Source organism: Palleniella intestinalis, from assembly GCF_013166595.1.
GTDB classification, from domain to species: Bacteria; Bacteroidota; Bacteroidia; order Bacteroidales; family Bacteroidaceae; genus Prevotella; species Prevotella intestinalis.
Window position 1 is genome coordinate 173,015 of record NZ_JABKKG010000001.1, and the last position, 57,671, is coordinate 230,685.

At 43.8% G+C, this 57,671-nt stretch carries 43 protein-coding genes (2 of these 43 running past the window's edge); 17 read left to right on the forward strand and 26 right to left on the reverse strand.

From position 1 onward, the window contains the following. From HPS57_RS00805 to HPS57_RS00820, 4 genes are all read left to right on the forward strand, one after another. Positions 1 to 1,969: the 3' portion of a fructose-1,6-bisphosphatase gene (locus HPS57_RS00805; RefSeq protein ID WP_172179247.1), read on the forward strand. It extends 5 nt beyond the left edge of the window; only the last 1,969 of its 1,974 coding nucleotides appear in the window; its start codon lies beyond the left edge, outside the window; it ends in the stop codon at positions 1,967 to 1,969. Between the two features lie 61 nt (positions 1,970 to 2,030). Continuing rightward, the gene (locus tag HPS57_RS00810; RefSeq protein ID WP_172179249.1) at positions 2,031 to 2,819 is read left to right on the forward strand and encodes a sugar phosphate nucleotidyltransferase; all 789 of its coding nucleotides are present in this window, start codon (positions 2,031 to 2,033) and stop codon (positions 2,817 to 2,819) included. A 6-nt stretch (positions 2,820 to 2,825) separates the two neighbouring features. Next, entirely contained in the window at positions 2,826 to 4,433 is a 1,608-nt protein-coding gene (guaA, locus tag HPS57_RS00815; RefSeq protein WP_172179251.1) for a glutamine-hydrolyzing GMP synthase, read from the forward strand. Positions 4,434 to 4,557: 124 nt separating this feature from the next. Continuing rightward, entirely contained in the window at positions 4,558 to 4,872 is a 315-nt protein-coding gene (locus tag HPS57_RS00820; RefSeq protein ID WP_172179253.1) for an MGMT family protein, read from the forward strand. Positions 4,873 to 5,041: 169 nt separating this feature from the next. Here HPS57_RS00820 and HPS57_RS00825 read toward each other — a convergent pair whose 3' ends face one another. Genes HPS57_RS00825 through HPS57_RS00835 form a run of 3 tightly spaced genes read right to left on the reverse strand, consistent with a single transcriptional unit; the run spans position 5,042 to position 6,811 of the window. Beyond that, the gene (locus HPS57_RS00825; protein WP_172179255.1) at positions 5,042 to 5,281 is read right to left on the reverse strand and encodes a DUF4834 family protein; all 240 of its coding nucleotides are present in this window, start codon (positions 5,279 to 5,281) and stop codon (positions 5,042 to 5,044) included. A 42-nt stretch (positions 5,282 to 5,323) separates the two neighbouring features. Further along, the gene (gene pssA, locus HPS57_RS00830; protein ID WP_172179257.1) at positions 5,324 to 6,028 is read right to left on the reverse strand and encodes a CDP-diacylglycerol--serine O-phosphatidyltransferase; all 705 of its coding nucleotides are present in this window, start codon (positions 6,026 to 6,028) and stop codon (positions 5,324 to 5,326) included. A 54-nt stretch (positions 6,029 to 6,082) separates the two neighbouring features. Further along, positions 6,083 to 6,811, reverse strand: a complete 729-nt coding sequence (locus HPS57_RS00835) for a phosphatidylserine decarboxylase family protein (RefSeq protein ID WP_369811414.1) — start codon at positions 6,809 to 6,811, stop codon at positions 6,083 to 6,085. 215 nt (positions 6,812 to 7,026) lie between these two features. On the opposite strand from HPS57_RS00835, the gene dnaE reads away from it, so the two are divergent. From dnaE to HPS57_RS00860, 5 genes are read left to right on the forward strand one after another with little or no spacing between them, the layout of a single operon-like run. After that, positions 7,027 to 10,830 (forward strand): DNA polymerase III subunit alpha, encoded by a 3,804-nt coding sequence (dnaE, locus tag HPS57_RS00840; protein ID WP_172179259.1) that lies wholly within the window; start codon positions 7,027 to 7,029, stop codon positions 10,828 to 10,830. A gap of 43 nt (positions 10,831 to 10,873) precedes the next feature. Next, positions 10,874 to 11,188: a thioredoxin gene (gene trxA / locus HPS57_RS00845; protein ID WP_172179261.1), complete on the forward strand. Its 315-nt coding sequence runs from the start codon at positions 10,874 to 10,876 to the stop codon at positions 11,186 to 11,188. Next, a complete protein-coding gene (locus tag HPS57_RS00850; protein ID WP_172179263.1) occupies positions 11,188 to 12,120 on the forward strand; it encodes a DNA-methyltransferase in 933 nt (310 codons plus the stop codon). The genes trxA and HPS57_RS00850 overlap by 1 nt, the downstream gene beginning before the upstream one ends. Positions 12,121 to 12,124: 4 nt before the next feature. After that, positions 12,125 to 13,351 carry a nicotinate phosphoribosyltransferase gene (gene pncB / locus HPS57_RS00855; RefSeq protein ID WP_172179265.1) on the forward strand — a complete coding sequence of 409 codons (1,227 nt, stop codon included), beginning with the start codon at positions 12,125 to 12,127 and terminating at the stop codon, positions 13,349 to 13,351. A 22-nt stretch (positions 13,352 to 13,373) separates the two neighbouring features. After that, on the forward strand, positions 13,374 to 13,925 hold the full coding sequence (locus HPS57_RS00860; RefSeq protein WP_172179267.1) for a M15 family metallopeptidase: 552 nt from the start codon (positions 13,374 to 13,376) through the stop codon (positions 13,923 to 13,925). A gap of 282 nt (positions 13,926 to 14,207) precedes the next feature. Here HPS57_RS00860 and HPS57_RS00865 read toward each other — a convergent pair whose 3' ends face one another. Further along, entirely contained in the window at positions 14,208 to 15,278 is a 1,071-nt protein-coding gene (locus tag HPS57_RS00865) for a hypothetical protein (RefSeq protein ID WP_172179269.1), read from the reverse strand. 272 nt (positions 15,279 to 15,550) lie between these two features. On the opposite strand from HPS57_RS00865, the gene nifJ reads away from it, so the two are divergent. Continuing rightward, positions 15,551 to 19,138: a pyruvate:ferredoxin (flavodoxin) oxidoreductase gene (nifJ, locus tag HPS57_RS00870; RefSeq protein ID WP_172179271.1), complete on the forward strand. Its 3,588-nt coding sequence runs from the start codon at positions 15,551 to 15,553 to the stop codon at positions 19,136 to 19,138. A 283-nt stretch (positions 19,139 to 19,421) separates the two neighbouring features. Continuing rightward, positions 19,422 to 19,859, forward strand: coding sequence for a hypothetical protein (locus HPS57_RS00875; protein ID WP_172179273.1), 438 nt, complete (start codon positions 19,422 to 19,424; stop codon positions 19,857 to 19,859). A gap of 152 nt (positions 19,860 to 20,011) precedes the next feature. On the opposite strand, the gene HPS57_RS00880 is transcribed toward HPS57_RS00875, so the two are convergent. The 3 genes from HPS57_RS00880 to HPS57_RS00890 are packed head-to-tail and all read right to left on the reverse strand — an operon-like array spanning position 20,012 to position 21,676. Continuing rightward, positions 20,012 to 20,470, reverse strand: coding sequence for a DUF4293 domain-containing protein (locus HPS57_RS00880; protein ID WP_172179275.1), 459 nt, complete (start codon positions 20,468 to 20,470; stop codon positions 20,012 to 20,014). A gap of 2 nt (positions 20,471 to 20,472) precedes the next feature. Then, a complete protein-coding gene (locus HPS57_RS00885; protein ID WP_172179277.1) occupies positions 20,473 to 20,808 on the reverse strand; it encodes a DNA-directed RNA polymerase subunit omega in 336 nt (111 codons plus the stop codon). A 43-nt stretch (positions 20,809 to 20,851) separates the two neighbouring features. Then, a complete protein-coding gene (locus tag HPS57_RS00890) occupies positions 20,852 to 21,676 on the reverse strand; it encodes an outer membrane protein assembly factor BamD (RefSeq protein ID WP_172179279.1) in 825 nt (274 codons plus the stop codon). Between the two features lie 158 nt (positions 21,677 to 21,834). Here HPS57_RS00890 and uvrB point away from each other — a divergent pair, with 158 nt between their 5' ends. From uvrB to gluQRS, 3 genes are read left to right on the forward strand one after another with little or no spacing between them, the layout of a single operon-like run. Continuing rightward, entirely contained in the window at positions 21,835 to 23,955 is a 2,121-nt protein-coding gene (uvrB, locus tag HPS57_RS00895; protein WP_172179281.1) for an excinuclease ABC subunit UvrB, read from the forward strand. 29 nt (positions 23,956 to 23,984) lie between these two features. After that, complete coding sequence (locus HPS57_RS00900) at positions 23,985 to 25,397, forward strand: Na+/H+ antiporter NhaC family protein (protein ID WP_172179833.1); 1,413 nt, start codon at positions 23,985 to 23,987, stop codon at positions 25,395 to 25,397. Next, positions 25,387 to 26,328, forward strand: a complete 942-nt coding sequence (gene gluQRS / locus HPS57_RS00905) for a tRNA glutamyl-Q(34) synthetase GluQRS (RefSeq protein ID WP_172179283.1) — start codon at positions 25,387 to 25,389, stop codon at positions 26,326 to 26,328. Before HPS57_RS00900 ends, gluQRS begins: the two co-directional genes overlap by 11 nt. 117 nt (positions 26,329 to 26,445) lie before the next feature. Here gluQRS and HPS57_RS00910 read toward each other — a convergent pair whose 3' ends face one another. The 15 genes from HPS57_RS00910 to HPS57_RS00980 form a co-directional block, all read right to left on the reverse strand. After that, positions 26,446 to 26,814: a DMT family protein gene (locus tag HPS57_RS00910; RefSeq protein WP_172179285.1), complete on the reverse strand. Its 369-nt coding sequence runs from the start codon at positions 26,812 to 26,814 to the stop codon at positions 26,446 to 26,448. A gap of 61 nt (positions 26,815 to 26,875) precedes the next feature. Next, positions 26,876 to 29,557, reverse strand: a complete 2,682-nt coding sequence (locus tag HPS57_RS00915; protein ID WP_172179287.1) for a glycoside hydrolase family 88 protein — start codon at positions 29,555 to 29,557, stop codon at positions 26,876 to 26,878. Between the two features lie 29 nt (positions 29,558 to 29,586). Next, positions 29,587 to 30,990: a glycoside hydrolase family 28 protein gene (locus HPS57_RS00920; RefSeq protein WP_172179289.1), complete on the reverse strand. Its 1,404-nt coding sequence runs from the start codon at positions 30,988 to 30,990 to the stop codon at positions 29,587 to 29,589. 91 nt (positions 30,991 to 31,081) lie between these two features. Further along, positions 31,082 to 33,340: a cation:proton antiporter gene (locus tag HPS57_RS00925; protein WP_172179291.1), complete on the reverse strand. Its 2,259-nt coding sequence runs from the start codon at positions 33,338 to 33,340 to the stop codon at positions 31,082 to 31,084. Between the two features lie 19 nt (positions 33,341 to 33,359). Beyond that, positions 33,360 to 36,161: a putative LPS assembly protein LptD gene (locus HPS57_RS00930; protein ID WP_172179293.1), complete on the reverse strand. Its 2,802-nt coding sequence runs from the start codon at positions 36,159 to 36,161 to the stop codon at positions 33,360 to 33,362. A gap of 112 nt (positions 36,162 to 36,273) precedes the next feature. After that, entirely contained in the window at positions 36,274 to 36,828 is a 555-nt protein-coding gene (locus HPS57_RS00935; protein WP_172179835.1) for an HD domain-containing protein, read from the reverse strand. A 136-nt stretch (positions 36,829 to 36,964) separates the two neighbouring features. Continuing rightward, positions 36,965 to 37,810: a lipocalin-like domain-containing protein gene (locus tag HPS57_RS00940; RefSeq protein ID WP_172179295.1), complete on the reverse strand. Its 846-nt coding sequence runs from the start codon at positions 37,808 to 37,810 to the stop codon at positions 36,965 to 36,967. A gap of 21 nt (positions 37,811 to 37,831) precedes the next feature. Further along, a complete protein-coding gene (locus HPS57_RS00945; protein ID WP_172179297.1) occupies positions 37,832 to 38,752 on the reverse strand; it encodes an NAD(P)-dependent oxidoreductase in 921 nt (306 codons plus the stop codon). A gap of 91 nt (positions 38,753 to 38,843) precedes the next feature. Next, complete coding sequence (gene serC / locus HPS57_RS00950; RefSeq protein WP_172179299.1) at positions 38,844 to 39,911, reverse strand: 3-phosphoserine/phosphohydroxythreonine transaminase; 1,068 nt, start codon at positions 39,909 to 39,911, stop codon at positions 38,844 to 38,846. A gap of 122 nt (positions 39,912 to 40,033) precedes the next feature. Further along, positions 40,034 to 41,245 carry a tetratricopeptide repeat protein gene (locus HPS57_RS00955; protein ID WP_172179301.1) on the reverse strand — a complete coding sequence of 404 codons (1,212 nt, stop codon included), beginning with the start codon at positions 41,243 to 41,245 and terminating at the stop codon, positions 40,034 to 40,036. 264 nt (positions 41,246 to 41,509) lie between these two features. Continuing rightward, positions 41,510 to 42,724: a tetratricopeptide repeat protein gene (locus tag HPS57_RS00960; protein ID WP_172179303.1), complete on the reverse strand. Its 1,215-nt coding sequence runs from the start codon at positions 42,722 to 42,724 to the stop codon at positions 41,510 to 41,512. 25 nt (positions 42,725 to 42,749) lie between these two features. After that, entirely contained in the window at positions 42,750 to 45,314 is a 2,565-nt protein-coding gene (gene gyrA, locus HPS57_RS00965; protein ID WP_172179305.1) for a DNA gyrase subunit A, read from the reverse strand. 509 nt (positions 45,315 to 45,823) lie between these two features. Further along, on the reverse strand, positions 45,824 to 46,420 hold the full coding sequence (locus HPS57_RS00970) for an IMPACT family protein (RefSeq protein WP_172179307.1): 597 nt from the start codon (positions 46,418 to 46,420) through the stop codon (positions 45,824 to 45,826). Then, positions 46,420 to 47,688, reverse strand: a complete 1,269-nt coding sequence (locus HPS57_RS00975) for a DUF1015 domain-containing protein (protein ID WP_172179309.1) — start codon at positions 47,686 to 47,688, stop codon at positions 46,420 to 46,422. Before HPS57_RS00975 ends, HPS57_RS00970 begins: the two co-directional genes overlap by 1 nt. Before the next feature lie 56 nt (positions 47,689 to 47,744). Continuing rightward, a complete protein-coding gene (locus tag HPS57_RS00980; RefSeq protein ID WP_172179311.1) occupies positions 47,745 to 50,054 on the reverse strand; it encodes a transglycosylase domain-containing protein in 2,310 nt (769 codons plus the stop codon). A 118-nt stretch (positions 50,055 to 50,172) separates the two neighbouring features. Here HPS57_RS00980 and pyrB point away from each other — a divergent pair, with 118 nt between their 5' ends. From pyrB to glyA, 3 genes are all read left to right on the forward strand, one after another. Further along, positions 50,173 to 51,117: an aspartate carbamoyltransferase gene (gene pyrB / locus HPS57_RS00985; protein ID WP_172179313.1), complete on the forward strand. Its 945-nt coding sequence runs from the start codon at positions 50,173 to 50,175 to the stop codon at positions 51,115 to 51,117. A 109-nt stretch (positions 51,118 to 51,226) separates the two neighbouring features. Then, positions 51,227 to 51,691 carry an aspartate carbamoyltransferase regulatory subunit gene (locus HPS57_RS00990; protein WP_135938703.1) on the forward strand — a complete coding sequence of 155 codons (465 nt, stop codon included), beginning with the start codon at positions 51,227 to 51,229 and terminating at the stop codon, positions 51,689 to 51,691. Between the two features lie 65 nt (positions 51,692 to 51,756). Then, entirely contained in the window at positions 51,757 to 53,037 is a 1,281-nt protein-coding gene (glyA, locus tag HPS57_RS00995; RefSeq protein ID WP_172179315.1) for a serine hydroxymethyltransferase, read from the forward strand. A gap of 186 nt (positions 53,038 to 53,223) precedes the next feature. On the opposite strand, the gene HPS57_RS01000 is transcribed toward glyA, so the two are convergent. The 4 genes in view from HPS57_RS01000 to HPS57_RS01015 are tightly spaced (at most 28 nt apart) and all read right to left on the reverse strand, a layout consistent with a single transcriptional unit that may run on beyond the window. Beyond that, a complete protein-coding gene (locus tag HPS57_RS01000; RefSeq protein WP_172179317.1) occupies positions 53,224 to 54,801 on the reverse strand; it encodes an ATP-binding cassette domain-containing protein in 1,578 nt (525 codons plus the stop codon). Next, a complete protein-coding gene (gene ruvC / locus HPS57_RS01005; protein ID WP_172179319.1) occupies positions 54,789 to 55,355 on the reverse strand; it encodes a crossover junction endodeoxyribonuclease RuvC in 567 nt (188 codons plus the stop codon). Before ruvC ends, HPS57_RS01000 begins: the two co-directional genes overlap by 13 nt. A 15-nt stretch (positions 55,356 to 55,370) precedes the next feature. Then, complete coding sequence (locus tag HPS57_RS01010) at positions 55,371 to 56,012, reverse strand: MBL fold metallo-hydrolase (RefSeq protein WP_172179321.1); 642 nt, start codon at positions 56,010 to 56,012, stop codon at positions 55,371 to 55,373. A gap of 28 nt (positions 56,013 to 56,040) precedes the next feature. After that, positions 56,041 to 57,671, reverse strand: the 3' portion of a protein-coding gene (locus HPS57_RS01015) for a BatD family protein (protein ID WP_172179323.1). 928 nt of this gene lie beyond the right edge of the window; the window shows 1,631 of its 2,559 coding nt (coding positions 929–2,559); the start codon falls outside the window, past its right edge; its stop codon occupies positions 56,041 to 56,043.

A 57,671-nucleotide genomic window follows, 5' to 3' on the forward strand; every position in this document is an offset into this window, starting at 1 on the left:
AAACAACGAAATAGAAAAGGATATGCGCTACCTGCAACTTCTTGCGCGCAATTTCCCGACAATATCTTCCGCCGCAACGGAGATAATTAACCTCTCCGCTATACTCAATCTCCCGAAGAGTACAGAGCATTTCCTTGCTGACATACATGGTGAGCACGAGGCCTTCCTGCATGTTCTTAAAAACGCATCGGGAAACATAAAGCGCAAAGTGAACGAAATATTCGGCAACACATTACGTGAATTGGAGAAAAAAGAACTGTGCACGCTTATCTACTATCCTGAACAGAAACTTGAGTTGGTAAAAGCCAACGAAGAAAATCTTGGCGACTGGTATCACATAACGTTGCACCAGCTTGTCGCTCTACTGCGTGATGTGTGCTCAAAATATACCCGTTCAAAAGTAAGAAAATCACTGCCGGAAGAGTTTTCCTACATCATACAGGAACTTCTTCACGAACGCACTGAAGACCAGAATAAGGCGGCATACGTTAATGTCATCATCGAGACGATAATCTCTACACAGCGTGCAGACGATTTCATCATAGCAATATGCAACGTAATACAGCGACTATCCATTGACCAGCTCCACATTCTCGGCGATATATATGACCGTGGACCTGGTGCCCACATCATCATGGACACTCTGAACACCTACCATTCCTGGGACATACAATGGGGAAACCATGATATCCTTTGGATGGGTGCAGGAGCAGGAAACGACGCATGTATCTGTCATGTCATCCGTATTTGTCTCAGATATGCAAATCTTACCACAATAGAAGAAGGATATGGTATCAATCTTGTGCCGCTTGCGACATTCGCCATGGAACATTATAATGATGACCCATGCACCGGATTCGAACCGATAGTACTTGACGGCAACACTAATCTTGATGAGAAGCAGTGCCGCCTTACAGCAATGATGCACAAGGCAATCTCTGTGATACAGTTCAAACTTGAGGCTGAGCTGTTCCATCGTCATCCGAATTGGCACATGGAAAACCGCGATATAATTTCTACGGTGGATCTTGAGAACAATACTTGCCGTGTTGACGGAGAAACATACGAAATGCAATATGCCACATTCCCGACAGGCATAACGCTTACTGATGAAGAACGACTGCTGATGAAGCGGCTGCACCATTCTTTCCGTGTGTCGGAGAAACTGCAGAAGCACATCCGCCTTATGTTATCACATGGTTGCATGTATGCCATTTACAATGGCAACCTGTTGTTCCATGCCTCCATACCGCTCAATGAAGACGGTTCTCTGAGAGAAGTGGAGATAACTCCTGGCACATTCCTGAAAGGCAAGGAGTTGATGCACAATATCGGTATGCTTGTCCGCTCTGCATTCCAACAGGACTCTTCACCGGAAGACAGGCAATATGCACGTGACTATTTCCTGTACCTTTGGTGTGGAAAAGACTCTCCACTGTTCGACAAATCCAAAATGTCAACATTCGAACGTTACTTCATAGCTGACAAAGCTCTGCATAAAGAGGAAAAAGGATATTATTTCAAGCTCCGTGATAATGAGAAGATCATTGACGGCATAATGGACGCTTTCGGATTGACAGGACAAAACCGGCATATCATCAATGGTCATGTACCAGTTCATGTAGCCAATGGCGAAAACCCAATCAAAGCCAATGGAAAACTCATGGTTATCGATGGTGGATTCTCGGAGGCTTACCACAAAGAGACCGGTATTGCCGGATATACACTCGTCTACCATTCACGTGGTTTCCAATTGGTGCAACACGAACCGTTCACAAGTGCGGAGGATGCTGTGCTTAGAGGGACGGACATCGTTTCCACAACACAGATTATCGAGATGGCAAACCACCGTATGCTTGTGGCTGACATCGATAAAGGAGCAGAGTTGCGTGAGCAGATAAGTGACCTTAACAAACTCCTTTACGCTTACCGCCACGGTTTCATAACAGAGCGTGAAGCAAAGAAATAGGCTGAAGGCAACAGTGAGGAAACTCCCATGAATCTCTGGCAAACCTTATAATTCCATAAGAATGAAAATAATGATTTTCGCAGCTGGACTTGGCACGCGCCTGAAACCACTGACGGACATAATCCCAAAAGCGCTTGTGCCCGTCGGTGACAAACCGTTGCTGCAACGAATCCTTGAAAAAGTCGACAAGCCGGGCAACACCGTGGTTATCAATATTCATCACCATAGTGAACAGATTCGCAATTTCATCAAAATAACCGAGCATCATTGGAAATCAGAGATAAAACTGTCTGATGAAACGGACATGTTGCTTGACACCGGAGGTGGACTCCGGCAAGCCATCCCACTGTTCCAATCCTCTGAGCAAGATGCTGACATAGATGCCCCAATACTGATTCACAATGTTGATATCTTATCAAATGTTGACATTGAGGAGTTTTACAGGAATAACATGCAGAATGATGCCACCCTGCTTGTGTCACCACGCAAGACATCACGCTACTTGCTGTTTGATGACGATATGCGCCTTGTCGGTTGGATAAATACAAGTACAGGTGAGATAAAGTCACCATACAAGGAATTGCGGGAACAAGCTGGCAATGCCCCAGACTTACTTGTGCTCCACTCCACTCCACTGCGGAAGCTCGCATTCTCCGGCCTCCATATGTTCTCTCCAGGACTCTTAAGGATGATGACTCCACTGCCGAAGCGATTTGGCATTATGGACTTCTACCTTGACATCTGTATGGAACACAATGTCAGAGGCGTGGTGAAGGAAGACTTACAACTGCTGGATGTTGGCAAGTTGGATACTCTTGAAAATGCAAAAGAATTTCTTAATCAATTATAAAACCGAATGCAAAAGATTATCATTTTAGACTTTGGCAGCCAGACAACTCAGTTGATAGGCCGCCGTGTCCGTGAGCTTGACACATTCTGTGAGATTATGCCGTACAACAAATATCCGGAGGATGATTCCGATGTCATTGGCGTAATTCTCTCAGGCTCACCATTCTCTGTGCATGATCCGGAAGGCTTCAAACCTGACCTTTCACGATTTGTGGGCAGACTGCCGGTTCTCGGAATCTGCTATGGTGCACAGTACTACTCCTATTCCAATGGTGGAAAGGTTGAGAAGACGAACACACGCGAATACGGTCGCGCACATCTCGCTTATATAAATAAGGAGAATGCGCTTTTCAAAGGTTTTGACGACAACTCTCAGGTATGGATGTCACACGGTGATTCCATAACTGCTGTTCCTCAGGACTGCGAGTGCATAGCGTCAACCTCTGATGTGAAATACGCAGCTTATGCTTCCACCGAGAAACCGGTGTGGGCTGTGCAGTTCCACCCAGAAGTGTTCCACTCTGTTCAGGGCACACAGTTGTTGAAGAACTTCGTTGTCGACATTTGTGGCTCGAAGCAGGATTGGAGTGCGGACTCTTTCGTTGAAACAACAGTAAAGGAGTTGAAAGCACAGATTGGTGACGACCGTGTTATCCTCGGTCTTTCCGGTGGTGTCGACTCTTCTGTTGCAGCTGTGCTTCTGAACAAAGCAATCGGTGACCGTCTCACATGTATTTTCGTTGACCATGGCATGCTGCGCAAGAACGAGTTCCGTGATGTAATGGAGGATTACAAGTGTCTCGGACTCAATGTTATCGGTGTGGACGCAAGCGAGAAATTCTTTGCAGACCTTGCCGGTGTCTCAGATCCGGAGCAGAAGCGTAAGATTATCGGCCGTGACTTTGTGGAAGTTTTCAACGAGGAGGCGAAGAAAATCAAGGATGCAAAATGGCTTGCACAAGGCACTATCTATCCTGACCGCATCGAGTCACTGAACATCACAGGTAAAGTCATCAAGTCACATCACAACGTCGGTGGTCTTCCAAAAGAGATGCACCTGTCTCTTTGCGAACCACTGCAGTGGCTGTTCAAGGACGAGGTTCGCCGTGTCGGACGCTCAATGGGAATGCCGGAACATCTCATCACACGTCATCCGTTCCCAGGCCCTGGACTTGCTGTGCGTATCCTTGGTGATATTACACCTGAGAAAGTGCGTATCCTTCAGGATGCCGATGACATCTATATCCGTGGTCTGCGCGAATACAAGACACGTCTTTCCGGTGAGCAGGCACGTGCAGTCCTTGCTGCAGGAGTACCGGCTGACATGGAGAATGGCGAGATTGAAGTATCACTCTACGACCAGATTTGGCAGGCAGGAACAGTGCTTCTGTCAACAGTCCGTTCAGTAGGTGTTATGGGGGACGAGCGCACTTACGAGCATCCTGTGGCTCTCCGTGCCGTAACTTCAACAGATGCGATGACAGCCGACTGGGCTCACCTCCCTTACGACTTCATGGCGAAATGCTCCAACGAGATTATCAACAAAGTCAAGGGAGTCAACCGTGTTTGCTACGACATCTCCTCAAAACCACCGTCAACAATCGAGTGGGAATAACATGTGACTGTTGAAAATTAGGTTATACGAAAAAAACAGTTACTTATACAGAAATTGTACCCTGCTATTGTGGGGTACAATTATTTTTGTACCTTTGTATCATACGGCAGAGCAAATCCTACAAATGATGGAAAAGGAATTTACAGACGGTGTTTATGAGGTGGTTAACGCTATTCCTGCGGGTAAGGTACTGACTTATGGACTTGTAGCGCAACTTGCAGGCTGGCCAAACCGTTCCCGTATGGTGGGACATCTGCTGAAAGAATGTTCTGCAAAAAATGGCATACCGTGTCATAGAGTTGTAAACAGCAGCGGACGACTTGCACCGGGATGGACAAAGCAAGCGGAGTTGCTAAAAGCAGAAGGTATTACAATAAAGGCAAATGGATGTGTGGACATGAAGCTGCATTTATGGAACTTTGATGAATTGGGGCTATAAAGTAATAGCTGTCATCAATGTCCACACCCAAAAATATATAAAATAATCAATCGCAAATGAAAGGTAACACTTCATATTACAAAAGGTTATATTTTACATAGCAAAAGGTAACACTTTGGCATATAAAGTGTTACCTTTTGCTATACTAAGTTTATCCTTGTTTTAGATTTTAATCAATCTCCTCAAAATCAACGTATTCCCCCTCGTTTTTGTCTATTTTGCTGTTACGTGGTTTTGGCTGTCCGGAAACTGTCGGGTTATGTTGTTTTTTATTATGTCTTGATGTTGCCGCTTGCCCTCGGAATGTCCTGAATATATTCAGGAACTTTGACAATATTGTGACAAAAAGTATCACAGCGACAGAAACGACAATCAAGACAAGTATGCCTAAAAACTTTATAATAACCATATCACTAATTCTAATTATGTAAAAATGACCTTGAAAAGATAGTTATTTCTTTACGACATCAAGAATCACAGATAGAACAATGTATGCTAATATCACAACAGCAATACCAGCAATCTGCCATATTGACAAAACAACGGCACTGAAAGCGATGAAGCCATATTTCACCGGATTGCCTTGATGGCTTATTCCCCAATGCTTGAATTTCAATGCAAACATCGGAATTTCAGAAATCAGCAGCCAACAGCTGACAAGCATCAGGGCAAGAAGTGTCAGTACTGCATAATTGTTTGACTCTAAAAAGTTTTTATAACCAACTATGAGTGCTCCCCAAAACAATGCGTTTGCCGGCGTAGGAAGACCTATGAATCCCATTGACTGTCGTTCATCAAGATTGAATTTTGCCAATCGCAGAGCGGAAAAGGCTGCCATTATAAACGCAAAGAATGGTACTAAATTGCGAAAAGGCTCAAGGAAAGACGGATAATCAATAGCTATCAGTTCTGAAAACAGTATTGTCGCTGGAGCCACACCGAATGTTATTACATCAGCAAGAGAGTCAAGCTCTTTGCCTATTGGTGAGGACACTTTAAGCAGGCGTGCTGACATTCCGTCAAAAAAATCAAATACAGCACCGGCAACAATCCATAGCAAAGCAAGTGACGCATAACCATAAAATGCGTAGTATGTTGCTATACACCCTGAAACAAGATTACAAGATGTTATTATATTAGGAATATTCTGTTTCAATTTGCTAAAATTTAAGTTATCCGTTGTTTGCCAAGACTCATTTGGAGATACAGACTATATTTCCTTTGAAGGCTGTTTCAAATAAGCTATTATTGTTTGGTCGCCAACGGTCTTTTGTCCCATTTCAACACACACTTCTGCGTCTATTGGAAGAAAGAGGTCTACACGTGAACCGAATTTTATAAAGCCTAAATGTTCATCAATATAGCAGTCATCGTCTTGTTTTGCATATGTGACAATTCGTCGTGCCATAGCTCCTGCAATTTGGCGACAAAGGATTTTCTGCCCGTTTGTAGCTTCAATTATGACATCTGCATGCTCATTCTCTGCAGCAGCCTTTGGTAACCATGCCTTATGATAGTTTCCGTCAAAATGCTCAACTTGCAGCACATGTCCGTCAACAGGAAACCAATTGGCATGCACATTGAACAATGACATAAAGATGCTGACCATTTTGCGCTTCTCATGGAAATATTCATTTTCATCAACATCTTCAATGACAACAATTTTTCCATCAGCCGGGGCAACAACTTTACATTCTGTGCTACATTCGCTGTCAATTGGAAATTTGCGTATAGGGCATCGGAAGAAGTTAAGAACTATACACCATATGCTGCCAAAAACAATCACAAAAGTCCAAAAAGGAACTTGTGACTCAAAAGCACGCCATAGGACAACGGCGACAGCTATAAGCACGAATGCTGAATAAATAAGGGTCTCATTTCCTTCACGATGTATTCTGATACGCTTGATGCGCTTGATTTTCTGCATTTTCTTTCCCATTAAAAACAGGTCGTTAGATTTGTTTTGATTATATTTTCTGCAAAGTTAATAAAATTAATTTAAAATAAGGAATGTAAATTGTCTTTTTTGTTCAAAACACGCTTTTTTAGTTTATTTTAGAAGAAATTGTTGTAGGTGTAAAATAAAATGTCTAACTTTGCCTTGAAATATCTTTTGAGATGGCATATCGTGTCAAACAATAAAAAACACTTTTCATGGAAGATTTCGTACACCTTCACGTTCATACTTATTATTCAATACTTGACGGTCAGTCGCCTGTTGGCGCTTTGGTCGACAAAGCCATTGCCAACGGAATGCGGGGAATGGCTATAACCGACCATGGCAACATGTTTGGTGTCAAGGAATTGTTTGATGTCTGCAACAAGAAAAATTCAGCCTTGAAAAAAGAAGGCAAAGAGCCTTTCAAGCCTATTTTCGGGTGTGAGGTGTATGTTGCGCCACGCCACAAGGAGGATAAGGACAAGGATAAAGACCGTAAACGTTATCACCTTATATTACTTGCGAAGAATCTTAATGGTTATAGGAATCTGATAAAGATTGTAAGTCGTGCATGGGTTGACGGTTTTTACAAGAAGCCACGTACAGACCATTATGACTTGGAGAAGTACCATGAGGATATTGTCTGCTGTTCAGCATGCCTTGCCGGTGAAGTGCCTTCAAAAATTCTCAATGATGACATCGAAGGCGCAAGAGAGACTCTCCGCTGGTATAAAAGTGTGTTTGGTGACGATTATTATCTGGAACTGCAGCGTCATGAGGTTACAGACCCTAACCAGCGTGCAAATCGCGAGACATTTCCATTACAACAAAAAGTCAATAATGTCATAATACAGTTGGCAAAAGAGGAAGGAGTTAAACTCATTTGCTCCAATGACTGCCACTTTGTAAACGAGGAAAATGCTGAAGCGCATGACCATCTGCTATGCCTGTCTACAGGAGCGGATTTGGATGACCCTAACAGAATGCTGTACTCAAAGCAGGAATGGTTCAAGACGCGTGAAGAGATGAATGCCATATTCAGTGATGTACCTGAGGCTTTGAGCAATACATGCGAGATACTTGATAAAGTTGAGACATACGATCTTGATTCGGACCCGATAATGCCATTCTTCCCTATCCCAAAGGAATTTGGTGTGGAAGAGATGTGGAGGGAGAATTTCTCAGAGCAAGACTTATACAAAGAATTCACATCCGACGAATATGGCGAAAACCAGCTACCTGAAGAAGAAGGTGTACAGAAGATAAAAAAACTTGGAGGGTATGACAAACTGTATCGTATCAAGTTTGAGGCTGACTATTTGGGAAAACTTGCATACGAAGGTGCATCACGTCTGTATGGTAATGAATTCAAGGTTATTCCTTATGATAAAGCACTGCAGCCGGATGAACTGTCTTCATGGGCAGAGGAAAATGGCATAGGCAAAGAAGTTGACGAGCGTATACGCTTTGAGTTGCACATCATGAAAACAATGGGCTTCCCCGGCTATTTCCTTATTGTCCAAGACTTCATCAACTCAGCACGTAAAGAATTGGGGGTATGGGTCGGTCCCGGACGTGGTTCTGCTGCAGGTTCTGTTGTGGCTTATTGCCTTGGCATCACGAAGCTGGACCCTTTGAAGTATGATTTGCTGTTCGAGCGTTTCTTGAATCCGGACCGTATTTCTCTGCCTGATATTGATACAGACTTTGATGATGACGGACGTGGCAAAGTCTTGAACTGGGTTATGGACAAGTATGGTCACGAGAATTGTGCGCATATTATAACATATGGCACAATGGCGACAAAGAACTCATTGAAAGATGTCGCCCGTGTAGAGAAACTTCCTCTTGACAGAAGCAATGCTCTTTGTAAAGCCATACCGGACCGTCTGCCTGACGGGTTGAAGATGAATCTCCCTAACGCAATAAAATGCACACCAGAACTAAGGGAGGCCGAAGCTTCGCCTGACAAACGTGAGTCCAATACAATAAAATATGCCAAGATGTTGGAGGGAACAGTCAGAGGAACAGGCATCCATGCCTGTGGCTTCATCATCTGCCGTGACCCAATATCAGATCATGTACCTGTTTCTACAGCAGACGACCCGGATTTTCCAAACACAAAGACAGCTGTCACCCAATATGACGGTCATGTGATTGAGTCCACAGGACTTATCAAAATGGACTTCCTCGGATTGAAAACTCTTTCCGAGCAGAAGGAATGCTGTCGTATTGTAAAAGCTGTGCATGGCGTTGACATAGACCTTGACAATATACCCATTGACGATGAGCTGACTTACAAACTCTATCAAGACGGAAGAACCATTGGTACTTTCCAATTTGAGTCTGCCGGTATGCAGAAATATCTTCGCGAACTCCACCCTACTGTGTTTGAAGACCTTATCGCGATGAATGCACTCTATCGCCCGGGACCTATGGACTACATTCCATCATTCATCGCCCGCAAGAACGGCAAAGAACCTATCACTTATGACATCGACATAACAGAAAAGTACCTGAAAGACACTTACGGTATCACTGTCTACCAAGAGCAAGTGATGCTTCTTTCACGCCAGCTTGCCAATTTTACACGTGGCGAGTCAGATGCCTTGCGTAAAGCGATGGGTAAGAAGAAGAAGGACATCGTTGACAAGATGAAGCCTAAGTTCATTGAGGGCGGAAAGAAAAACGGTCACGATCCGAAAGTGCTTGAGAAAATTTGGACAGACTGGGAGAAATTTGCATCATACGCTTTCAACAAGTCACATGCTGCTTGTTATTCATGGGTAGCATATCAGACAGCTTACCTTAAAGCACACTACCCTGCCGAATTCATGGCAGCAATCATGACAAGGCGTAAGAGTGATATAAGGGAAATAACAAAGCTTATGGACGAATGCAAGGCAATCAATGTACCTTGCCTTGGTCCGGATGTAAATGAATCTTATGTTGATTTCGGTGTCAATAAAAAGGGGGAAATACGCTTTGGCCTTGCAGCCATCAAAGGTATGGGAGCAGGACCGGCCATGGCGATAATATCTGAAAGAGAAAACAATGGACCATACAAAGATATTTACGACTTGATGGAACGTGTCAATCTTTCCCTTGTCAACAGGAAATGTTTTGAGTCATTAGCTCTCAGTGGTGCTTTTGATAGCTTTGGCTCTCCACGTGAACTGTTCTTTGCACTTGACTCGAAAGGGACCACCTTCATGGAAGCACTTGTCAGATATGGACAACTTTTCCAGCAAGAGAAGCAACAGGCACAAAATTCTCTATTTGGCGGTTTCGATGATATTGAAATTGCCAAGCCGAAACCAGGGCAGTTTGAAGAATGGAGTGCTATTGAAAAACTGAACAAGGAGCGCGACCTTGTCGGAATATATTTGTCTGCACATCCTCTTGACGAATATCGTGTCATATTGGAAAACATGTGCAACACCCACCCTGCAGAACTTGGACAAGGTGCAGACAGAGAGGAACTGTCACAGAAGGAAAGCATCACACTTGGTGGCATCGTGACCGGCATACGCACAGGATTCACCAAAAACGGAAATCCTATGGGGCGTGTGACCATTGAGGACTTTGAAAACTCCGGAGAACTTGCATTCTTCGGTCAAGATTGGGCAAAATGGAGTGGAATGATGCAGGAAGGCTGCTCCATATACATTACAATGAAATGTGCAAAGAAATTCCAAAACTCAAACTACTACAACATTGATGTGATTGATATGCAATTCCTCCAAAAAATCAAGGAAGAAAGCCTTCATCGCATAACAATAGCTATTCCATCAAAGCAATTTGAACAATCTGATGCAAGCACAACCACAGAGAATGACATAAGCGATTTCTCCACAATCCTTTCAAAAAAAGCAGGACCAACAGAAGCATGCCTTGAAATCATGGACTCCGAATCAGGAAAGTCTTTGAAGCTACGTGTAAAGAACACTATTACAGTCACGAGCGAACTTCTTGATTTTATCAAAGAACATGAAAACTGGAATTACTATATAAACTGACAAAGACATATAACTAATTGTTAAATAAAAACCATAATAAATCATGGAAATAAAAATTACAAACGAGAACTACGAGACACTGAAAAATGGCAATGAACCATTAGTCATTGATTTTTGGGCAACATGGTGCGGACCATGCAGGATGATAGCACCTATCATCTCACAGCTTGCTGAGGAATATGACGGAAGAATCACCGTCGGAAAGTGTGATGTTGAGGAGTGCGAGGACATCGCTGTAGATCTTGGTATCCGTAATGTCCCTACAATCGTGTTTTTCAAAGGCGGAGAGATTGTTGACAAGGTTGTCGGTGCCGTAAACAAAGCTAAAATCCAAGAGAAATTTGAGGCTCTGCTGTAATGAAGCAACGTGCACCACGCAATAAGACCATAACAATACAACTTGACGAAAAGCAAGAATTGAAAAACCGTCTTGCCACGGTTGGTACACTACGTAACGGCCGTGGCTGGACGGATTGTGTTATACATGGAGACATCATGGATGTTCTAAAGGAAATGCCTGATGCTTTTGCAGACCTGATTATAATAGACCCTCCATACAACCTTTCACGGAAATTCGGGAAACAGTTCTTCTCGAAAAAAACAGAAGAGGACTATGAAGCATATCTGCGTTCATGGTTACCAGATGTGTGCAGGAAACTCAAGGATGACGGCTCTCTTTACCTGTGCGGGGACTGGCACTGCACATCAATACTGCAACGCGTCCTTGCCGAGAATCTCCATATCATTAACCGCATCACATGGCAACGTGACAAAGGGCGCGGCGCAACTGCCAACTGGAAAAATTCGATGGAGGATATCTGGTTTGCAGTGAAGACCCCGGATAATTACCACTTCAATCTTGACGCTGTGAAAATGCGCCGCATTGTAAAAGCCCCCTACAAAACAGACGGCAAACCGAAAGACTGGCATCAGAGCCAAGATGGCAGGTTCAGAGACACATGTCCGGGAAATTTCTGGGACGACATCTCCATACCGTTCTGGTCAATGCCGGAAAACACCGAGCATCCAACCCAGAAACCGGAGAAGCTCTATGCAAAACTTATTCTTGCGTCAAGCATGGAAGGTGACACCATCTTCGACCCATTCCTCGGAAGCGGCACAAGTGCTGTTGTCGCAAAAAAGCTCGGAAGACATTTTGTCGGATGCGAAATAGAAGAGGAATACTGCCTTGTAGCACAGAAAAGACTCAATATCGCGGAAGACAACCGGACAATACAAGGGTATAAGGACGGTGTCTTTTGGGAAAGGAACTCACAACCATATCAATAAAAAAATGGAACCAATAATAACCCACTTTACAGACACAGACCTCTACAAGTTAACAATGTGCTGCGCCATTCTCAATTGCTATCCGCGTGCAATGGCAAAGTACAAGTTTGTCGACCGCAACAACACAGTCTACCCTCCGGGATTCGGCAAACTCGTAGAGGAGCAGATTATTTACCTTGAAAATCTCCGCTTCACGGAAGAAGAGAGAATATTCATGCAGAAACGCTGCTACTATATTCCACAATGGTTCTTCACATACCTGAAAGGATTCCGCTTCAAGCGTGACTGGGTCAATGTCCATCAGGATGAGGAAGGACACATTGAAATAATGTTTGAAGGATATTGGCACGAAACGGTACTTCTCGAAGTGATGATTCTTGCCATAATATCAGAACTGCATCACCGTCTGTCAGGAGAACTTGACAAGATTGATTTGAGAGACTATTATAAAATGTCGTATGATAAGGCGCGCCGTATGCTTAGTGCCGGTCTGTGTATCTCAGAGTTTGGAACACGTCGCCGATTTTCACTCGCGACAGAAGACATGGCTGTCAAAGCATTCATGGATGCAGACCGTGACCTGCGCAAAGAACTGGGAAAAGAATATAAAGGTTCTTTCCCCGGAACTTCAAATGTATGGCTTGCACTGAAATACAACGTGATTCCTATCGGAACGATGGCTCACGAATTTGTCTCAGCCATAGCCGGAATGTATGGTCCGCAGGAAGCGAACCACATTGCAATGGATATGTGGCAACGTACTTTCATAGGATCACTTGGCATTTTCCTCTATGACACTTATGGCTTCGACGCTTTTGCGGCAAATTTCTCAGAACATTTTGCACGTGTTTTTGCCGGGCTACGTGTCGACAGCGGAAACAACCTTGAGCAACTTGAAAAAATATGCAACAGATACCAGGAACTGGGCTTGGACCCGTCAACCAAGCAAGTTGTATTCTCCAATGCGCTTGACGAAGAGTCCGCCATCAAGCTTCACAAGGCTGTCAACGGTCGTGTGATAGACAGTTATGGTATTGGTACAGCCCTATCTGCTGACGGTGCATTATGGGATATCAAGCCATCAAACATCGTCATAAAACTTCTTGGCATTAAAATGACAGAGAAGCGCCACTGGAGCAAGACCTGCAAGATGTCTGAAGATAAAGGTAAGGTTACAGGAGACAGTGATATTATACAGATTTTCAATTATCTATTACATCGTGAAGATTAGTCACAGATTGTTTTGTTTCCTAATGTCGCTTTTGGTATGTACAGAAGGATTCTCACAAAACGACTTCACCATATCAGAAGTAAAAACAGACACTACCCTTGCAAGCCTTTCTGTTCTGCATGTCGATGAGAACGGAAAGACCTGCAAGGGTGTTATCATCTGCAATAAAAAGATAGCGAAAGACCTTATTGATATTTTCCGGAATCTGTACAAGGCACGCTATCCTATCCATTCTATACGTCCGGCATCGGAATACGGAAATGATGACGAGCGTTCCATGTCCAACAATAACACATCATGCTATAATCCACGGCGTACAAGGAATGGCGGATTGTCAAAACATGCCCGTGGAATGGCAGTAGACATCAACCCGTTATGGAATCCTTGCATTCACATTTCAGACCGAAATACAGGGCTCATTGAACCAAAGAATGCTAAGAGAACAAGGAAAAGCACACCTAAAGAGCCACGTATCGACAAGAATGACTTATGCTACCGTCTCTTTATCCGGCATGGATTCAAATGGGGAGGTGCATGGAAATCTCTGAAAGATTACCAGCATTTTGAAAAATAATGACAAGGAAGTTTGTTTCATGGTTGGCTTTTTTTCAATATGTAAACAAAACGGAACTATTACTTTACATAATGACTAATATGTTGGCATTTTGAAAAACTCAAACCGTAACAAATGTTAAAACAATATTGGTTTTTCGAAAGGTAATACTTTGTATGGTAAACGGTAACGCTTTGCAATACCAAAGGTAACACTTTATATTGTAAAGCGTTACCTTTCATAATGTCATCTGTATCTTTAACATTCCTGACATATAAATTTTATTCTGGCTACGAATGTATCTTACTCTATACAGAAACTGTGCTTGTTGTTTCTGAAAACTACATTCATAGTTTTTCCTCTTGCACCTTCGGTGTCCGATATGCAGAGTGCAACATGTCCCATTGTGCGGCGCAGGTTTATTTCCACACAAGGATTGATACCAAAACCGTTACCGCTATTTATACGGACAATCATCATGTCTATACCGAACGGTCCAATGTAGTAGCCTGAAAGAGCATGTTGCATCCATTGACAAACTTCACAAGCTATATCATCCAACAATTCAGCAGCAATATATGCTGAAAGTATCTTCCTTTTATCTTCTTCAGGAGCAAGCATATTGCCCGTGTACGCACTGCCAGATGTGCTAAACAGTGACAACCCTTGATACTTAACTGTGCCATCATCGTCTACGTTGAATTCCATAGCAAAGTCCATTACTTTGTCAAGATATCGCTCCACCATTATATGTCCTTGGCTTTCAATGACTTTTTCCGCCCACCGTCTTGTAGCCTGATTCCCATCCATCCATTGCCTGACCCCTCTGCCACTGCTGCTCCATGGAGATTTCAACACAATACTGCCCCAATTTTCCGCAAGTATTTCTATATTATTTATATTATGTACAGCAATCGCCTCACCACAGAAAATATCTGAAAGATGTACAAGGTGGTCAAGAAGTTTTGCAGAAGTAGCGCGGTCTGACAATGCTCTTTGATGTTTCAGGACCTCATCAGACGGCATCAGTCCACGAGGAACACCTGCCCTTGCCAACTGATTGACAATCGCAGAATCCCATCCCCATACATCCACATTGTCGATGTTATTCCGGAAAGTTTTTTTGATGACATCATTTAATGTGCAAAAATGTATCTCTATACATCTTCTTCTCAAGATGCTTTCCACTGCTTCCTGTTCAGAATGTGCTTCAGAGACATCGGATACAACGACAATATCTCCGTCTTTTGCCCATAATGCCGGAAGCCAGCCAAGACTCCGGCGGAGCATGATGCCTGCCTTTGGTGAGGTCCAAAAAGGAGAATCAGCAGCAAGTGCGATGTCGTGTTCGGGATTGAAGATGTGTAATGTCATGATGTCTTTAATCAATAGGTTTATCTCTTTATGGAAAACTTCAAAATCAATGCAAAGGTAATGATAATTTCAAGAAAAGCGAAAAGTTGATATAAATTAAGTGATAAAAAATGCTTAAATTGTTAAAATGATTAAAATCAAGTGCTTGGTAAAGCACCATAAAACACCTTTTCCAAAATAATTTATTATCTTTGCATTGTAAAGAAATCCAGCAAGTGAGAAAGCACAGATAATACATACATAACATAGTATATTTTTTTATTTACAAAAACATGGCAAAAGAAAAGAAATTCATTACTTGTGATGGTAATGAGGCTGCTGCACACGTGAGCTATATGTTCAGTGAAGTTGCCGCAATTTATCCTATCACACCGTCATCTCCTATGGCGGAGCACACAGACGACTGGGCTGCCCGTGGTCGCAAGAACCTTTGGGGACAGACAGTAAGTGTACAGGAAATGCAGTCTGAGGGCGGTGCTGCCGGTGCTGTCCACGGTTCTTTGCAGGCTGGTGCACTGACAACAACATTCACTGCTTCACAGGGTCTGTTGCTGATGATTCCTAACATGTATAAGATTGCAGGTGAGCTACTTCCTTGCGTGTTTGATGTTTCTGCACGTACACTTGCATCTCACTCACTCTGTATCTTCGGTGACCATCAGGACGTGTACGCTTGCCGTCAGACAGGCTTCGCAATGTTCTGCTCAGGTTCTGTACAGGAGGTTATGGACCTTACAGCCGTTCCTCACCTTGCAACACTGAAGACCCACGTTCCTTTCTTGAACTTCTTTGATGGTTTCCGTACATCTCACGAGTACCATAAGATAGAGGTGATGGATATGGAAGACTTGCGCCCACTCGTTGACGAGGCAGACATCAAGAATTTCCGTGACCGTGCTCTTACTCCTGAGCGTCCTGTGACACGTGGTACAGCTGAGAATCCTGAGACATTCTTCACACACCGTGAGGCTTGCAACAAGTATTATGATGCAATCCCTGACGTAGTTGAGCACTACCTTGGCGAAATCTCTAAGATTACAGGCCGTGAGTATCATAACTTCAACTACTATGGTGCTGCTGATGCAGAGAACATCATCATCCTTATGGGTTCTGCAACAGAGGCTGCACGTGAGGCTATCGACCATCTCGTAAGCGAAGGCAAGAAGGTGGGTATGGTTGCTGTACACCTCTATCGTCCATTCTCTGTTGAGTACTTGATGAAGGCTGTACCTAAGACAGTGAAGAAGATTGCTGTCCTTGACCGTACAAAGGAGCCTGGAGCAGAGGGCGAGCCACTTTACCTTGACGTTAAATCTGCATTCTATGACGCAGAGAACCGCCCTGTAATCGTTGGTGGACGCTATGGTCTCGGTTCTTCCGACATCACTCCTGCTAAGATTATCTCTGTATTCAACAACCTTGAACTTCCTGAGCCAAAAAACCACTTCACAGTCGGTATCGTTGATGATGTGACATTCGCATCTCTCCCACTCGTTGAGGAGATGGCACTCGGTGGAAAGTCTATCTACGAGGCTAAGTTCTTCGGTCTTGGTGCTGACGGTACAGTCGGTGCAAACAAGAACTCTGTGAAGATTATCGGTGACAACACTGACAAGCACTGCCAGGCTTACTTCTCTTATGACTCTAAGAAGTCAGGTGGTTTCACATGCTCACACCTCCGTTTCGGTGACGAGCCAATCCGCTCAACATATCAGATTACAACACCTAACTTCGTGGCTTGCCACGTTCAGGCTTATCTGAACATGTATGATGTTACACGTGGTATCCGTGAGAACGGCTCATTCCTCCTTAACACAATCTTCGAGGGTGAGGAGCTTGTTAACTTCATCCCTAACAAGGTTAAGCGTGTCTTCGCTCAGAAGAACATCACTGTTTACTACATCAACGCAACAAAGATTGCACAGGAGATTGGTCTTGGCAACCGCACAAACACTATCCTCCAGTCTGCATTCTTCCGTATTACAGAGGTGATTCCAGTTGACCTCGCTGTAGAGCAGATGAAGAAGTTCATCGTTAAGTCTTATGGCAAGAAGGGTGAGGATATCGTAAAGAAGAACTACGCTGCTGTTGACCGTGGTGGTGAGTACAAGAAGCTTGATGTTGACCCGGCTTGGGCTAACCTCGCTGACGATGCTGTTGTTGAGGACAATGCTCCTGCATTCGTTAAGGAACTTGTACGTCCTATCAACGCTCAGATGGGTGAAGACCTCAAGGTTTCTGACTTTGTTAAGTTCGATACTGTTGACGGTACTTGGTACAATGGTGCTGCTCGTTGGGAGAAGCGTGGTGTATCAGCATTCGTTCCTGTATGGAATGTTGACAACTGTATCCAGTGTAACAAGTGTTCTTTCGTATGTCCTCACGCTGCTATCCGTCCATTCGCTCTTACAGATGAAGAGAAGAAGGGTATCGATGCTCCTATGCAGGAAATCAAGGCTCCGGCAGCTCTGAAGGGTATGCATTTCATCATCGAACCATCTGTTCTTGACTGTCTCGGATGTGGCAACTGTGCCGATGTATGTCCTGGCAAGAAGAACAAGGAGACCGGTGAGGTTGAGAAGGCACTCAAGATGGTTCCTTTCAACCCAGATGCAGAGGATATGAAGAAGCTGGCTAATGATTGGAACTATCTCGTTGACAATGTGGTTTCAAAGCAGAACCTCATTGACATCAAGGCTAATCCAAAGAACTCTCAGTTCGCTACCCCACTCTTTGAGTTCTCTGGCGCATGCTCCGGCTGTGGTGAGACTCCATACGTTAAGCTTATTTCACAGCTCTTCGGTGACCGTGAGATTATCGCTAACGCTACAGGCTGTTCTTCAATCTACTCAGCTTCTATTCCTTCAACACCATACACAACAAACGAGAAGGGACAGGGTCCTGCATTCGACAACTCTCTGTTCGAGGACTTCTGTGAGTTTGGTCTCGGTATGGTAATTGGTAACAAGAAGATGAAGGAGCGCGTGACAATCCTCCTCAAGAAGGTTGTTGACGAGAAGATGGGTTCTGCTGAATATCAGGCTGCTGCTGCAGAATGGATTGAGAAGCAGAATGATGCAGACGAGACAAAGCGTCTTGCAGAAATCCTCAAGCCGGAAATCGCGAAAGGCGCAGAGGCTGGATGCCCTGTATGCGCAGAGCTTAAGACTCTTGACCACTATCTCGTGAAGCGTTCACAGTGGATTATCGGTGGTGACGGTGCTTCTTACGATATCGGTTACGGTGGTCTTGACCACGTACTTGCTTCCGGTGAGGACCTTAATATCTTCGTTATCGATACTGAGGTTTACTCTAACACTGGTGGTCAGGCTTCAAAGGCAACTCCACTCGGTGCTATCGCACAGTTCGCAGCTCAGGGCAAGCGTATCCGCAAGAAGGATCTTGGCATGATTGCCACAACTTACGGTTACATCTACGCTGCTCAGGTTGCAATGGGTGCTGACAATGCTCAGTGTCTCAAGGCATTCCGCGAGGCAGAGGCTTACAACGGTCCATCTATCGTCATCGCTTATGCACCATGTATCAACCACGGTCTGAAGATTAAGGGTGGCATGGGACGCTCACAGGCAGAGGAAGCACGTGCGGTAGCTTGCGGTTACTGGCATCTCTGGCGTTACAACCCAGAACTTGCAGAGCAGGGCAAGAACCCATTCACTCTTGACTCTAAGGAGCCAAACTGGGATCTCTTCCAGGACTTCCTCGATGGTGAGGTACGTTACCTCTCTGTAAAGAAGGCTTATCCACAGGAGGCTGATGAACTCTTCGCAGAGGCTAAGCGTATGGCACAGCTGCGCTACAAGACTTATGTACGCAAGGCTGCTGAGAATTGGGAGGACTAATTCCTTTAGTACTTACTTGATATAGAAAATGGTGTGCCAATTGGCACACCATTTTCTATATGTATAATCTCTTTTCATCTGAATGTCTTTAAAACAGCACTCTATATGTGTTGAGAATTCATAGGATGTAAATCCAACATGATAATCCTCAATCTATCATAATGACGTTAACAAATCGTAAATTATACAACTTTTTCACCTAATTGCTTACCTTTTTCTAAAATATTATGTAATTTTGCACTCGATATCAATAACAACTTAAAATTACATTTATAATAAAGAGATGAAAAAGATTTTTCTTGCACTTATGACACTCGTAATGAGCATTAGTGCACACGCTTTCGACTTTGATGGTATCGATCTTAATGGCAATGTTGTAGAGATTACTCGTCAAATCTCAGCAAAAGGTTATGTGTATGATGAAGCAAAAGATTGCCTGAGAGGAACATGTCAAGGAACAGAGATTTACCTCACAATCAATTACCAAGATGTAAAGCAGAGGAACAAAATCGGCCAGCTCACTGTTGACATTCCGATGAAGTCCGCTAATGCTCTTGCTGATATAGCAATGACTTTCAATGTCATCTATCATCAGGTTTCAAATGCTAATGGAACATATCTGTATAATATAGGAAATGATGGTACAGTGCTTGCTCTTTCAAAGACAAATAATGGAATAAGACTTACATACAACACTCCATACTATAAGGAATCAAAATAATTTTATCAAATCAGTATATGATACAAAAAATAGATGCACATTGCGTGCATCTATTCTTTTTGTATAGTTCTCCAAATATAAAAAGAACAAGAGACTGCTCGTTTGTTTATTATCGATGCAGTCTCTTATTTTATCTAACTATCTATGAAAACTTATCTGATTCTGTCTATTGAGCGGATAAGTCTTTCATCTTTCTTTATAGCCATGCGTGCAAGCCATTGGAAAACAATAGCAACAACCGGCAGGATAGCAACAAGACGAGTCTCAAAAGTATTACCTTCGGTATTGAACATATACATCTCAAAAGCATAAAGTCCAACCCATAGAAGAAGAAGCATTATTGTTACCAAACAATTGCGACTCTGTTTTTTTCTGTCATTGTAATTGAATATGTTGATTACCGATGTTATGACACTTGCAGCAAGTAAAGCAAACAGTCCAACAACACTAAAATTTACATTAGCTGTATTCCCATCTATAATGCACATGTTGTACATTTCTGAGGCGCTCCCCATACCAACGAGATTTATCCTACCTATGGGCAGGCATGCACAGATAACGACCAATACAACCGACAGAAAAAGGTAGACGCTTTGAATGCGCTGAATCATAATCAGTCCTCCTCTACCTTTTCACGAGCAGGGTCACGCCAATAAACCTGTCCTTGCTCAAATTCTTCTGCCGCGAGAAGAGTTGGTTTTGGTAATTTCTCATAATAACGTGAAATCTCTATCTGTTCACGATTTTCAAATACCTCTTCAAGAGAATCATTGTAAGAAGAAAACTCAGCAAGTTTCTTGTTCAAGTCCTGCTTGATTTCCGCAGCTATCTGATTGGCACGCTTTGCCATGATGGCAACACTTTCATATATATTGCCAGTATCATTACTCAGTTCAACAATGTTACGTGTAACAGTGTTTGTTGGGGCTTTTGATTTCTTGTAGTCCATATTTTTAGTTTTATTTCTACTTAATATCTTTTACCTTAATATATTATTGTACATTTGTATATTTTTTGCAGACTGTAATGAATTGTTCTGCAATATCACGGTTTTTTGAATCAGGATATTCATTAATGAAGCCGTAACATTCATCTTCTGCATTCTGATAACGCTCCTGTCTCTTTTCCTCGACACTATGCTGTGCAAGATAGAATTTGCTTTTCATGATAAGCAGAGAAAAATCCTCACGGATATCCATGTACGGATAATCCTTCAAAGCATTCTCTGCTGTTATTATGCACGCCTCGTAATTAGAACCTCCAGAAAGGCAGTTACCAAAATAAGTTCCAAGATTATAGTACAACTTAGCATTGTAATATTCTTTCATAACAAGCTTATCCTGCAAAGCAATCATTCGCTGTTGCGCTTCCTTACGACGTACAGCCTGAGGGTAAATGTCAAGATAATCCTGATAAGCCTTTATCGCTGCCAATGTAGGCGTTTGGTCAAGACGAGGTTCCGGCGAACTCTCAGAAAGGCTTTCCGCAGCATAGAAATAAGACATTTCAGCAAACATGCCACGCGGATATGATGTAGAATACCGCTTGAATGCTTCATTTGCAAGCTCATAATCCTTGCTTTTGTACAATGACATCGCATACATATACAAAGCCTCTTCCGCATTGTCAGTGCCTTTCATCGGAGTTACAAGTTCTCCAAGCAAAGCTGAAGCTTGGCTGTATTTTCCAGCAGCAAAGCACTGTTTGGCATACTCGTATTTATATTCGCTGTCAGAAAGTTTGTAGACAGAGTTGAACTCTTTGGCACATCCTGTCAACAAAGTGGTTGCAAATAACGCTATAAAAATATTTTTCATTCCGTATTACTTTATTCAGCAACTGTGGCTATATATGCACACATTTAGATTGCAAAATTACTCATAATTTCCCAGAATACAAAAGAATACAACATATTTTCCTAAATTATTTATCATTTATAACAAATCTTTCGGAAAAAATCTGTAATTTTGCATCTATGCACAAATTCAAACTCACATCTCAATACAAACCTACCGGTGACCAGCCGGAAGCAATACACCAGTTGACGGAAGGCATAAAGCGTGGCGACCCGGCTCAGGTTCTGCTTGGAGTAACAGGCTCCGGCAAGACCTTCACCATGGCAAATGTCATTGCAGAGTGTAACCGCCCAACACTTGTATTCTCACATAACAAGACTCTTGCTGCCCAACTCTATAAGGAGATGAAAGGATTCTTCCCAGAGAATGCGGTGGAATATTATGTCTCATACTACGATTACTACCAGCCGGAGGCATATCTCCCCTCCTCCGACACATATATCGAGAAAGACCTTGCCATAAACGAAGAGATTGACCGCCTGCGACTGTCTGCCGTTTCTTCCCTTCTATCAGGCAGGCGGGATGTTATTGTCATTGCATCAGTCTCTTGCATCTACGGTATGGGAGGACCTGCTGCCATGAAAGGCTCCGTGATTACGCTGAAAAGCGGTATGCAGATAGACCGCAATGACTTGTTGCGAAAACTTGTTGAAGCCTTGTATGTCAGAAACGACCTTGCTTTGGAAAGAGGAAATTTCCGTGTCAAAGGCGATACAATAGATGTTGCGATGGCATATTCCGAACGAATCCTCCGCATAGAAATGTGGGATGATACAATTGATTCTATATCAGAGCTTGACGCAATGACTTTTGCAAGACTTGAATCGTTTGAGGAATATCAGGTCTATCCTGCCAATATTTTTGTCACTTCAAAGGACCAGATAGAATCAGCCGTACGCAACATTCAGGATGACCTCATGGAGCGCATAACGTTCTATGAAGAACTTGGCGATACGGTACGTGCACAGCGCATCAAGGAAAGAGTTGAATATGACATAGACATGATTAAGGAGATGGGGCATTGCTCCGGCATTGAGAATTACTCTCGGTATTTCGATGGGCGAGAGCCCGGGCAGCGCCCTTACTGCCTGTTTGACTTTTTCCCGGACGACATGCTGGTGTTCATTGATGAGAGCCATGCTTCCATTCCTCAGCTTCATGCCATGTATGGAAATGACCGCTCAAGGAAACAGAATCTGGTGGAATATGCATTCAGGCTGCCTGCCGCATTTGACAACAGACCATTGAAGTTTGAAGAGTTTGAGACACTTTCCAAGCAGGTTGTATATATTTCTGCAACACCTGCTCCGTATGAACTTGAACAGGCGGAAGGCGTTGTTGTCGAGCAGATTATCCGCCCGACTGGTCTCCTTGACCCAAGAATAGAAGTGCGCCCGACTGCCAATCAGGTTGACGACCTTCTGAATGAAATTGTCGAACATAAGGAGAAAGGAGAGAGAACACTTGTCATTACGCTTACAAAACGCATGGCGGAGGAGATGACAGAATACCTGTTAAACCACGATGTTCCAACAGCTTATATACATTCCGATGTAGATACACTTGATCGTATAAAGATTCTTAACGAACTACGTGCCGGAGCTTATGATGTGCTTGTCGGAGTCAACTTGTTGCGTGAAGGACTTGACATACCGGAAGTGTCTCTTGTAGCAATACTTGATGCAGACAAAGAAGGATTCCTTCGCAATGCCCGTGGCATGACACAGATGGCTGGACGTGCTGCACGAAATGTAAACGGACTTGTCATCATGTATGCCGACCGCATAACAAAATCCATGCAGATAACCATTGACGAGACTGCACGCCGTCGTGCAAAGCAGATGCAATATAATGAAGAGCATGGAATCGTACCTCAGCAGATTATCAAAGATATTCAGGATGGTGGACTCTCAGCCATGCGCCAGCAGGCTTTTGATGCTGTCAAAGGTACTGCAAAAACATCACGACAGAGTGTCTATGATGAGAACAAGAAGAGGCTGCACATTGAAGAAGGAGCATACATTGAACCGGAAGAACGCAAATATATCCTGCCTGATGACGACCAGCAGATGGTTGCAGACCCTATTATGCGCAACATGACAGAGGCAGAACTTCGGAAGTCAATCCTCCATACCACCGCTATGATGAAGGAAGCGGCAAAGAATCTTGACTTCATACAGGCGGCACAGTATCGCGACGAACTCCTGCGCCTGCAGGAACTCTTACCCGAACAACAGTAAAAACACAATAGAAAGAAAAGCAAATAAGAATAATGAAAGAACCATCAGCATGGCTCAGTGCAATCCCCCTTATAACTCTTATTGTACTACTCAGTGTAACAATCTCCGTTTTTGGCAGTGATTCATTAGCAGGACCATCACAAATAGCACTACTGTGCTCCACCGCTGTCTGCGTTTCTCTCGGCATGGGCGTATGCAAAGTGAAATGGAGCACTATAGAACAGAATATCGAGTCTAAAGTACGAGAGACAACAGTGTCGATATACATACTGCTTGTCATTGGAATGCTTTCCGCATCATGGATGATAAGCGGTATTGTCCCCACTCTTATCTGCTATGGCATACAAGTCATCCACCCTTCAGTGTTCCTTGCATCCGCTTGTGCCATAAGTGCATTCATTTCTATAATGACAGGCTCTTCATGGACAACAATTGCGACAATCGGCATTGCCCTGCTTGGTATCGGCAGAGCTCTCGGCTTTGAAGACGGCTGGATAGCAGGTGCAATAATCTCCGGAGCATATTTCGGGGACAAGGTGTCACCGTTAAGTGACACGACAGTGCTTGCATCTTCCGTTTCCGGAACTCCACTGTTCAAGCACATACGCTACATGATGCTCACAACAACACCCACAATCGTCATCACACTTGTGATATTCAGTATTGCCGGACTGTGGATGGGAAATGTAAACAGCAGTGATACAGCATTGTACACAAGTGCATTGGAGAAAACATTTACAATCACACCGTGGCTGCTGATAGTTCCGATTGTCACAGCATACCTTATCTATAGAAAGGTTCCGTCACTCATTGTCCTATTCTCTTCATCCATAATGGCAGTGGTAATGATGCTTATCTTCCAAAGAGAAGTTCTCCTGCAAATCTCCGACTCCCTGTTCAAATCCATCATCATAACACTGAGCCAGTCAACTGCTGTCAATACGGGCGTGCCAATCCTCAATGACCTTGTATCCACAAGTGGAATGACCGGAATGCTGAACACTATCTGGCTTATCCTCTCAGCCATGGTCTTTGGTGGAGCCATGACGGCTTGCGGAATGCTGAAAAGTTTCCTGCATGCTATCTTCCGCCGTATGGTAAAGACTCGTGTCGGACTTATCGCTGCAACAGTGATGAACGGCATAGCCATGAACGTAATGACAGGTGACCAGTATATATCCATAATCCTTACAGCGAACATGTTCAAAGAAGAATACAGCAAACAGGGCTATGAATCCCGTCTGCTCTCCCGCTCATGCGAGGACAGTGCCACTGTTGTCTCCGTGCTCATTCCATGGAACACCTGCGGCATGACGCAGGCAACAGTCCTTGGAGTTGCGACACTGGTCTATCTCCCCTATTGCTTCTTCTGCTATCTCTCACCGTTAATGTCCATATTTCATGCAGCTTTAGGCTGGAAAATCACGAAAAATGAAAGGTAGATTTGCTCCGTCACCAACAGGCAGGATGCATCTTGGCAATGTTTATTCAGCCTTATTGGCTTGGCTTTCAGCAAGAAGCCAAGCCGGGCAGTTCGTCTTGCGAATAGAGGATATTGACCAACAGCGTTCAAAGAAATCCTATGCGGAACTGATAGAGGACGACCTGCATTGGCTTGGGTTGGATTGGGACGAGAAACATGTGCAAAGCGAAAGGTTTCCTCTTTACGAAGAACAGCTGCATAAGTTGGAAGCCAGTGGACATACATACCCATGTTACTGCACACGTGCGGACATTATGGCAACACAGGCGCCACATGAGTCTGACGGCAGAGTGGTTCACACTGAGTGCCAAAGATTGAATGATTTCCGTCTTCATAGGTTGAATGACAACCGTACAATAAGGTCCACAAGACTCATTGTCCCAAACAAAGATGTGACATTCACCGACATGCACTATGGCGAACAGAGTGTTAATCTTGAAAGGCAATGTGGGGATTTTATCGTAAGGCGAGGCGATGGCGCATGGGCATACCAATTTGCTGTGGTTGTTGATGATGCACTTATGGGCATAACAGAAGTGGTACGGGGACGCGACCTGCTTCTGTCCGTGCCACAGCAACAGTATCTTCATGGTCTGCTGGGCTTCACCCCACCGTCTTTCTGCCATTTGCCTTTATTGTGCAATGAATCAGGGCAACGGCTTTCGAAGCGTGACAAAAGTCTCGACATGGAGTACATCCGCAGGACATTTGCACCAGAAGAGATCATCGGTTTCCTCGCTTTCCATGCCGGATTGACAGAGTCGCCTGAGGCAATAAAAGCAAAAGACCTCATCCCACTCTTTTCGTGGGACAAGGTGCCTTATGATAATATAGTTGTATGTGATAGCGCCATCTTTTCAAAAGGTATCGTTTCACATCGTAATAAGTAACCTTTTATCCACTAAAGTGTTACACTTTGTATCATAAAAGGTTACACTTTGTTGGGCGGAATTTTACAAACAACTATTTTACTGATTCTTAATGGTTTACAAATACAGCTTTAGTGCCTATTTCATGAATACGAAGTAGACAGCGAGAATCAGGCATACAAAAGCTGCAAAATGATTCCAATGGAGTTGCTCTCCTTGAAATAAGAAACCTGCAACAACAGTAAACACTGTCAGGGAAACGACTTCCTGAATAACTTTCAGCTGCATAAGTGTGAACGGTCCTCCATTGTCAACAAAGCCTATTCTATTGGCGGGCACCATAAGGCAATATTCAAAAAAAGCAATGCACCAAGAGAACACGATGACACCTATCAGTGGCCATGAGTTTGTCACATTCATTTGATGCAGTTTCAAGTGACCATACCATGCAAGGGTCATAAAAAAATTGCTACCTATAAGCAGCAATAAAGTGTAAATTCCGTTCATGATTAATGAATTAAATACAGGTAAGGGCATAGTCCCCTACCTGTATTTTGTTTGTTATCTTTTAATACTGGCTTGATGTGTTGTAACCAAGTTTTTCCATTTCGAGCGTAGCCCAAAGGAACGGACCTACACCCTTAGCGTCGTTGTCACGGATAGGTTCAGACATATAGTAGTCGAATGAACCGTCACGGCGTGGGTTCTTTTCAGGGCCGAGGCCGGAAACGCTCACGCCTTCTGTGAGTGAGATTGTCGGTGTTGAACCATCCTTAGGCACATCAACGCGGATGAAGTTGTTGATGATTCCCTTGTAAGCCTTGATACCTGTCTGACGGAAGCTGTCGTCAAGATAGCCGAGGCGTGCGCCTTTGAGGAGGCAGTAGGTAAACATGCAGGAAGCTGTTGACTCTATGTAGTTGCGTGGGTCTTTAACATCCATTACATCATACCATACACCTGTCTTTGGGTCCTGATACTTGATACATGCGCGAAGAGTCTTGTTGAGCATGTCAATGACTTCCTGACGGCGTGCATAATCCTTTGGAAGATAGTCAAGGATTTCAATCTGTGCCATTGTGAACCATCCCATGGCACGTGCCCATGTGTGACGGCTCTGTCCTGTAGTCTTGTCAGCCCAGAACATTCCGCGCTTGGAGTCCCATGCATGCTTCCACAAACCTGTCTTTGCGTCGTATGTGCGTGCATCGGTCATGGTTATTTGGTCTACGATGTCATCATAGAAAGCCATGAGTTCTTTCTGCTGAGCAGCAGCGATTTTCTTGTTCATCTTCTTTTTGCCTGCAGGAGCAACGCCCTTGTTGGCAACTGTCAGACCTTCTTTCACCATGTATGGAGCAGCCATTGTCTTGTAAGGAAGCCCCATAAAGATACCGTCAAGCCATACCTGGTCATGGTAAATCTGCTTATGCCAGTAAACGCCTTCATCAGTGCGTGGCTGGTTGATGAGCTGACGGAAATACTCTTTCAGTGCGAGTTTCACACCTGCGCGTGGAGCGAGAGAGTCAACACGGAAGATGAAATGTGCTGTGCGGATGTTGTCAAGGTTGAAGTCTTCGTATTTGAATCCTGTTGTCTTGCCTTCATCTGAAATCATCTGTGCAGGGTAGCGCATTACATAGTTCTTGATAGCCTCGCCACCATGAGCATAGTATGTATCAAGCATACCTTCGAGTTCGATACCCATAACGTATGACCACTTTCCCTTTGGATGCTTGATTGAGTCAGTGAAGTCAAGGTAGATAGGGTTCGGATTGCGCTTCATCTCAGAGTAAGTCATCCACTCAGCGTAGCTTTTGTATGGAGCCTTCTCAATGAAATCAGAACCAGAAGTGTTCATGAGCTTGCCATTTACCTTTACATTTTCAAAGAAGATGTCGTGGCAACGGTTCTCACGAAGGAACGGCTTGACACTTACGTTGTTGAATGTACAGTTCTTGACATGGATGTCGTATACAGCATCTTTCTCCTTTATGCCATTGATTTGTACACCATATTTGGACTTCTGGCATGTTACATTCTCCATCCATACATTGTGCACATAAGGGATATGACCGCGCTCGGAAACTTCCTTTGGCCAATAGTTGATGTTAATGCGCATTACAGACTCCTTGCACTCGCCTACTGTCACATTACGCATGTAGATGTTCTTTGTCACACCGCCGCGGCAGGTATTTGTCTTGATGCGGAGAATACGGTCAAGATTAGGAGATGACATGTTGCAGTTTTCTGCAAAGACATTCTCTACACCGGCAGAGATTTCAGAACCGATTACAACACCGCCATGACCGTCTTCCATGGTACAGCCACGGATGATGATATTCTTTGAAGAACGACCGTCACGACGTCCGTCAGCATTACGTCCGGACTTGATTGCGATACAGTCGTCACCAGTATGGAACATACAGTTCTCAATCAGGACATTCTCACATGACTCTGGGTCACAACCGTCGCCATTAGGACCTTCGTTGATGACCTTTATACCACGGATGGTAATGTTCTTTGAGAACAGTGGGTGCAGCACCCAGAACGGAGAGTCTATCATTGTAACACCTTCGATGAGGATGTTCTCTGAATTTACAAGGTTGACAAGCTGCATACGCAGTCCCTTGCCCATGCCGAACTGACGCTGCTCGACAGGAACACCTTCGTCACACATCTTCTGTAGGAGTTCGCGTGAACCCATGACGCCGTTCATTGAGCGTGATGTCTCACCGCCTTTGTATCCCCACCATTCTTCTCCGGTCCACATCCAGAATGTGTTCTTGTTTCCGTTGCCGTCGATGGTGCCCTCACCTGTGATAGCAATGTTCTTTGCACCATTTGAGTAGATGCATGGAGAATAGCCGTAGAGGTCAAGTCCTTCATAGCGTGTGTAGACTTTCGGATAGAGTTCAGGTTCGAAAGCGAACTTCAACACAGCACCTTTGGAAAGTACCAGATTGACATCTGACTTCAAAGTGATTGCGCCTGTCCAGAATGTGCCTGCCGGTATGACTACCTTACCGCCGCCTTTTGCAGAACATTTGTCAATGGCAGCCTGAATGGCTTTTTGGTTCTTTGCGGCTTTGGCTTTAACACTGATTGAAGGCTTGTACACCTTCTCTGCAAAAGTCGGAGCCTTGATGCTCTGCTCTATCTTCTTATAGAGAGCAGCGTCCCACCCTTCTGCGAAGACCGAGCCACTCAGAAGACAGAGAGCAAAAATTAAAACTGAGAGTTTTTTCATGTTTTGTTTTTATTAGTTAATGATAGATTTTAGAAGTCTGCGCTTACAGTAACATTATCAAGATGTATGTTCTTTACCAAGCCTGTCTTGTATACAGGGACATCGGAAAGTCCACCGAACTTACAGTTCTTGACATTTATGTTGTAAATCTGTGCTTCCTTTGAATCTTTTGCTTCAAGACCATTAAGGAGTATGCCGTATCTTGACTTCTTGCAAGTAACGTTCTCTACATAGACATTACGCACTGTCGGGATGTGTCCACGCTCAGCAATTTCCTTTGGCTCATAAACGAGGTTGATGCGCATCACAGCTTCACGGCACTGACCGACACGGATATTACGTACATAGATGTTCTCGTTGATACCTCCACGGCATGTGTTTGTCTTTATACGGATGACACGATCGAGGTTAGGAGAGTCCATTTCACAATTCTCTGCAAAGACATTCTGCACACCACCTGAGATTTCAGAACCGATTACAACACCACCATGGCCGTCAGCCATCTTACAATTGCGGATGATGATGTTCTTGCAAGGAATGTTGGCTTTCAAGCCATCGGCGTTACGACCGGACTTCAATGCAATGCAGTCGTCACCTGTGTGGAATGTGCAATTCTCTATCAGTACATCCTCACATGACTCTGGGTCGCAACCGTCGCCATTAGGACCTTCATTGTAGATTGTAACTCCCTTGACTGTAAGATTCTTGCAGAACAGCGGATGGATAACCCAGAATGGAGAATCACGGAGTTCAACGCCTTCAATGATAGCGTTCTCACAACGTACGAAGTTCACAAGCTGTGGGCGGAGACCTTTTCCCTTGCCAAAGACACGCTCTTTTGTAGGAACTCCGGCATCTGCCATTTTGAGAAGGTTAGCACGGTTGCCGACTTTGTCAGTTCCCTGCCACTCGTCCACACCTTCATGGTATCCATGGCGCTTGTTACCTTTCATGTACCACCAACGTTCATTTGAACCATTGCCATTGATTATTCCCTCACCTGTCAGTCCTATGTTCTTCGCATCGACAGCATAGATGCATGGCTGGTAGTTAATGATATTCAGACCTTCCCAACGTGTCTCCACATTAGGATACAGGTCGCGGTCGAAAGCGAAAACAAGTTCTGCACCTTTCTCCACAACAAGATTCACATTGGAGCGGAGGGTTATTGCGCCTGTCTGATACTTTCCTGCAGGGATGACAACCTTACCACCTCCGGACTTGCTACACTTTAGGATTGCAGCGTTGATAGCTTTCTGGTTGGCCTTTGCGGAAGCAGAAGGTTTGATTGAAGGCTTGAACACTTTTTCCTTGAATGTCGGTGCAACTATACGTGCACTGATTTCCTTGTAAGTCGTGTTCCACGCATCCTGAGCCATAGCTGTAAAAGGCAGCATAAGACACAATGCGAGTGTTTGAAAAACTTTTCTCATAATTGTTGGATTTAAGTTTGTTATATAAATTAATAGAATATTGTTAGTTATGATTTATTGGCAACTCTTGAGTCCGTTATTACATGTATCATTATAGGCCGAACTGCTCTATCGAAGAACGCTCGCCAACAATCCAAAGGACATCTCCGCGTTCGAAAATATAGTCTGGATTTATCTTTGTAAGTTCTTGCGACTCACTTTCCATTCCAACGACAAGCAAGGCATACTCTTCACGCAGATGACTATTCCTTAATGATTTGCCAACGATGAATGACTTGGATGTGACAACAACCTGACGGAGAAGCATCTCCCTCTCCTCAAAGATATTACTATCAAGAGGATATACATCAGACAGCATGACTTCATTCATCCGAGAGATTTGTGCATCAGAACCTATAACCTGAAGCCTGTCACCAGAGAATATTTTCTCTTTTCCATAAGGAATGTTCAGGCGACGGCCGTCACGCAGTATGCTTGCGACATGTACACCAAAATTCTGTGCAAGTTTCAATTCTGCAAGGGTTTGCCCTGACCATAAAGAATGTGCAGGCACAACTATCTCCGAAAGATTCAAGTCGCGTTCCACAAGACGTTCGCCATACGCCGGCATTTTGGCTCCTTTTACCTGAGCTGCGATGTCGCGTGAACGGAGGTTGTTCATAAAGAGGCGCTCCAGTTTTATGCTGCGCTGCTTTACAGAACGTGATATGACTATCAACACTATGACAATCACACCAAGACATATAACAACGGCATCGGTAAAGCGTGCAAGATAGTTGCAGATATAGAACAAGAACGCAAGGCATATTGCTGCACGCGCGACTACTGTAGAAATCAATGGCAATCGATTGAGTACAGACATGTTCCACAACTGTTGCCATTCTGTACTATGATTCTTCTTGATTATTATCGCACGCATAAACGGTGCAATAAGCACTACTGTAAGCACACCTGTCAATCCATTAGCCCACCAATGAGGGATAATGGTTCTTGAGAATATCAAGAAGAATGAAAGCATGAGGTAAGTCACGGTTGCAATAAGGATAGAGTACACCACGGTATTGACTACCATAGACCTCAACAGACGCTTCCATAATACCTTTGCAGGTACCATGCTGTCAGCCATTTGGCCGCTTGCATCATCATTCCGTCGTAAAGACAAAGAGTTGATTGCTATAATCCATGATTTAGGAAGTTTCTTTTCTATAAAAGCATACGCCGGCTCTGCACCACGAATCATATACGGAGTTGTGAATGTGGTTATGACAGAAACTGCCACAATGACAGGATAAAGGTAGTCCGCAATCACATGCATCGACATTCCAAGTGAAGCTATGATAAACGAGAACTCACCTATCTGTGTCATGGAGAAGCCACACTTGATGGAATTATGTAGCGATTGCCCAGAAAGGAAATATCCTAATGTGCCAAATATTGTCTGACCTATAATTATAGACAAGACAAGTACTATTATAGGTGTAGAGTATTCATAAAGAATATTTGTATCAACAAGCATTCCCACTGACACAAAAAATATTGCTCCGAAAAGATTCTTTATCGATTCTGTGACTTTTATGATTTTCTCCGCCTCCACTGTTTCTGCCAAAATACTACCCATCACGAAAGCACCGAAAGCCTCACTGAATCCTGCTTTTGACGAGATCACTGCCATGAGGCAGCAAAGACCTATCGATACGACAAGTAAGGTCTCTCCGGTCATGAGCGAACGGGTCTTTTTCAAGAACAAAGGAATTGCAAAGATGCCAACAACGAACCATAAGATAAGGAAAAAGCCTATTTTCAAGACAGATGCAAGCATATCTCCTCCCTCTATGTTCTCTCCACTGGCAATGGCTGACAACATCACCATAAGGACAATGGCGAGAATGTCTTCAAGGATAAGCACACTCATCACCATTGATGCAAAGCCCTGATGGCTTACTCCAAGGTCAGCAAAAGCCTTATATATGATTGTTGTGGATGACATTGCAAGCATACCACCAAGAAATACACAGTCGATATGACTCCAATTGAACAGTTGTCCAACTGTATACCCTAACATCATCATGCAGAAAACGATTGTCATGGAGGCTATGATTGGTGCTGCGCCCATCTTCACAATTTTCTTGAAAGAGAAGTCAAGACCAAGTGAGAAAAGGGTGAACATCACGCCAATGTCCGCCCATTCTCTTATGTTCTGCAATTCTACGTCAGGAACAAGTATCGGCATGTGGGATGATACAAGAAATCCGGCTACAATATAGCCAAGTACAAGCGGCTGCTTAAGTTTCCTAAACAGCAGCGTCACAATGCCTGCGACAATTAGTATAAGTGCTAAATCTTGTATCATTGTTTATTATGGAATCAGGTCAATACCATCTTATTGAGTTTGAATAACTGCTCCGCTTATCATATTTCAGTGCGTCTGTCAGAGTTGCAGCATTGCAGCGGAAAGAGAAATTATATGATGTGTATGGTGAAAGCACAACCGAACATGACATGTTGAAGCAGTGCAAGTCCCTCGCAAGAGATGCTGTAGTCATGGACAATTTATGATAATCAAAATCATATCCACTTGAGAACGATATGTTCCAGCCATCCGCTATACGCACATTGCCACTGAAGTTGAGTGTCTGAGTGAACTTGTAAGGATAGCGCATAGACTTTGTATTGAACTCGCCACCGGTATTCTCACGCATCGTTATGCCATAACCAATGGTGAGCGACCATGGCATGGAGAACTTCATATATCCATCCTCGTCAGTCTCCGCCATGCCGGCATTCTTCTTACGAGCTCCATTCTGACCTTTCTGCATATCGTCATCTATATTGCTCTCCACCCTTGTATCTTCTTCATCATCGTCTTTTGTGTTGGCGTCTTCGTCCTTAGAACCTTTACCAAACAACTTCATAATCTTTTCAGGAGTGATTGTATAGGAAATGTTCTGCGACATTCCTTGGAAACGTCCAAAACGTCCATAGCTGTATTCTGTGCGCGTTCCGACATATGGGCGGCCATTCTCATCCAATTCATAAGCATAAGTGGCAAACACAGCATTCATGTTAAATGTATAGTTCTTCCACCATTTCAGACGCAGACGCGTAGAGAGGTCTGACCAAGGTCTTTCCTTTGCCGCCATATTATATGACATGCTGAAACCAAGTTCGTCAATGATGCTTAGCTTCTTGAATCCGGTGGAGTCTCTGTCTGACTTCACTTTCATTTCTATATTATTACTGATGTCAAGCGAAACACTGCCTGTCTTTCCTTGTGAAACAGTACCGAAAAGCATGCCTGAATATGGTGAGTAAGGGACCAGCTCTACCGTACCATCAGCATTCGTCTTCTGGTATGAGTCCCAAAAGCCATAACTCTGAGCTGAAAAGTCCGGCGCGTAGCTGAAACTTAATGACGGGGTAAAGACATGGCGCACAGCCTGTATCTTGTCACCGAACAGTTTCCTGTTAGGGACATAAAAGCCATAAAGTTTAGTGCTTGCCGAAACAGAGAAATTCCAATTATAAACGTTATGGAATCCATACGTTGTATCAGCAACTTCCTTCTGTGCCACGTCATCCCATGACTTGTTTATCTTTTGGAAATACGTACGGTCTGTGATATTGAATGACGGTGTTATGTTTATAACGTCAAATAGAGATAATGACGCACCAATAGGTATCTGATGCTGCCAACCGTTACGCCAATCTTTGACAAGGTTGGAATGCATAAGTTTGTCTTCCTTAGTGTTGATTGAGTTTGAGATATGTCCTGTATAACTCATGTATATTTTTTCATACCACCGCTGCTTTCCTACCGCATATTTGCGCTTAAAAGGATAAAAACGAGCAATGGATATATTCAAATCCGGCAGTGTCATAGCAATGGAAGAGTCTCGCATGTTCTGCGACACATTCATGGATGTGGACAATGACATTCCGATACTTGAGAATGTTGTGCTGTAACTTACAGAAGATGTTCTCGTGCTCTGTGTCATTGCCTGTGGGTTGTACATGGAATTCAGATTGCTTGATTCATAAGAGGTAGAAGCAAAATTGACACTTGCCGAGAGTGAGCTGTAAGGATTTGCTTTGGAATCCTGTCTGTGACTCCACTGTATCTTGAAACTCTTGGTATGGGAAGCCTGAAGGTTGTCGTCTTCATGCTTTGTATCAAGATAGGACATGAAGATAGAACCGCTGTACTTATAGCGCTTGCGATAATTGCTTGCCGCAGAGATACCCCAAGAGCCTTTAGTATATATTTCTCCAAGCAGTTTCAAATCCATTTTGTCGTTTATGGCAAAATAGTATCCACCATCGCGCAAATAGAATCCTCGTGCAGACTCATCACCATAAGTCGGCATGATAAATCCAGAAGAGTAGCTCTTTGAGAAAGGGAAAAAGCCATAAGGAATAGCCAATGGCAATGGTACATCTGCCACAACAAGATGAGCCGGTCCGAACACGACATCTTTGCCAGGACGCACACGTGCACGGGAAAGTGCTATATAGAAATCCGGTTCCTCTGCATCACAAGTTGTGTACCTGCCATGCTTCATGTACACGACACCAGAACTGTCACGTTTGGAAACCTCTGCACGCATAAAGCCGTCATCCTGCTCTGTATAAACATTTTGGATGAGACCTCTTTTTGACTTGAAATTGAAAGCCATTTTCTCACTCTCATACTTGTCATTGCCCATATTAAAGACCGGAGTGCCAAACGCAACACCAAGTGTATCCTTGCCCCCTTCGGCACGGACAAGGCTTGAATCCAAGCTCATGTGGATTTGCTCAGCATTGAGCTTCATGTCTTGATAATCAACACTGGCTTCACCAAAAATGTGTGCAGTCTTTGAGTCAGCATAATAGACCATAGAATCCGTACCGGAATACACCACCGGCGCATCAATGCCGTTTTTCTTAGACCTGTTGATGGAATCCAAACGTATGGAGTCGTCAATGGCCTTATTGTGCTTGTAGATTGCAAGTTGGAGAGAGTCCAATGCAAGTGTGTCTATATCCCTGATACTCACTGTATCAGAGTCTTTTATGGCAGCATTGCCGACGCTGTCCTTGCCGTCTTTCTTCCCGGCAACAGGTACAACATCCGCAGCAGCCACAAAAATGGCAACAAAGGAAAATATAGATATAACGAACTTCGTCCTCATAATATATTGCAAAATTACATAATTTTAATGAGAACAAAGTCCACGAACTCCAATAATTAGGATTTCTTAATAAGTTAAGGTATACTTGCTTAAGTTTCGACTAAGTAAAATATCAACCGAAAAGAATGTGCCATTTACGGAACTTGCACACGCATTCTTCACCAAATTTCATCAGAGAGCGCTCAACATGTTCATAAGTTTTTCTCCTATCAGGATGTGTCTTTGAGAAGAACTTATCGGCATAACAGATAAGCTGCTCTTCCAATGTTTCCGGAACCAAATCCACAGGTGGCAATGGCAGGTTTCTGCTCATTATTTGCTCTTTTGTCAATCCTGTGCCTGTATGTCTTTCACACACACGAGCAAATGGTTCCACCTCTTTTGAAGAGATTCCGGATTCTTCTCTCAGCATCCTTGCGCCAATAGTACCATGACATATATAAGGCTCTGTACCGAAACACTCTATACCTTCTGCATCACAGCGTATTATGCCAATGTCATGAAGCATTGCTGCAGCATACACAAATTGTCTGTCTGCCTTTATTTCCGGGTGTCTGTCAAGGATGTTCATCGCATAGTCTGCAACATTTTTGCTATGCACATAAAATATATCCCGAAGTTTGGAACCCTTGGGATAATAGCTATTTATTATCTTATAATAATCCAACATAAACAATCATTTGCCAAATAATTATGACTACAAAAACTGCGAAAAAAATACTATACATGAGACTACCTCCGACATTGTCAGTAATCCCATGTAATAATTCCACATACCATTCTTGGCATATAGAAAAAACGTATCATTTCATGACTTTCTTCTCTATAACCTTGGCAGCTTTTTGTGCATTAGCGTTTGCTGCCATAGCATTCGCTTTACGATGGAAAGCCATTCGCTGCCCGCTGTTGTTCAGAAGCACAAGCGAATCATTTGTCATAAAGACAAAGTCAAGTGTGTCGTACACCTCTGTTGGTTCTGCATCTTTATTTTTTGATGCATCACCTTCAGAGTTCTTCACACCTGCCATTCCTTTTGGTGAACTAATCAGAATCAGGCGTCCGTTGCGGCATTTCCAGCCGGTGTAATGTTTGACTTCCGGATACTCAACGGGACTGTCATCCTCAAGACTTGAATGTTGCATGACATACCCCACAGGAGAAGCAACACTTGAACGTTTCAGGGAGAATCCGTATTCCCTTGGCACAAGATATGCTTCTTTCAGTGAATCCGGTATCTCGTTCAGTTTCCTGCGTAATGCACGGCGAGACATGTGTGCAGCATCTTTCCAAGTTGGGCGGACCTCAAAAGTCCATGTGCCTTTCAATTGGTCAAGGTCTACAACCATGGTTGCTTCTGTGCTGTCTTCCGGATTTATCATCAGGCCAACCCAGTCACCAATCTGTGGCTGCCCTATGATTTTTCCAGCCCGTTTTGCTGTCTCGATATTGTAAATTATCGGATCTACCCCACTTTCAAATGGCAGGAACACTATGACAGAATCATTAGTCCCGTCGCAGGAGAGACCATAGATCATGGAGTCCCTCTCTTCTGCGACGGTCGGTTTGTCTGCCTCAGAGGACTTGTTATGATTGCACGAGCATACACTCGTCAATGCGAATATCCCAAGGCTAAATAAGATTTTTCTCATCAAGAACTTTCTTGTCCACAATTACTTGTTCACCTGGAACTTTGTACAACCGTCTGCAAAATATGCATTGATTTGCTTAGCGGCTGCGATACCGGCATTTGTGTTCGCTTCGGCAGTCTGTGCACCCATTTTTTTTGGTGTAGAGAAATAGCGTCCCTCAAACTTAGCGAAATCAGCATCTGCATCAGGCTTGATATCAGTAATATATTTCAAATCTTCACGGCAAGCCATCAAACGGAGAAGTCCGGCTTCGTCGATAACTTCCTTACGTGCAGTATTGATAAGTATTGCACCTTTCTTCATAGTGCTGCACAAATCGTAATTGATAGACAGCTTTGTCTCTGCTGTTGCAGGGATATGGAGAGATACGATGTCTGCCTCCTTGAACAGTTCTTCCTGTGACGCACATGCCTTAACGCCTGCAGCTTCAATGGCTTCCGCAGGACAGAAAGCGTCATACGCAATCACATTCATACCGAATCCTTTTGCTATACGCGCCACATTACGACCGACATTTCCGAAAGCGAGAATGCCGATTGTCTTGCCCATAAGTTCAGAACCGGCCTTGCCATTATAGAAATTGCGCACTGTGAAGACAAGAAGTCCAAGCACGAGTTCTGCCACAGCATTAGCATTCTGTCCCGGAGTATTCTCCACAACAATATTATGTGCTGTTGCAGCTGCCAGGTCAACATTGTCATAACCGGCACCGGCACGAACCACAATCTTCAGATTCTTGGCTGCGTCCATAACCTCACCGTCGATTTTGTCAGAGCGTATGATTATAGCATCAACATCTGCAACTGCTTCTAGGAGCTGTGCTTTCTCTGTGTATTTCTCAAGAAGTACAAGCTCGTTGCCTGCACCTTCAATAACATCTCTTATACCAGCAACCGCAGTGGCGGCGAATGGCTTTTCTGTTGCAATTAAAACCTTTGCCATAGGAATATGATTAAAATATATGTTAAATAATATTGTCCTGAATATTCCGGGTAGGACACCAGAGTATTCAGGACATAAGGATATCCATCAATTAATGATTAGCCTCAAACTCTTTCATGCAAGCCACAAGAGCCTCGCAGCCCTCTATGCTCATGGCATTGTAGCAAGAAGCGCGGAACCCTCCGACATCGCGGTGTCCCTTGACACCCACCATGCCCTTGGCTGTGGCAAACGCCATAAACTCCTCCTGAAGGTCTTGATACTCAGGTTTCAGGACGAATGTAATATTCATCAAAGAACGGCTGTCTTCCTCTGCTGTACCAACAAAAAGTTTGTTACGATCTATCTCTCCATAGACAATCTTTGCACGCTCTTCTGCGAGCTTCTCCATTGCCTTCACGCCACCCTGCGCCTTGATGTAGCGGAGATTCAAGAGTGCAGAATATATAGGCACGACAGGAGGGGTGTTGAACATTGACCCCTTCTTCACGTGTGTGCGGTAGTCAAGCATTGTAGGAATCTGGCGTGACACCTTTCCGAGTGTGTCTTCCTTCACAATTACAAATGTCACACCCGCCATGGCAAGGTTTTTCTGTGCGCCACCATAGATGAGTGCATACTTGCTCACATCAACAGGGCGCGAGAATATGTCTGAAGACATGTCGGCAATCAGAGGAACAGGAGAATCAATGTCCTTGCGCAGCTCTGTGCCGTAAATAGTATTGTTGGAAGTGATGTGCAGATAGTCTGCATCTGTAGGAATCTCAAAGTTCTTTGGGATATATGTGAAGTTCTTGTCTGCCGAACTTGCAACCTCAACGACTTCACCAAAGAGTTTTGCCTCTTTCATGGCTTTGCTTGCCCATACACCTGTGTTGAGATAAGCAGCCTTCTTCTCAAGATAGTTGTAAGGAATCATACAGAACTCCAGTGAAGCGCCACCACCAAGGAACAGCACCTTGTACCCTTCAGGAATATCGAGGAGCTCCTTGAAAAGAGCTTCAGCCTCGTCTACTACCGGTTGGAAATTCTTAGCACGGTGGCTGATTGTCATAAGTGAAAGTCCTGAGTTTTCAAAGTCAAGACAAGCTGCCGCAGTCTGCTCAATAACCTCACGTGGAAGAATTGAAGGACCAGCATTAAAGTTGTACTTCTTCATATTAGATGAGTTTATATGGGTTTGTAATCCTTTTTTGTATTTATTTCGTTACAAAATTACAACTTTTTGTCGATATAGACAAATATTCTGTACACATTATTGCAAACATGTGCATATTATTGTCACTTTTCTTTGTTTATTTCCGTACTTCTCGCCAAGTTGTCAATCTCTTCAAACTTTTCTCCCATGTTCAGGTTAAAGTAGATTGTGTAAAGGAGCGGAATCCATCTGTCCTGCTGCTTTGGCCTGAGACGCCGGAATTTCTCTACATACGGCAATGCCTGCTTGTAATATGAATTGACTTCCTCACGCTTCACTTTGGACTCCTTGCCTTGCTTATTCCTTAAAAGAGCTTTATTGAAATAAGAAGAGCCAACATTGAAATATGCTTCAGCAATCTTGTCGTTGCTATGGAGAATGGAGTCACCCAAAACCACACAGTCGTCATATTCACCCTTATTCAATTGCAATGTGTTTTTGGCAAGACGGTAAAACAAGTTTCCCGGCTCTATCTCCAATGCTTTCTCCACAATGGTTTGCACAGTGTCCAACTGATTGACGGATGCGTAATAGTCTACCAAACGAGGAAAGAAGAATGTATTTTCAGAGTGGTCATTGAATCCTTTTTTCAGATACTCAACAGCCTGGTTCATATCATTCTGTTCCAAATAACACTTATAAAGTATTATCAATGTCAGTGGCGCCTTCTCTTTGTACGCTAACGCTTTCTCTTCATATTTTTCTATATTTGGGTAGTTTTTTCCCTTGTAGGCACAATAAATGGCAAGATATGCAGCTTTTGATGCCACCGTATCGGTATTAGCAAAATCAAAAGCACAGAACAGAGGCTGCCTATGGCAGTCAAGATATGTGTCAAGACATTTGTATGCTTCATTGTATTTCTTGCCTGAAAGATAGTATTGTGCACCCTTCATCAGGTTCTTACGGAACTGATTCAGGTATTCCGAATTCTTCTTACGCAGGCGCAACTGCACCCTGCCCTTCTTGTCAGGCATGGCGTCAATGGAGTCCAAGGATTCGAAAGTGTCAATCATATTGCATAAAGACAAGAACATTGCTGATGTGTCTTTCAACTGTTTCAAATAAAGACTTTCATTAAAGTTCTCGTATTTCTTTTTGACAATATCGGCCAAAAGAATATAGTTGGCAAGCCTGTCCTTTTCCTTCTGTTCGGGCATTGCCACGACTTTCCTCATCAATTTTTCAGCATTGTCAAGGTTCTTGTTTGCCTTTAGGCTTGTCCGCGCCTCTATTATATCGGCTTTTTGGGCAAAGCAACCAATACTAATTGTTATCCCGAATAATAATGTCATTATCTTGTTTGCCATATTCCGTGCTGTCTTTGATTTATAATGCAAAATTATATCATTTTTCCCGAATAGCCAAAACTAATCCGTTTATTTAACACAAAGCAAGGAAACCAAGGCAAATATATGCCAAAAGGCGAGACTGCGACTTTACTGTGCAATGTATCGTCTTCAATAAAAATATCTCCAAGAGGCATCATATATTTATGCTTCTTGGAGATATAAATTAGTATATGTGACAAGTACAGTATTTACATTGTCACAAATGCCTTACTTGATGTTCTCAAGGATATAGTTCACACGCTCCAATGGGAATGACCAGTTAACCTGAGTCTTATCAGGATCAGCTGCCTTAACTTCCTCGAAAACAGTCTTCGCATTGTTGAGGTCAGCAATGACGCCGTCCTTCACCTCTGGCTTGAGATTGCCACGTGCGTCAGTGTTTGCGTCAATGACACCGGCAGCCTTGGTGAGGTAACAGATGCCGACATTCAGCTTTGCTGCAAGGAAATCAGGCTTTGCTGCAAGAGCCTTCTTGTAAGCGGCGATAGCCTCGTCGAACTTGTTCTCAGCCTGCGCGTTCTGACCCACATAAGCATTAGCCATGGCATCATTTGGATTCTTTGCAAGGCGTGCATCAAGAACCTTTTTTGCACCGGCCTTGTCACCAGACTCGTCATAGAGTGCCACCAACTTGCCGAAGATGCCCTCATTCTCAGGGAAAGTCTTAGAAAGTGCCTCTACTTCCTTGATATACTTGAGTGTATCAATCTGAGCAGCCTTAGCCTGCTCCTCAAGTGCACCGAGCTTAACAGTGATTACGTCATTGAGAATCTCCTTGTCGCCAGACTTGAAAGCATAGTCTGCATAATCAGAGCATTTCTTGCCGTCCTTGTTGAAATATGCCGCAAGTGCTGCATAGTAGCAAATCTGACCATAGTTTGTCTCTGCGGAGAAATCCGTCTTTGCGAAGAGTGAATTCTGGCGTGCCTCGGCAAACATACCGAAATATTTCTCTGCAGACGCATAGTCCTTTGAGTTATACGCATCAAGACCAGCATTGATAAGGTTGTTGCGCATAGGAAGGATACGTCCGGCATTCTTTGACATGAACTTTGGCTTCACCTGTCCCTTCTCATTAGGCTGGTTGTCAGCCTCATTGCAGAGCAGAGCAGCCTCGACAGCATTATAGGATGCCTTCGCTTTCTCTATATTCAGTTTGTTCATCTCGTCAGTGTTCTGTGCGAGCTGCGCCTTCACTGCACCCTCCTCAGCCTTTGTGCTCTCAGTGATGGCGAGGTCAACAAGCTTGTTGTAGGCCTTAGCCTTCTCAACGTTCGTCATTGTTGCGGCAACGGTCTTGAGCAGTCCGTTTGCCTCACTGTAGTTTGAAGCAGACATAACCTTCTTGAGACCGTCAGGATTCTGCGCATTTGCTGCGAGTGACATCATCACTGTGGCAGCCATCAACATAATTTTCTTCATAGTTGAATGTTTTAAGTTAATTATTTTATTCTGTTTCTTGTTGCTCTGAAGATTCGTCCTTAGTCACATCCTCTTGGTTCAATTGCTCTACAGATGCTTGTCCAAGAACCTTGCAGACAGAAGCAATGACATCGTTCTTCTTTTCAAGGTTTATCAGGCGCACACCCTGCGTCACACGTCCCTGAAGACGACATTCCTGAACATACAGACGGATAGTGATGCCTGATTTGTTGATAATCATAAGGTCATTCTCGTCCTTCACATTCTTTATGGCAACGAGCTTGCCTGTCTTCTGTGTGATGTCAAGTGTCTTCACACCCTTGCCGCCACGTGCCGTGATACGGTAGATGTGGTCAACACCATCTTCTGCCTCAGGATTCTCCATATCAATAGGAGTACGCTTGCCATAGCCTTTCTCTGATACAACAAGGATAGATTCTTCAAGAGGATTGTTCACAACAACCATTCCTACCACCTCGTCATCATCACCATCAAGGCGCATACCACGCACACCCGTAGATACACGTCCCATTGTACGGATGTCATTCTCATCAAAACGGCATGCGCGACCGTTGCGTGATGCTATGATTAGTTCATTCTTTCCGTTTGTAAGACGAACGTCAACCAAGTCATCACCTTCTATGAGGTTGATAGCTATCACACCGTTTGCACGTGGGCGAGAGTACTGCTCAAGGCATGTCTTCTTCACTGTGCCGTTCTTTGTACAGAACACAACATAGTGGTTGCGCACAAATTCCTCATCATTCAGACCACGGAGGCGGAGGATTGACTGTACAGAATCATCAGCGTCAATATTAAGCATATTCTGTATGGCACGTCCCTTTGAATCCTTGCCACCCTCCGGAAGTTCGTAGCACTTGAGCCAATAGCAGCGTCCCTTCTTTGTAAAGAACAGCATCGTGTTGTGGAGTGTCGCAGGATAGATTGACTCTGTGAAATCCTGATTGCGGTGTGACGCACCTTTTGATCCGACACCGCCACGTGCCTGCTCACGGAACTCAGACAGCGGAGTGCGCTTGATGTATCCGAGATGTGATACAGTGACAACCACAGGGTCGTTTGGATAGAAATCCTCCGGATTGAACTCCTCTGAAGAGTACTTTATCTCAGTACGGCGCTCATCACCATACTTTTCCTTGACTTCCTGAAGTTCATCTTTCATGACCTTCTTGCAAAGTTCCGGATTGTCAAGAACGGACTGCAAGTAGTCGATGGTCTTCATCAGTTCGTCATACTCATTATGCAACTGGTCCATTCTCAGACCTGTGAGCTGTGACAGTCGCATGTCAACGACATATCTTGCCTGCACCTCATCAAACTGGAAACGATCCATAAGATTCTGCACCGCAACAGCCGGAGTCTTTGAACCGCGGATTATGCGCACGACCTCGTCAATGTTATCACAAGCAATGATGAGAGCTTCGAGGAGATGCGCACGTTCCTGTGCCTTTTTGAGGTCATATTTTGTACGGCGTATTGTCACGTCATGACGATGCTCCACGAAATATTTAACACACTCCTTCAGTGTCAGAAGGCGCGGACGTCCTTTAACGAGAGCAATGTTATTAACTGAGAAAGAGCTCTGTAGCGCTGTCATCTTAAACAGCTTGTTCAGTATGACATTTGCATTTGCATCCCTCTTGCAATCAACAACAATGCGCATTCCCTGACGACCTGTCTCGTCATTAACGTTTGAGATGCCGTCAATCTTTCCCTCCTTGACAAGTTCTGCAATGTATTCTATCAGTTGTGCCTTATTGACACCGTAAGGAATTTCTGTTATTACAATCTTGTCATGCTGCTCGTCACTCTCTATCTCGGCCTTTGCACGCATTATGATGCGTCCTCGACCTGTTTCATATGCGTCCTTCACGCCTTGGATGCCATAGATGTATGCACCTGTCGGGAAATCAGGAGCCTTGATGTGCTGCATCAAACCGTCCGTGTCTATCTCAGGATTGTCGATGTATGCACAGCAGCCATCAATCACCTCACCGAGATTATGTGTCGGCATGTTTGTAGCCATACCGACAGCAATACCGTTACCTCCGTTGACAAGGAGATTTGGCACTTTTGTAGGCATGACAGTTGGTTCCTGAAGAGAGTCGTCGAAGTTGTTCATCATGTCGACAGTATCCTTCTCCAAGTCATCCATGATGTGCTCGCCCATCTTTGAAAGACGACATTCGGTGTATCGCATTGCAGCCGCAGAGTCTCCGTCAATAGAGCCGAAGTTTCCCTGACCGTCAACAAGAGTATAGCGCATGTTCCAATCCTGGGCCAAGCGCACCAATGCACCGTAAACGGAGCTGTCACCATGAGGGTGGTACTTACCAAGCACCTCACCGACAATACGTGCACATTTCTTATATGGCTGATTGCTTACATTGTTAATGCCCATCATACCATACAGGATGCGGCGGTGGACAGGCTTGAAGCCGTCCCGCACATCAGGAAGGGCACGTGCAACAATGACGGACATTGAGTAGTCAATGTAACTTGACTTCATTTCCTGCTCAATGTCTATCTGAAGAATTCTGTCATTATCAACAGTCTGTGTTATATCCATTTTAGCGTATTTAGTAGTTCTTTTTCGTTCTAACGATTTTTGCCTGCAAATATTAATTTACAAATTTAGCTCTTTTTTCAGACATAGAACTCGTCAGAACGAAAAAAAATGCGTTTTTTAGGCTTTTTTACCAAAACACGATGATGTATTCTTCTTGCCAATCAGTTTATGCGAGCAAAATATGTTTCCTATAATTCATAGAACATGGAATATCTCGCCAATAATAAAAACCTGTCCATTGGGCAGCCTGTAACCCTAAATGGGTATTTTCCTGCAAATTGACACATAAAGGAATATTTTGCAAAACCAAAACCTTAACAAGCGTTAAGAAATCGTTTATATGACAAAAGGTAATACTTGACTGTGCAAAGTGTTACCTTTCACCAAGCCAAGTATTACCTTTCGCCGTACAAAACATTACCTTTCATAATGTCATTCTGAGCTGTTTGTTTTTATGCAGGTCTGACTTTTGAAATTCAAGGTTATTGAACTGTTTTACAATATTTGTGTCATTTGAACGCCAATTGTTCAAGACGACCTTTTAATCGTTCTGCCTCCGACTTACGGATCGCCAGTGTGATAGTACATGTGTTATCAAATTGCTGTTCTACAATGCGAGGTTGCAGGTCTTTCACTACTTTCATCACATCATTCATCATTGGATAAGCGAAAGAAAACTCTATCTTTTCTTCTATAATGCGTTCTTCTATTCCCGAATTGTTTATGCAGTCAAGTGCAGCCTCACGATATGCAACAATCAGTCCTGATGTACCAAGGTTTACTCCGCCATAGTACCTTACAACAACAATCAGAGTGTCGGTAAGTTCCGCCTTGACAAGTTGTCCGTAGATAGGTTTGCCGGCTGTTGAGGACGGTTCTCCATCGTCATTCATCCGAAAAGAGACACCATCACCAACACCTTCAACACCAATTATATATGAATAGCAGACATGACGCGCGTCATAGTACTTTTTTTTGTAAGACGAGATGATTTCCTTCACCTGCGCTTCTGTCTCTACATGATGAGAGAAGGCGAGGAACTTACTCCTTTTCTCGGAATAGAATCCCTCGCCTCCCTTGCCTATTGTCTTGAAACTGTCTTCCATTAAGATAATTTATGAATAACCAATCCGGAACGTAGCTTTGGCTCAAACCAAGTTGCCTTTGGCGGCATGATGTTGCCAGAATCCGCTATATCCATTATCTGCTTCATGGATACCGGATACAATGCGAGGGCTGCACGCATCTCACCACTATCGACACGACGCTTCAGTTCTCCCAAACCACGTAGTCCGCCGACAAAATCAATGCGCTGTGAGGAGCGGAGGTCACCCATGTTGAGGATGTCTTGAAGGATAAGGCGTGAGGATATGTCAACATCAAGCACTCCGATAGGATCATTCTCATCGAATGTGCCGGGGTTCGCATTCAAAGAATACCATTCACCATCAAGATAGAGTGAGAACTCATGTGGTTTCTGCGGACGATATTCTTCCGTGCCTTTTTTCTCTACGGTGAAATTCCGTGCCAGTTTCTCAAGGAACTGCTCACTTGTGTTGCCATTCAAATCTTTTACAACACGATTATAGTCAAGCACTGTCAGTTGGGAAGCTTGGAACGCCACTGCCATGAAGTAGTTATACTCCTCGTCACCTCTATGTGAAGGATTGTTCTTTGCCTTCTCTGTGCCGACAAGCGCAGCGGCAGCAGAGCGGTGATGGCCGTCAGCAATGTAGAGTGCAGGCATCTTGGCAAATTCTTCAGTAATAGTCTTTATATCATTATCATCAGACACAATCCACAGTTTATGCCCAAAACCGTCTATAGGGGCAACAAAGTCGTATTCTGGCGCTGTTTTGGCATATTTCATTATGAGTGCGTCAAGGACCTCATTGTCCGGATATGCAAAGAACACCGGCTCAATGTTCGCATTGTTGACACGGACATGCTTCATGCGGTCTTCTTCCTTGTCACGACGTGTAAGTTCATGCTTCTTGATTATACCGCTTTCATAATCCCCGGAATAGGCACCGACAACCAGACCATACTGGGTCTTCTCCTTGCCACCATTGGCAGGAAGGCATGATGTCTGTGCATATATGTAATATTGCTCTTTATCATCCTGCACAAGCCACCCCTTATCCTGGAACATCTGAAACTGGCGGGCTGCCTCGTCATAAACCTTCGGGTCATATTCACTTGTTCCAGGCTCGAAATTGATTTCCGGCTTAATGATATGGTACAACGATTTCTCATTGTCCCCTGCTTCTATACGCGCTTCCTCAGAGTCAAGTACGTCATAAGGGCGTGATTCCACTTGTTCGACAAGTTCCTTCGGTGGGCGAATCCCCTTGAATGGTTTAACTGTTGCCATAATTCGATGTGTTTTTAGTATTAATTTTATTTGTTACTCCACTGTATATGTATACTTTACTCAAATACGTCCTCAACAGAGACACCGCTTTCAATACTGTCCTTGTAACAAGAATCATAGCCTGCCGGTATGTCAAATTTCGCATCCGGGTCATAGCCAAGAGTCTTATCGCGGTACACTTTTTTCATATAATATCCCCAGATAGGCAATGCCATTGCCGCACCTTGCCCAAGACTCATGGAATTGAAATGAATGTCGCGGTCTTCACCACCAACCCAGCATCCGCTGACAAGATCAGGAGTTATTCCCATAAACCATGCGTCAGAGTTTCTGTTGGTCGTTCCGGTCTTTGCACCTATATCCCCATGCAAGTCAAACATATAGCGGAGGCGTGAAGCTGTACCACCATTGGCAACGGCACGAAGCATATCTATCATTTTATTACATCCTTCCTGTGACAAGACCTCTATCATACGAGGCTGGAACTCTGCCAGAACATTGCCGCTGTTATCTTCTATGCGTGTCACGAACAATGGTGCACAACGTATGCCATTATTTGCAAAAGCAGTGTAGGCACTGACCATTTCGCCAACACTAACCTCACACGGCCCGAGACAAAGAGCCATTGAAGGATGGATATCGGGACTGTCTATGCCATATTTCTGCAGCAATGCCACGAACTGTTGCGGATTAAGTCTTGACATCAAATATGCGGAAATCCAGTTGTTGGACTGCTGCAGTCCCCATTTCAGTGTGACCATATCACCATACCTTGAGCGCGAGCCGTTGCGTGGTGTCCACGGCCTGCCAGCCACCATGTATGTCTGCTGCACATTCGGTGCCTCATCACAAGGAGTGTAGCCGTTTTCCATGGCAAGGGAATATAAGAACGGCTTGATTGTGGATCCCACCTGACGACGTCCAAGCATGACCATATCATATTGGAAATGTGAGTAATCCAATCCTCCGACATAAGCCTTTACAGCACCAGTATGTGGATCTATACTCATAAATCCTGCCCTAAGGAATGACTTGTAGTAGCGGATAGAGTCCATAGGTGTCATTATCGTGTCAATGTCACCATGGTATGTGAAGATGTTCATCTCCGTCTTCTTATAAAAAGAGCTCTTGATTTCTTCATCACTGTATCCGGCTTCATGCATTACACGCCACCTCTCGCTCTGCCTCATGGCACGTGCGAAAATATCTGCAATCTGCTTTTTTGTCAAATCTTCCGTATATGGGAAATTTGGTTTCGTGGTCTTTCCTTTATTGAATTTCGGCTGAAGATACTTTGCAACATGGTAATACACAGACTCTTCAGCATACTTCTGCATGCGTGAGTTGATGCTTGTGCGGATTTTCAATCCGTCCGTATATATATTATAAGGAGTGCCGTCTTTCTTGGTGTTTTTGTTGCACCAGCCATAGAGAGGGTCATTTTCCCATGCAATAGAGTCCACATAGTACTGTGTGCCTGCCCATGAAGGATAATCTTGTCGGTAAGGTTTTGTGGCAGTCATATACTTACGCAAGAATTCACGGAAATATGTAGCACTGCCATCCTTATGGTCTATCGTCCTGAAATGCAGTTGCAATGGCTCTGCCACAAGACTGTCATGTTCAGCCTGTGATATATAATTAGCCTTTAGCATCTGTCCAATAACAACATTACGTCGGCTCTCCGACCGTTCGCCATAGCGTACAGGGTTAAAATATGAAGGATTCTTGCAAAGGCCGACAAGTGTTGCTGCCTCACAAGCATTAAGGTCCTTTGGCTCTTTGCTGAAATAAGTATTGGCAGCCATTTTGATTCCTACAGCATTATGCAGGAAATCAAAATAGTTGAGATACATTGCGATAATCTCCTCCTTTGTATAATATCGCTCCAATTTCAATGCAATGACCCATTCGATAGGTTTTTGCATGATACGCTCGAACTTGGACTCAGCATGGTCACTGTACAGCTGTTTCGCAAGCTGCTGGGTGATAGTTGAGCCTCCACCGGCACTTGTCTGTCCAAGCAATCCACGCTTGATGACTGCTCTGCCGATAGCCCAAAAGTCTATACCGGAGTGTTCGTAGAAGCGAATATCCTCGGTAGCTATCAAAGCCTGTACCACATGTGGGGAAATACTGTCATAAGGTACACGGATACGATTGTTCTTGTTATGGTTCCATGTGCCTATGACTTTTCCGTCAGAAGAGTATATCTGTGTGGCATACTTGTCAATGGGGTTCTGCAAGTCCTCAACCGGAGGCATATAGCCTATCCAGCCATTCCAAATGGCAGCACCAATCGATATGGACAATACCATACTAAGCAAAAGCAAAGCCCACAGGGTATGTATGAATGTACGTCTCATTAATTATCAAAGATAAATATTTTTGCAAAAATACAATAATATTTTGACATTTGGGAGAAATTTCGGGAAAAAATGCTTAACTTTGCATCAAATCGTCAAAAAGGCATATTTTTCAATAATGAAAGAACAAGATTTTGTCACTATTGCCGACTTGTCAAAAGAAGAGATAATGTATCTTCTGGAAATGGCAAAGGAGTTTGAGCTACATCCTAATCGTGAGATTCTTAAAGGCCGAGTTGTCGCAACTCTTTTCTTTGAGCCTTCCACACGCACACGATTGAGTTTTGAAACCGCCGCAAACCGTCTTGGGGCACGCGTCATCGGCTTTTCCGACGCGAAAGTTACCAGTGCGACAAAAGGCGAGACACTTAAGGACACTATCCTTATGGTCTCGAACTATGCCGATGTCATCGTTATGCGCCATCATATAGAAGGTGCCGCACAGTATGCTTCGGAGATTGCACCTGTACCTATTGTCAACGCCGGCGACGGAGCGCACATGCACCCATCCCAGTGTCTTCTTGATCTTTATTCCATATACAAGACACAAGGGACATTGGACAACCTGAACATCTATCTTGTAGGTGACCTGAAATATGGACGCACGGTGCATAGTCTGATAACCGCAATGCGGCATTTCAATCCAACATTCCACTTTGTAGCTCCGAAAGAGCTTGCCATGCCTGATGAATACAAGACTTATTGTAAAGACCATGGCATCACATTTGAAGAACATACAGATTTCAACGAAGATGTCATAAAAGATGCAGACATTCTTTACATGACACGTGTACAGAAGGAGCGTTTCTCCGACCTCATGGAATATGAACGTGTCAAGAACGTCTATATATTGAAGCGCGATATGCTATGCAAGGCAAAGGAAAACATGCGTATACTCCACCCATTGCCACGTGTCAATGAGATTGCATACGATGTTGACGATGACCCACACGCATACTATATACAGCAGGCAGGTAACGGATTGTTTGCACGTGAGGCTATATTCTGCCATACTTTGGGAATAACGCTTGAGGATGTGCGCAACGACAAGACAATCATATAACAGCGCAATCCCTTGCATGCCATAATTCATCCACAAGTTATACCGTAGACACCTGATGCAGATGGGCATGGCAGGGATGCAACATTTCAAACACAATAAACAGTACGATATGTCCAAGAAAGAACGTATTGTGGCGGCAATCGAGAACGGTACCGTCATTGACCATATCCCGGCAGAAAAGACTTATGAGGTGGCAAACCTTCTGAAAATATCAGAGATTGACACACCTGTTACCATAGGATCCAACTATATTTCCAAGAAACTCGGCAAAAAAGGTATCATAAAAGTAGAGGACAAATATTTCAGCGACGCAGAAATATCACAGCTTTCTGTTGTGGCTCATCGTGTGGTACTGAACATAATCCATGATTATGAGGTGGTGGAGAAAAAGACAGTTACCCTACCCGACAGACTGCTCGGAATCGTAAAATGCAACAATCCGAAATGCATTACAAACAATGAACCCATGTCAACATATTTCACCGTAGTAGACAAACTTTCTCCACATCCGGAACTGCGCTGCCGTTACTGTGACAAAGTGCAGGACATAGACAAGGTGGAACTTTGCAAATAGTTCCTACATATATTATTCCGGCAAACATGCACAATCATTAACCCAAACATAGGTAAAAGACGACAATGGTAAAAGATCAAGTAATCTTCGATTTAATCGACCAGGAGCACCAGCGCCAACATAAAGGCATGGAGCTCATCGCAAGTGAGAACTTTGTTAGTGACCAGGTAATGCAGGCTATGGGCTCCTGCCTTACAAACAAGTATGCAGAAGGCTACCCGGGCAAACGCTATTATGGCGGATGCCAAGTAGTGGATAAAGTGGAACAACTTGCAATAGACCGTGTATGCGAACTGTTCGGAGCAGAATACGCCAATGTACAGCCTCACTCCGGCGCACAGGCAAATGCTGCCGTATTCCTTGCTGTCCTGAAACCTGGAGACTGTTTCATGGGCATGGATCTTGACCATGGTGGCCACCTCTCACACGGTTCTCTTGTGAATACCTCCGGTATACTTTACCGCCCTATTGGCTATAAACTCAACCAAGAGACCGGACGTGTCGACTATGACAACATGGAAAAGCTCGCTATCGAAAATAAGCCAAAGCTCATTGTCGGTGGTGGCTCGGCTTATTCACGTGAGTGGGACTACAAGCGCATGCGCGAGATTGCTGACAAGGTTGGTGCACTGCTCATGATTGATATGGCACACCCTGCCGGCCTTATTGCTGCAGGCATACTTGACAATCCTGTGAAATATGCGCATATCGTTACATCCACAACTCACAAAACTTTGCGTGGTCCTCGTGGTGGTATCATCCTTATGGGTAAGGATTTTGATAATCCTTGGGGCTATACAACACCAAAGGGTGTGGTAAAGAAAATGTCACAACTTCTTAATTTAGCTGTGTTCCCAGGACAACAGGGCGGTCCGTTGGAGCATGTCATTGCTGCCAAGGCTGTTGCATTCGGAGAAGCTCTCCAGCCGGAATTCAAGGAGTGGGCAAAGCAGGTGCAGAAGAACGCTCAGGTGCTTGCCGACGAACTGATGAAGCGTGGATTCACAATCGTTTCCGGTGGAACAGACAACCACTCTATGCTTGTTGACTTCCGCTCCAAATACCCTGAACTGACAGGTAAGGTTGCTGAGAATGCTCTCGTTGCAGCTGACATCACTGTTAACAAGAATATGGTTCCATTCGACACACGTTCTGCATTCCAGACATCAGGAATCCGTCTTGGCACTCCTGCAATGACAACACGTGGTGCAAAAGAGGATATGATGGTTCTTATCGCAGAACTTATTGAAACTGTACTCAACGACCCTGAGAATCCAGAGGTTATCGCTGCTGTACGCAAGCGTGTCAACGATGTAATGGCGGATTATCCAATGTTTGCGTGGTAAAAGACCTATATCGCTTATAATGAGCGGTCCATGCACAAACATTAGACATTCACATGATATAATACAAATTTAATAGGGGAATGACAAAGTCATGTCATTCCCTTATTCATATATCATACAAAATAGATTTCGGATCTTTATATTTTTCATTAAGAAACATCTGACATACAAAACAGACAAACTCCGTCAGCTCATTCGTTTAAGAAATATCTCATGGTCAATGCAGTCTGGCAACTCATCTTTATAGTGTGTTACCATAATTAATGTTTTACCAGGACGCCGACAGAAAACATTGATGATGTCTTTCACCATACGCCGATTATATAAATCAAGACCATGCAATGGCTCGTCAAGAATAAGCAGTACCGGATCTTTGACAAATGCACGGGCAAGGAGTACAAGACGCTGTTCACCACTCGAAAGTTTAAGGAATGTCCTTTCTGCAACATGCTCCACACCAAAGATTCTCATCCAGAAAAGGCATTGCTCTATTTGGTGTGCTTTCGGTGCTCGGTACAATCCATTCATATCAGACATTCCCGACGCAACAATATGCAGACATGGAAGGTCACGTTGGAATGCACGATGCATTTCGGGTGATATGTATCCGATATGCTTCTTTATGTCCCATATAGACTCACCTTTTCCACGCTGATGTCCGAAAAGCACAATCTCATTGGCATAAGCCTGAGGATTGTCGGCACAGACTATAGAAAGAAGTGTTGACTTGCCAGCACCATTTTCACCAGACAGTGCCCAATGCTCACCAAGCTTCACAGAAAGTGAAAGGTCTTTCAGTATTGTGCGTGAACCATAACGGATATTTACATTATGGAAATCAACAATACTTTCTGCATCAATGCAAGTGTCCGGCAATGATTTTATCTGCTGCTCCCGCCATTCATCAAGAACATGTTCAGGAACAGGACTGACATTTTCCTTATATTGTGCGAGAGACTTTTTCTCACCAACAACCATATCCCTTACCTCAACTACATGAGTAATGAAATCCGGAATGTCATCACTTTTCGACTGAACAAGAATGATGCTCACTGTTGTTTCTGAGGCAAGTACTCTCAGGAAATCATGAAGCTGTTGGCGCGCAGTAACATCCAACCCAATAAATGGATTGTCCATAATAAGCACACGAGGGTTTGTCAAAAGAGTCTTGGTCAGTTGAAATTTCCTCAACTCTCCACTTGACAACAAGATGACATGCTTGTCAAGGAGGGTTTCAAGATTGAACATGTCATACAGACGCTTACGCACTTTCTCAAGTTCATTGTGCATGGCTCTACGGTCAGCTTCTTCCTCTGCAAGCCTTTGCCTTTCCTGCTCAAGAGTCTCATCCCTGACAACAAACTTATCAACGACTGTCTTGCGCACAAGTCCCTCCTCTGCTATGCGGAAAGCCTCGTCAAGAAGGTTGGAAACAAGAGGAGACTCTTCAATGTCATTCTGGTTCCAGCGTTGTTGATAATAGTATGTGCCATCCGCGGTGCCATAAGAATCGCGGAAAGTCATGTACTTTATGTTATCGGAAACCATTTTAGCCTTGCGTGGAGCGAAGTCATAATGCACCGGATTCATTGGCTGCAATGCATGTGCCCCAGTGATAATATCGACAAGCATGGACTTTCCACCGCCATTAGGTCCGACAATAGCGATATGTTCTCCCTGACAGAGAGTAAAATCTACAGGTTTAGCCATTCTCCATTGCGGCATACGGCACACCCCATTCTCTATATCTATTATTTTTTGCATCTATAAGAATTCTTCGTGACAAAATCCTTCCATGAACCATAATGCTTTGCTCCGGTCTCCGGTTTGCCCATTTGGATGAAATGGCAATATGCTGCAGCAAGCGCATCGGTAGCATCCATGAACTTTGGCATATCATCCTTGTTTATGTTAAGCATTCTTTGCAACATGCCTGCAACTTGTTCCTTTGAAGCTCCCCCATTGCCAGTTAAAGCCATTTTTATCTTCAGAGGAGCATATTCATGGATAGGTATATCACGCTGTATAGCAGCAGCTATCGCCACTCCCTGTGCTCTGCCGAGTTTCAACATCGACTGTACATTCTGCCCATAGAATGGAGCCTCTATGGCAAGTTCATCAGGCAGATACTCTTCTATGACTCCTGTCACACGTTTGAAGATATACCCCAATTTGAGATACGGGTCACTCATTTTCCTCATGTCAATCACGCCCATACTTACCATTGCAGCCTTGTTGCCGACAACTTTCAGTACACCATATCCCATAACATTCGTGCCTGGATCAATACCCAAGATTATCTTTTCAGGTGGATTCATCAAATGACTTTCTTATTATCGATCCAAATAGGGATTGTGGGCAACCTCATATCCCATATTTGTCTGTGGCCCATGCCCTGGATAGACAGTAATGCAGTCAGGCAATTGGCACAGATAACGAAGGGAATTTATTATCATGAACATAGAGCCTCCCGGGAAATCTGTCCTGCCAATTGACAAACGGAACAGGGTATCTCCAGAAAAAAGCACACCTTCTTCCTCACAATAGTAGCATACGCCTCCCATAGAATGCCCAGGAGTAGCAATGACTTTCATTGTATGCGACCCGAAACTAATCTCGTCATTACCATTAAGGAATTGACCTATCTGTGGAACAAAACCGACAACAATTCCACACATGGCTTCTGCCTGCTCCTTTATCTCACGTATTACGCGTTCATCGCCACGATGAATTTCAAGTTTCAGTCCGAACTCTTTGTATACGGCATCTATGCCAAGGTTATGATCAAAATGCCCATGTGTTGCAACGAGGTGCTTAGGCTTTAACCCTTCGGACTTTATGTAGTCTATTATCTCATTCTGCTCTTCAGGTGTAAATGCACCACAGTCAATGATGACACATTCTTTTGTATCATCGCTGACAACATAACAGTTCTCATGCAGTGGATTAACCTCAAATGTCTTTATATTCAGCATAATATTTTATGAATGTAACTATTTATATTTATGGGATGACTATCCTTTCAACTGTATTTGCCAATACCCAGCCTTCTGTTCCGTCATCAAGGCGCACTTCATACCAGCCTTTTATTGTCTCATCCGTTATCTTCATGTGCGTGCCTTCGTGCACTACAGTTTCTTCCTGCGACTTCATTTCCGGAGATTTTCTTACAGCACTGTCAGTTGTTATCACAATCGCCCCATCGTTGGCTATTAATGCCCGATACTGTGAATAGGCACACAAATTACACAGCACAAACAAGACAAACATGGCAATTCCACCAAAGAATGCTATCTGACGGAGTATGACAATGTCCGCAAATAAAAATATCAGGACAAAAGCAGCAACAGCAATCAAAGATACTATTGCCATAACAGCCCAAACATTTGTATTGAACATTTGTACAAAGGCATTCCACCAAGCTACAATGAAAGTGTCTGCTGTTGGGTGCATTTTGTCAATAGTCTTTGAGCGTGCCACATGCAGATTATGCGCTATATCTTTGTCAGCAGGGGCAAGAAGCGATGCTTTGTTGTATGCGATAAGTGCCTGCGCAATATTGTCACTGCGGTAATATGCATTACCAAGATTGTAGTAATTTTCAGCAGATGGTGTTTTTTTTACAAGCTGCCCATAGTGCTTTATTGCAAGCTGATAGTTACCATTAACGTATGCACCTGACGCAGTGTTGTTAGCTATTGCCACTGACGGCAGAACCATCAGCAGCATTACAACAAATGCCGCCCCATTTGACTTCTTCGATTTGCCGGATTTCAAGAAATCATCGATATCAGTTATTCCATTCATAGCTTTTTCGTAAACAGCAGACATTTTTCCCAACGCTTCTCCCGGTGCGTATCGGGCATATTCACATTCGTCAATAGCATCAACAAATATTGTTATTATTCCCTTTCCTACATTACGTGCTGCAAGACGCTCTGTAATATTTTCGCGTGAAAGCTCAGAGACAGGTATATTGAGTTTGTCACCAACATACCCCCACAAAGCGCGTAGCACCTCATCGTAGAATTCTGACTCCTTCTGCTCTTTCATAAGTTTTGCAGCACGCTTCAAACGCTTTACTGCCACCTTATTGGCTTTCTTTCCCTTCATGCCAACAATATCTGCATTTGAGACGGCACGCTTACGGAATATCCATATAAGAAGAAGACATCCTAAAGTTATAAGAACTATAACAAATTGGTAAACAGCACTTCCAAAGATAATATCCCGCTTCAGTGTATGGTCATCAGTATAATGTAAGCCTCGGATATCTTCATCTTTCTCCGAGAAATCGGCAACAGTGTTTGCATTGCCCTTTCCTGGAGCTACACTAATTGTCTGCGGTTGTGTCTTTATAGTCTTATAAGAGTCTGCTTCTATATCATAATACGTAAATTCAACAGCAGGAATTGTGTATTCTCCTTGATGCCTTGGCACAAAGAGGTAATCATAAATCATGCTGCCCTCCAATCCATTTCCTGTCAATTTCGTCTTATCAGATGACTTTGGGGAATATTTGTCAAAATCTTTTGGAAACTGGACAACAGGTTGCTTTATCAGTTTCAGGTTACCATTACCACTGATTACGACTCGCAATGTAACAGGGTCATTGGCTGTTACCATCTTTTTGT

Excerpts from the sequence above, each read along its gene's own strand:
- HPS57_RS00810 (WP_172179249.1), top strand. The coding sequence starts at position 2,031 with ATGAAAATAATGATTTTCGCAGCTGGACTTGGCACGCGCCTGAAACCA.
- guaA (WP_172179251.1), top strand. The coding sequence starts at position 2,826 with ATGCAAAAGATTATCATTTTAGACTTTGGCAGCCAGACAACTCAGTTG.
- HPS57_RS00820 (WP_172179253.1), top strand. The coding sequence starts at position 4,558 with ATGATGGAAAAGGAATTTACAGACGGTGTTTATGAGGTGGTTAACGCT.
- HPS57_RS00825 (WP_172179255.1), bottom strand. The coding sequence starts at position 5,281 with ATGGTTATTATAAAGTTTTTAGGCATACTTGTCTTGATTGTCGTTTCT.
- HPS57_RS00835 (WP_369811414.1), bottom strand. The coding sequence starts at position 6,811 with ATGGGAAAGAAAATGCAGAAAATCAAGCGCATCAAGCGTATCAGAATA.
- dnaE (WP_172179259.1), top strand. The coding sequence starts at position 7,027 with ATGGAAGATTTCGTACACCTTCACGTTCATACTTATTATTCAATACTT.
- trxA (WP_172179261.1), top strand. The coding sequence starts at position 10,874 with ATGGAAATAAAAATTACAAACGAGAACTACGAGACACTGAAAAATGGC.
- HPS57_RS00850 (WP_172179263.1), top strand. The coding sequence starts at position 11,188 with ATGAAGCAACGTGCACCACGCAATAAGACCATAACAATACAACTTGAC.
- pncB (WP_172179265.1), top strand. The coding sequence starts at position 12,125 with ATGGAACCAATAATAACCCACTTTACAGACACAGACCTCTACAAGTTA.
- HPS57_RS00860 (WP_172179267.1), top strand. The coding sequence starts at position 13,374 with ATGTCGCTTTTGGTATGTACAGAAGGATTCTCACAAAACGACTTCACC.
- HPS57_RS00865 (WP_172179269.1), bottom strand. The coding sequence starts at position 15,278 with ATGACATTACACATCTTCAATCCCGAACACGACATCGCACTTGCTGCT.
- nifJ (WP_172179271.1), top strand. The coding sequence starts at position 15,551 with ATGGCAAAAGAAAAGAAATTCATTACTTGTGATGGTAATGAGGCTGCT.
- HPS57_RS00875 (WP_172179273.1), top strand. The coding sequence starts at position 19,422 with ATGAAAAAGATTTTTCTTGCACTTATGACACTCGTAATGAGCATTAGT.
- HPS57_RS00880 (WP_172179275.1), bottom strand. The coding sequence starts at position 20,470 with ATGATTCAGCGCATTCAAAGCGTCTACCTTTTTCTGTCGGTTGTATTG.
- HPS57_RS00885 (WP_172179277.1), bottom strand. The coding sequence starts at position 20,808 with ATGGACTACAAGAAATCAAAAGCCCCAACAAACACTGTTACACGTAAC.
- HPS57_RS00890 (WP_172179279.1), bottom strand. The coding sequence starts at position 21,676 with ATGAAAAATATTTTTATAGCGTTATTTGCAACCACTTTGTTGACAGGA.
- uvrB (WP_172179281.1), top strand. The coding sequence starts at position 21,835 with ATGCACAAATTCAAACTCACATCTCAATACAAACCTACCGGTGACCAG.
- gluQRS (WP_172179283.1), top strand. The coding sequence starts at position 25,387 with ATGAAAGGTAGATTTGCTCCGTCACCAACAGGCAGGATGCATCTTGGC.
- HPS57_RS00910 (WP_172179285.1), bottom strand. The coding sequence starts at position 26,814 with ATGAACGGAATTTACACTTTATTGCTGCTTATAGGTAGCAATTTTTTT.
- HPS57_RS00915 (WP_172179287.1), bottom strand. The coding sequence starts at position 29,557 with ATGAAAAAACTCTCAGTTTTAATTTTTGCTCTCTGTCTTCTGAGTGGC.
- HPS57_RS00920 (WP_172179289.1), bottom strand. The coding sequence starts at position 30,990 with ATGAGAAAAGTTTTTCAAACACTCGCATTGTGTCTTATGCTGCCTTTT.
- HPS57_RS00925 (WP_172179291.1), bottom strand. The coding sequence starts at position 33,340 with ATGATACAAGATTTAGCACTTATACTAATTGTCGCAGGCATTGTGACG.
- HPS57_RS00930 (WP_172179293.1), bottom strand. The coding sequence starts at position 36,161 with ATGAGGACGAAGTTCGTTATATCTATATTTTCCTTTGTTGCCATTTTT.
- HPS57_RS00940 (WP_172179295.1), bottom strand. The coding sequence starts at position 37,810 with ATGAGAAAAATCTTATTTAGCCTTGGGATATTCGCATTGACGAGTGTA.
- HPS57_RS00945 (WP_172179297.1), bottom strand. The coding sequence starts at position 38,752 with ATGGCAAAGGTTTTAATTGCAACAGAAAAGCCATTCGCCGCCACTGCG.
- serC (WP_172179299.1), bottom strand. The coding sequence starts at position 39,911 with ATGAAGAAGTACAACTTTAATGCTGGTCCTTCAATTCTTCCACGTGAG.
- HPS57_RS00955 (WP_172179301.1), bottom strand. The coding sequence starts at position 41,245 with ATGACATTATTATTCGGGATAACAATTAGTATTGGTTGCTTTGCCCAA.
- HPS57_RS00960 (WP_172179303.1), bottom strand. The coding sequence starts at position 42,724 with ATGAAGAAAATTATGTTGATGGCTGCCACAGTGATGATGTCACTCGCA.
- gyrA (WP_172179305.1), bottom strand. The coding sequence starts at position 45,314 with ATGGATATAACACAGACTGTTGATAATGACAGAATTCTTCAGATAGAC.
- HPS57_RS00970 (WP_172179307.1), bottom strand. The coding sequence starts at position 46,420 with ATGGAAGACAGTTTCAAGACAATAGGCAAGGGAGGCGAGGGATTCTAT.
- HPS57_RS00975 (WP_172179309.1), bottom strand. The coding sequence starts at position 47,688 with ATGGCAACAGTTAAACCATTCAAGGGGATTCGCCCACCGAAGGAACTT.
- HPS57_RS00980 (WP_172179311.1), bottom strand. The coding sequence starts at position 50,054 with ATGAGACGTACATTCATACATACCCTGTGGGCTTTGCTTTTGCTTAGT.
- pyrB (WP_172179313.1), top strand. The coding sequence starts at position 50,173 with ATGAAAGAACAAGATTTTGTCACTATTGCCGACTTGTCAAAAGAAGAG.
- HPS57_RS00990 (WP_135938703.1), top strand. The coding sequence starts at position 51,227 with ATGTCCAAGAAAGAACGTATTGTGGCGGCAATCGAGAACGGTACCGTC.
- glyA (WP_172179315.1), top strand. The coding sequence starts at position 51,757 with ATGGTAAAAGATCAAGTAATCTTCGATTTAATCGACCAGGAGCACCAG.
- HPS57_RS01000 (WP_172179317.1), bottom strand. The coding sequence starts at position 54,801 with ATGCAAAAAATAATAGATATAGAGAATGGGGTGTGCCGTATGCCGCAA.
- ruvC (WP_172179319.1), bottom strand. The coding sequence starts at position 55,355 with ATGAATCCACCTGAAAAGATAATCTTGGGTATTGATCCAGGCACGAAT.
- HPS57_RS01010 (WP_172179321.1), bottom strand. The coding sequence starts at position 56,012 with ATGCTGAATATAAAGACATTTGAGGTTAATCCACTGCATGAGAACTGT.